Source organism: Shewanella colwelliana ATCC 39565, assembly GCF_000518705.1.
Lineage (GTDB): Bacteria > Pseudomonadota > Gammaproteobacteria > Enterobacterales > Shewanellaceae > Shewanella > Shewanella colwelliana.
Map to the genome: position 1 here is coordinate 1 of NZ_JAEC01000021.1, position 57,671 is coordinate 57,671.

The 57,671-nt window shown below is 46.6% G+C and carries 41 protein-coding genes and 3 pseudogenes (1 of these 44 running past the window's edge); 21 read left to right on the top strand and 23 right to left on the bottom strand.

All coding sequences use genetic code 11. The features are described 5' to 3' along the window. Positions 1 to 1,104: 1,104 nt before the first annotated feature. The 10 genes from L876_RS0110115 to ygfZ form a co-directional block, all read right to left on the bottom strand. Positions 1,105 to 2,082 carry a transposase gene (locus L876_RS0110115; protein ID WP_028763704.1) on the bottom strand — a complete coding sequence of 326 codons (978 nt, stop codon included), beginning with the start codon at positions 2,080 to 2,082 and terminating at the stop codon, positions 1,105 to 1,107. Positions 2,083 to 2,995: 913 nt separating this feature from the next. Beyond that, on the bottom strand, positions 2,996 to 3,418 hold the full coding sequence (locus L876_RS0110120) for a nitrate reductase cytochrome c-type subunit (protein ID WP_028763705.1): 423 nt from the start codon (positions 3,416 to 3,418) through the stop codon (positions 2,996 to 2,998). Beyond that, a complete protein-coding gene (napH, locus tag L876_RS0110125) occupies positions 3,415 to 4,293 on the bottom strand; it encodes a quinol dehydrogenase ferredoxin subunit NapH (RefSeq protein WP_156029406.1) in 879 nt (292 codons plus the stop codon). Before napH ends, L876_RS0110120 begins: the two co-directional genes overlap by 4 nt. Then, the gene (gene napG, locus L876_RS0110130) at positions 4,290 to 5,021 is read right to left on the bottom strand and encodes a ferredoxin-type protein NapG (protein ID WP_028763707.1); all 732 of its coding nucleotides are present in this window, start codon (positions 5,019 to 5,021) and stop codon (positions 4,290 to 4,292) included. The genes napH and napG overlap by 4 nt, the downstream gene beginning before the upstream one ends. Positions 5,022 to 5,086: 65 nt before the next feature. After that, a complete protein-coding gene (gene napA / locus L876_RS0110135; RefSeq protein ID WP_028763708.1) occupies positions 5,087 to 7,570 on the bottom strand; it encodes a nitrate reductase catalytic subunit NapA in 2,484 nt (827 codons plus the stop codon). Beyond that, positions 7,567 to 7,836, bottom strand: coding sequence for a chaperone NapD (locus tag L876_RS0110140; protein ID WP_028763709.1), 270 nt, complete (start codon positions 7,834 to 7,836; stop codon positions 7,567 to 7,569). The genes napA and L876_RS0110140 overlap by 4 nt, the downstream gene beginning before the upstream one ends. 305 nt (positions 7,837 to 8,141) lie before the next feature. Then, a complete protein-coding gene (locus tag L876_RS0110145; protein WP_028763710.1) occupies positions 8,142 to 9,260 on the bottom strand; it encodes a lipocalin-like domain-containing protein in 1,119 nt (372 codons plus the stop codon). 35 nt (positions 9,261 to 9,295) lie between these two features. Next, on the bottom strand, positions 9,296 to 11,809 hold the full coding sequence (locus tag L876_RS0110150) for an ABC transporter permease (protein ID WP_028763711.1): 2,514 nt from the start codon (positions 11,807 to 11,809) through the stop codon (positions 9,296 to 9,298). Beyond that, a complete protein-coding gene (locus L876_RS0110155) occupies positions 11,802 to 12,470 on the bottom strand; it encodes an ABC transporter ATP-binding protein (protein WP_028763712.1) in 669 nt (222 codons plus the stop codon). Before L876_RS0110155 ends, L876_RS0110150 begins: the two co-directional genes overlap by 8 nt. 206 nt (positions 12,471 to 12,676) lie before the next feature. Next, on the bottom strand, positions 12,677 to 13,642 hold the full coding sequence (ygfZ, locus tag L876_RS0110160; RefSeq protein WP_028763713.1) for a tRNA-modifying protein YgfZ: 966 nt from the start codon (positions 13,640 to 13,642) through the stop codon (positions 12,677 to 12,679). 615 nt (positions 13,643 to 14,257) lie between these two features. On the opposite strand from ygfZ, the gene L876_RS21520 reads away from it, so the two are divergent. After that, a complete protein-coding gene (locus L876_RS21520) occupies positions 14,258 to 15,049 on the top strand; it encodes a substrate-binding periplasmic protein (RefSeq protein WP_051413070.1) in 792 nt (263 codons plus the stop codon). A gap of 276 nt (positions 15,050 to 15,325) precedes the next feature. On the opposite strand, the gene serA is transcribed toward L876_RS21520, so the two are convergent. Beyond that, entirely contained in the window at positions 15,326 to 16,555 is a 1,230-nt protein-coding gene (gene serA / locus L876_RS0110170) for a phosphoglycerate dehydrogenase (RefSeq protein WP_028763714.1), read from the bottom strand. Between the two features lie 166 nt (positions 16,556 to 16,721). On the opposite strand from serA, the gene L876_RS0110175 reads away from it, so the two are divergent. The 12 genes from L876_RS0110175 (at position 16,722) to katB (ending at position 33,305) form a co-directional block, all read left to right on the top strand. Beyond that, on the top strand, positions 16,722 to 17,324 hold the full coding sequence (locus L876_RS0110175) for a DUF2238 domain-containing protein (protein WP_028763715.1): 603 nt from the start codon (positions 16,722 to 16,724) through the stop codon (positions 17,322 to 17,324). A 248-nt stretch (positions 17,325 to 17,572) separates the two neighbouring features. Next, entirely contained in the window at positions 17,573 to 18,238 is a 666-nt protein-coding gene (locus L876_RS0110180; RefSeq protein WP_028763716.1) for a response regulator transcription factor, read from the top strand. Positions 18,239 to 18,957: 719 nt separating this feature from the next. Then, positions 18,958 to 20,010 (top strand): hypothetical protein, encoded by a 1,053-nt coding sequence (locus tag L876_RS0110185; protein ID WP_028763717.1) that lies wholly within the window; start codon positions 18,958 to 18,960, stop codon positions 20,008 to 20,010. Positions 20,011 to 20,042: 32 nt separating this feature from the next. Next, the gene (locus L876_RS0110190) at positions 20,043 to 23,297 is read left to right on the top strand and encodes an ExeM/NucH family extracellular endonuclease (protein ID WP_037428399.1); all 3,255 of its coding nucleotides are present in this window, start codon (positions 20,043 to 20,045) and stop codon (positions 23,295 to 23,297) included. A gap of 74 nt (positions 23,298 to 23,371) precedes the next feature. Then, entirely contained in the window at positions 23,372 to 23,782 is a 411-nt protein-coding gene (locus L876_RS0110195; RefSeq protein WP_028763719.1) for a lamin tail domain-containing protein, read from the top strand. Further along, entirely contained in the window at positions 23,725 to 25,998 is a 2,274-nt protein-coding gene (locus L876_RS22310) for an endonuclease (protein ID WP_162148997.1), read from the top strand. The genes L876_RS0110195 and L876_RS22310 overlap by 58 nt, the downstream gene beginning before the upstream one ends. 154 nt (positions 25,999 to 26,152) lie before the next feature. After that, positions 26,153 to 27,886 (top strand): bifunctional UDP-sugar hydrolase/5'-nucleotidase UshA, encoded by a 1,734-nt coding sequence (ushA, locus tag L876_RS0110205; RefSeq protein ID WP_037428401.1) that lies wholly within the window; start codon positions 26,153 to 26,155, stop codon positions 27,884 to 27,886. A gap of 643 nt (positions 27,887 to 28,529) precedes the next feature. After that, entirely contained in the window at positions 28,530 to 29,756 is a 1,227-nt protein-coding gene (locus tag L876_RS0110210) for a NupC/NupG family nucleoside CNT transporter (RefSeq protein ID WP_028763722.1), read from the top strand. Positions 29,757 to 29,814: 58 nt separating this feature from the next. Beyond that, positions 29,815 to 30,525 carry a purine-nucleoside phosphorylase gene (gene deoD, locus L876_RS0110215; protein WP_028763723.1) on the top strand — a complete coding sequence of 237 codons (711 nt, stop codon included), beginning with the start codon at positions 29,815 to 29,817 and terminating at the stop codon, positions 30,523 to 30,525. Positions 30,526 to 30,743: 218 nt separating this feature from the next. Next, complete coding sequence (locus L876_RS0110220) at positions 30,744 to 31,181, top strand: PaaI family thioesterase (protein WP_028763724.1); 438 nt, start codon at positions 30,744 to 30,746, stop codon at positions 31,179 to 31,181. An 89-nt stretch (positions 31,182 to 31,270) separates the two neighbouring features. Continuing rightward, on the top strand, positions 31,271 to 31,519 hold the full coding sequence (locus L876_RS0110225) for a YgjV family protein (protein ID WP_028763725.1): 249 nt from the start codon (positions 31,271 to 31,273) through the stop codon (positions 31,517 to 31,519). A 322-nt stretch (positions 31,520 to 31,841) separates the two neighbouring features. Beyond that, positions 31,842 to 33,305 (top strand): catalase KatB, encoded by a 1,464-nt coding sequence (katB, locus tag L876_RS0110230; protein WP_028763726.1) that lies wholly within the window; start codon positions 31,842 to 31,844, stop codon positions 33,303 to 33,305. A 73-nt stretch (positions 33,306 to 33,378) separates the two neighbouring features. Here the strand turns inward: katB and L876_RS0110235 are convergent, their stop codons facing one another. Beyond that, positions 33,379 to 33,933, bottom strand: a complete 555-nt coding sequence (locus L876_RS0110235; RefSeq protein WP_028763727.1) for a TMEM165/GDT1 family protein — start codon at positions 33,931 to 33,933, stop codon at positions 33,379 to 33,381. A gap of 646 nt (positions 33,934 to 34,579) precedes the next feature. On the opposite strand from L876_RS0110235, the gene L876_RS0110240 reads away from it, so the two are divergent. From L876_RS0110240 to L876_RS23025, 3 genes and pseudogenes are all read left to right on the top strand, one after another. Then, positions 34,580 to 35,779, top strand: coding sequence for an aromatic amino acid transport family protein (locus tag L876_RS0110240; RefSeq protein ID WP_028763728.1), 1,200 nt, complete (start codon positions 34,580 to 34,582; stop codon positions 35,777 to 35,779). 252 nt (positions 35,780 to 36,031) lie between these two features. Next, positions 36,032 to 38,188: a S46 family peptidase gene (locus L876_RS0110245; RefSeq protein WP_028763729.1), complete on the top strand. Its 2,157-nt coding sequence runs from the start codon at positions 36,032 to 36,034 to the stop codon at positions 38,186 to 38,188. A 603-nt stretch (positions 38,189 to 38,791) separates the two neighbouring features. Next, positions 38,792 to 39,022, top strand: a pseudogene (locus L876_RS23025) (group II intron reverse transcriptase/maturase); the annotation flags it as partial. Between the two features lie 140 nt (positions 39,023 to 39,162). Here L876_RS23025 and L876_RS0110250 read toward each other — a convergent pair. From L876_RS0110250 to L876_RS0110270, 5 genes are all read right to left on the bottom strand, one after another. Beyond that, positions 39,163 to 39,540 carry a hypothetical protein gene (locus L876_RS0110250; RefSeq protein ID WP_028763730.1) on the bottom strand — a complete coding sequence of 126 codons (378 nt, stop codon included), beginning with the start codon at positions 39,538 to 39,540 and terminating at the stop codon, positions 39,163 to 39,165. A gap of 25 nt (positions 39,541 to 39,565) precedes the next feature. Beyond that, a complete protein-coding gene (locus L876_RS0110255) occupies positions 39,566 to 40,144 on the bottom strand; it encodes a hypothetical protein (protein ID WP_028763731.1) in 579 nt (192 codons plus the stop codon). A 1,625-nt stretch (positions 40,145 to 41,769) separates the two neighbouring features. Further along, positions 41,770 to 42,501, bottom strand: coding sequence for an RNA pseudouridine synthase (locus L876_RS0110260; protein WP_028763732.1), 732 nt, complete (start codon positions 42,499 to 42,501; stop codon positions 41,770 to 41,772). An 11-nt stretch (positions 42,502 to 42,512) separates the two neighbouring features. After that, entirely contained in the window at positions 42,513 to 43,214 is a 702-nt protein-coding gene (locus L876_RS0110265) for a DUF998 domain-containing protein (RefSeq protein WP_028763733.1), read from the bottom strand. Positions 43,215 to 43,442: 228 nt separating this feature from the next. Continuing rightward, a complete protein-coding gene (locus L876_RS0110270; protein WP_051413072.1) occupies positions 43,443 to 44,828 on the bottom strand; it encodes a Na+/H+ antiporter NhaC family protein in 1,386 nt (461 codons plus the stop codon). 333 nt (positions 44,829 to 45,161) lie between these two features. Here L876_RS0110270 and L876_RS21530 point away from each other — a divergent pair. Next, positions 45,162 to 45,686 (top strand): annotated as a pseudogene (locus L876_RS21530) (DUF3087 family protein). Between the two features lie 105 nt (positions 45,687 to 45,791). On the opposite strand, the gene L876_RS0110280 reads toward L876_RS21530, so the two are convergent. Beyond that, positions 45,792 to 46,724, bottom strand: a complete 933-nt coding sequence (locus tag L876_RS0110280) for a LysR family transcriptional regulator (protein ID WP_028763735.1) — start codon at positions 46,722 to 46,724, stop codon at positions 45,792 to 45,794. A 114-nt stretch (positions 46,725 to 46,838) separates the two neighbouring features. Between L876_RS0110280 and L876_RS0110285 the strand changes: the two genes are divergently transcribed. The 4 genes and pseudogenes from L876_RS0110285 (at position 46,839) to L876_RS21535 (ending at position 51,938) form a co-directional block, all read left to right on the top strand. Next, positions 46,839 to 48,296 (top strand): NAD-dependent succinate-semialdehyde dehydrogenase, encoded by a 1,458-nt coding sequence (locus tag L876_RS0110285; protein ID WP_028763736.1) that lies wholly within the window; start codon positions 46,839 to 46,841, stop codon positions 48,294 to 48,296. A gap of 31 nt (positions 48,297 to 48,327) precedes the next feature. Continuing rightward, complete coding sequence (gene gabT / locus L876_RS0110290; RefSeq protein ID WP_028763737.1) at positions 48,328 to 49,608, top strand: 4-aminobutyrate--2-oxoglutarate transaminase; 1,281 nt, start codon at positions 48,328 to 48,330, stop codon at positions 49,606 to 49,608. A gap of 178 nt (positions 49,609 to 49,786) precedes the next feature. Further along, the gene (gene lgt, locus L876_RS0110295; protein ID WP_028763738.1) at positions 49,787 to 50,566 is read left to right on the top strand and encodes a prolipoprotein diacylglyceryl transferase; all 780 of its coding nucleotides are present in this window, start codon (positions 49,787 to 49,789) and stop codon (positions 50,564 to 50,566) included. A gap of 181 nt (positions 50,567 to 50,747) precedes the next feature. After that, positions 50,748 to 51,938: pseudogene (locus tag L876_RS21535) on the top strand (potassium/proton antiporter). A 56-nt stretch (positions 51,939 to 51,994) separates the two neighbouring features. On the opposite strand, the gene L876_RS0110305 reads toward L876_RS21535, so the two are convergent. From L876_RS0110305 to L876_RS0110330, 5 genes are all read right to left on the bottom strand, one after another. Continuing rightward, entirely contained in the window at positions 51,995 to 52,993 is a 999-nt protein-coding gene (locus L876_RS0110305) for a WD40 repeat domain-containing protein (RefSeq protein WP_051413073.1), read from the bottom strand. 56 nt (positions 52,994 to 53,049) lie between these two features. Continuing rightward, positions 53,050 to 53,769, bottom strand: a complete 720-nt coding sequence (locus L876_RS0110310) for an oxidative stress defense protein (RefSeq protein WP_028763740.1) — start codon at positions 53,767 to 53,769, stop codon at positions 53,050 to 53,052. 405 nt (positions 53,770 to 54,174) lie between these two features. Beyond that, positions 54,175 to 54,420 carry a transposase gene (locus L876_RS0110315; protein ID WP_037428406.1) on the bottom strand — a complete coding sequence of 82 codons (246 nt, stop codon included), beginning with the start codon at positions 54,418 to 54,420 and terminating at the stop codon, positions 54,175 to 54,177. Between the two features lie 504 nt (positions 54,421 to 54,924). Further along, positions 54,925 to 55,914: a sensor domain-containing diguanylate cyclase gene (locus tag L876_RS0110325; protein WP_028763742.1), complete on the bottom strand. Its 990-nt coding sequence runs from the start codon at positions 55,912 to 55,914 to the stop codon at positions 54,925 to 54,927. A 346-nt stretch (positions 55,915 to 56,260) separates the two neighbouring features. Continuing rightward, a protein-coding gene (locus L876_RS0110330; RefSeq protein ID WP_028763743.1) for a zinc-dependent metalloprotease crosses the window boundary here: on the bottom strand, positions 56,261 to 57,671 show its end. 2,159 nt of this gene lie beyond the right edge of the window; only the last 1,411 of its 3,570 coding nucleotides appear in the window; its start codon lies beyond the right edge, outside the window — the gene reads right to left on this strand; the stop codon is at positions 56,261 to 56,263.

A 57,671-nucleotide genomic window follows, 5' to 3' on the forward strand; every position in this document is an offset into this window, starting at 1 on the left:
TACACGGAGAGCTTGGCAACAGCCATATGCTTGCGAACGAGAGACAGGGATTGTCGAACTGGCTTTTAGATAGGGATATCGTTGTGAATCCATCCGTGGAGGCTCGACGATGGCATCCCTGCCATCAACGTCCGCAGCCGCATCTACACCTAGTTTTCTACCTCTTCGATTTGACATTGTGAGAAGCTTTTGGACAAAAGTGTTGGCCTTGGAATGAAGGTGTTGGCATTTTTGGCTTATAACATTTGGCTGTATTGGTTTTTATTTCGCTGACGGTAGCGTTGACTTTCATTGTTTTGAATTGCTTGCCGCAGGTGAAGCGCATGGATGCGCAAATGTCGTGATCACAGGATGTGAAAGAGCGACCTATTCGTGCAGGTACTGCTGTGACACGGTGAGTGATACCAATTAGTATAAAGATGTGATCGCTCAGCGAGAATTTAGCGCTGATGAGGCAAGGCAACGAGTGAAGAGCATAGTTGTTCTACGCTCAAACTCGTTAACACAGCATCAAAAGCGCTAAAACTCGCCTGTTAGGCGTGTTTTTGGCTTCCTACTTCTACGTTGAATGGCCTCACAAGGGAACGACCATTCCATCATCCATTCGCCTTGAATTAGTTGTCAAAAAACACGCTGAGTAGATCACTTTCTTATACTGATTGGTATGAAGCATAGCTTCGTGCTTACGAACGAGAGGCATGGACGCCGAACTGGCTTTTAGACATGGAGGTTGTTCGAGCACTTCCCTGTAGGCTCTGCCGTGACATCTGACGTGAATGGATTCACTAATGCCGCGATGACATGGATGTCAGAGAGCGGCCATGTCACGGAAGGTCACAGCCGTACCTACACTGAGTTATCCATCTCTTCGATTTGACCTCAAAATCAAAGCCAGCCATTATTAATCAATAACATAACTAGGTTCCTCGCCAATATCAATACACATTGTCTTGCACTACAGCAGCAAAGGCACTTTCAACGGCTATTGCTATGTATGAATAAGGAAAGTGATTGATTTTAATCGAAGTAGTGAATTTTAAGACGTAGAGTGCTAACTCAATTGGCTAACAGAGTTGAAATGGTGGTGACATGACTATTTGAGTATTAGTTAACTTCCATGAACTGGCAGCTATTGGAAAAATGCCGTCGTCGCTTACTTAAGTTTTCGCAGTAGTCGGTTAGCTCTTGTAGCGTACCAACTGGGCCATGAAATAGTTGGCCAAATTCCGTGACGATTTTTATCCAATTTGCTGCCGAAATATTTAGTCGACTCAGAACTTGTTCTGCGTTCGAAGAAATCGCCCCACGTTTATCATCTCGGATAACTCTACCCGTCTCATCAACCAATTGCAGATAATCTTTTAGCGAGAAGGCAATGCCTTTAGGTTGGTGTGCACGCTCGTTACCAATAAAGGGCAAGAGCGACTTGGGTTGCTCCCCTTTTAGCGCAGCCTTGACTCTTAGCTTAATGCTCGTAAAGTCTGACTGCTCAGGTGTGGTAACCATCTTGGCTCGAATTGGGTTGAGCTCGACATAAGTCATACAAGCAATTACAGCGGCTTCATCCAGCAGTGCCTGAGACTTGAAACGCCCTTCCCAGAAATGCCCAGTACAGTTGTCTTCAAGATTGGCTTGTCTCGCGATAGGTTCGTTCAAGCATCTCATAAACCAGCTGATGTCGCTAAGGCGAGAACGGTAGATAGCAATCAGGTGTTTAAGTTGTGCAACCATGCACTCTTCAATGACTTCACCTTTGGTAAACTTTTGCGTCAGCGCCGTACCGTTAAATAACTTATGCCACTGCTCAACCACTTCTCTATCCGACCAGTGATTAACCGTTTCTAAGTCAATATAAAGCACGACATGCAAATGGTTACTCATCACCGCGTATGCTGCAACATCGATAGCAAACACCTCTGTTAACTTGAGTATTTGCTTCTCAACCCAACCACGGCGATGGTCATAGTTTTTACCTGTGTACTTATCATCACCACACAAAAAGGCGCGCCGAACCACTCTGCTACAACAGTGATAATAAGGCGTGTCTTCAATACTGATTAGGGTTCGTCTTGGTCTCGGCATACAACCTCCTTGTTAAATGCTCTTTCAAAGCATAGTTGGAGGTCGCGAGTGATGCCATTAACTATGGCTGTCTATATATTTCCGTTTTTGGTTGGGGAGTAGTGAATTACATCTCGCTGGTGTCGCGATGAAAATTGCCAAGCCAGAATGTCCGTTAGGTACTGATCCACCGACAACGTGTTAACTCATTTTGGGGCAAAACCTTCTTAGCTTTTAATTCTCAAGTCACACCAAACACGGTCAAATCGAAGAGATAAAATCACCTAGTGTAAGCGCGGTTTTGGCCCTTGGTGGCAGGGATGCCACCGCGGAGCGTATAGGGATATATTCACAGCGAGCCAAAAGAGTGCTTGCACATTCCTCGCCGGACAGGCGATTAATAACAGTGAAGGTTCGACCTTCAAACATTCTCAGTAAATGAAAATACAGCCAAACGCTACTAAGCCAAAAAATGTTCCCGACATTTTTCGGCATTCCCTACTTCCATGTAGGTCAGATGGCTCACAACGATATCCCTATCTAAAAGCCAGTTCGACAATCCCTGTCTCTTGTTCGCAAGCATATGGCTGTTGCCAAGCTCTCCGTGGAGCAGAAGTATCTGCACATCAGCGTGCCGCAGGCTATTGGTTACGTCGAGAGTTAACGTTAGATACCCCCTCACTGGAGGTGATATCTCACCATAAAGGTGAAATCGTCAAACACTTTGCCATTATTGCAAACGTAATAAAAAGACCACCTATTGATAGGTGGTCTTTGCATGTAACAATAGGCTAGTTTTCAAGCCTGCTCGAATCTCGAATCTCGAATCTCGAATCTCGAATCTCGAATCTCGAATCTCGAATCTCGAATCTCGAATCTCGAATCTCGAATCTCGAAGCTCGAAGCTCGAAGCTCGAATCTCGAATCTCGAATCTTATTGGTTCGAAAAGTTATTCTCGACTAACTTCTGCTTGTTCTCAGCTTGTGGTACGTGACACTGAGTACAGTTGAAGTATTCGTTGTTAAGCTTGTTGTCGGCAAGAATGTGCGATGAGTGGATCATCGTTGCCTTCATACGCTTGGCTTTTGCTGGGCTGTGACACGTCATGCAGCCGTTTTTCTTAATGGTGATGCTGTAGTCGGCTTTATGCGGGATCAGTGGTGGCTGGTGGACAAAGCCACGCTCGATAGACGCGCCTCGCTTTGGATAAGTGGGCATCGCGTCGGCCGCACGGACGTCGGTGATCTCAGATTTCCCGAGTGAGCTGACATTCACAGGCTCTGCTGTGTTGTTGGCTTGCTGACCAGAGCAGGCACCTAGCGCCATGAGCGCGACTAAAGTGAGTACTTTTTTCATTGGTTGTTCTCCGCCTTTAGGGCAATTCGATTTTGATACTGGAAAACGCGTTGAGCACAGACATCGATACAACGACCACATTGGGTGCAATCACTGTCAGTTATCATGGGGCTTGTGCCTTTAAGGGCGGGCTTTAACACCTGCCTTTCGGGGCATACCTCAAAACAATCCATACAGTTATCGCAATCTTTGGCATTCACAGCCGATACTTTTACTGGGCTAGCTTTACCGAGTAGCGCAAACATCGCACCGGTTGGGCAAAGGTGGCCACACCATGCTCGCTCGCTGATAAACAGGTCGAGCAGGAAGATCGCCGCTAAGATCCACAAACCGCTGCCTGCACCAAACAATATGGCGCGGTAGACGACAGGGACAGGGTTCACCCACTCCCAGGCGGCGATACCAGAAAACAGTGGTATAAGCAGCACCACTGCCAGTAGGTAGTAGCGTAAGTTCTTTGGCATCTCGCTGGTGCGAGGCAAATGAAACTTACGTCTAAGCCAGCTTGCGGCATCAGTCACTAAGTTAACTGGGCAGACCCAGCTGCAAAACACCCGTCCACCAGCCACTAGGTAAAATAGGGCGATGATGGCGGCGCCGAGCAGCAGGCTGAGTTCTGGCCAATGCCCTGTCATCAACACTTGCAAGGTCGCCAGTGGATCAGACAGTGGTATGGTCGCCAGTAACTCACTACTTGAGAGGTTGCCTTTAAGTAGCCACAAGCCAAACCACGGGCCAATAGCGAAGGCAAGTAGCACACACAGCTGGCAAATGCGACGTAAAAACAGAAACTTGTGGGCGCGCCACCAGCCTAGTTCATCTATCGCAGCCTGAGCGAAACGAGGTGTGGTCGTATTACTCATGTTGCTGTTCATAATGTGAGCCCCTTGTTTAACATCTCAAGTGTGGTCTCTTCAGTGTTGATGTAAGTATCGTGTGAAGCTGTTTTACCCAATGCAATGTGTGCAGGCAGCACGCGGATCGCTGACTCTTCCAACACGCAAACATGTTCGCACTTTCCGCATCCGGTACAGCTGTCGCTGTTAACGGTGGGGAGGAACATAGCATGGTGGTCGCTGCGTTGATTGTGCTGCCGCTCTAAGGTGATGGCCTCATCAATTAACGGGCAGACGCGGTAACAGACATCACAGCGTAGCCCTTTAAAATTGAGGCAATTCTTCTCATCAATTAATACGGCAATTCCCATCTTTGACTCATCTATCTCGGTCAAACTGTGGTCCAGCGAGCCCGATGGGCAGGCTTTAACACAGGGAATGTCGTCACACATTTCGCACGGTACTGTGCGCGCGGTAAAGTAGGGCGTTCCCGTTGGGGCTCCCTCAAACCAGCGTGCCAGTTTTAGCGTATCGTAGGGGCAAGCCTCGACACACAAGCCGCAGCGAACACATGCAGATAAGAAGTCATCTTCCGTTAATGCACCGGGTGGTCTAATCGCCAATGGGTCAAGGTGAGATGATTGTTTAGCAACCCCCGTCACACCCAATCCCAATAACCCCATCGCACAACCCGCCTTAGCCGATGCGGCTAAGAACTGGCGGCGATTGACGCCTTTGGCTTTGGTGTTGCGATTGACCTGGTTCATATTGTGCTCGTTAACTCTCTGTTTTAGTTCAAGCGTTTAAAGTTGTTTGGGTTGAATGAATCGCCTTAGGCTTTCATCACTTTTACTGGACACTTTTTAAAATCCGTCTCTTTAGAGAGTGGATCGGTCGCATCGAGTAACAACTTGTTGACCAGTTGGCGCGCATCGAAGAATGGCATAAATACCACGCCTCTAGGCGGTTTGTTCCGGCCTTTAGTTTCGACACGGGTTTTAACTTCACCACGGGGTGAGGCCACAACCACTTCGTCGCCACGCTGCAGTCCACGGGCTTTGGCGTCTTCTGGGTGCATAAAGATCTGTGCATCGGGATAGGCGCGATAAAGCTCAGGAACGCGGGCTGTCATAGAACCTGTGTGCCAATGCTCAAGCACGCGGCCCGTTGACATCCACAGATCGTATTCGGCATCAGGTTCTTCAGCGGCGGGCTCATAAGGTAGGGCGAAAATCACCGCTTTACCATCTGGCTTGCCATAGAAATTAAAGCCTTCACCCGCCTTCACATAAGGATCGCTGCCCTCTACAAAGCGGCGCAATGTCTCTTTACCTTCAATTACAGGCCAACGTAGACCACGAGTCTCGTGGTAAGTGTCAAAGTCGGCTAAGTCATGGGCATGACCGCGACCAAACTGGGCATACTCTTCGAATAAGCCTTTTTGCAGGTAGTAACCAAAGGCCTCTGACTCATCGTTTAGGTCGGCTTTGCAATCTGATGTTGGGAACTTGTTCACCACACCGTTAGCAAACAACACGTCGTAAAGTGTCTTATCGGCGTACTCAGGTTTTTTCGCGACTAGCTCGGCTGGCCAAACTTCAGCAACTTTGAAACGTTTAGAGAACTCAACTAATTGCCACAAGTCAGATTTTGCCCCTTCTGGCGGCTTAACCTGTTGATGCCACATATGGGTGCGGCGCTCAGCGTTACCATAGGCGCCCTCTTTCTCAACCCACATAGCGGTTGGCAGAATCAAATCTGCTGCCATGGCTGTGACGGTTGGGTAAGGGTCAGACACCACGATGAAGTTTTCTGGGTTACGGAAACCTGGGTAAATTTCATCGTTAATATTGGGGCCTGCCTGCATGTTGTTGGTACACATGGTCCAGTAACAGTTGAGCTTGCCATCTTTGAGCATACGGCTTTGCAATACGGCATGGTAACCCGGTTTTGGCGGGATAGTGCCTTCAGGCAGTTGCCATAGTTTTTCTGTGGCGGCGCGATGCTTAGGATTTTTCACCACCATGTCGGCAGGTAGACGGTGAGCAAAGGTTCCCACTTCGCGAGCGGTACCACAGGCTGATGGTTGACCCGTTAGCGAGAACGGACTGTTGCCCGGTGTGGCAATTTTACCTGTAAGTAAGTGGATGTTGTAGAGCATGTTATTGGCCCATACACCCCGGACGTGCTGGTTGATCCCCATAGTCCATAGGCTCATTACCTTCACTTTGGGGTCGGCATAAGCTTTGGCCATAATTTCGAGCTTTTCTGGCTCTACACCACTCATCTTAGCGGCGTATTCTAAGGTATAGGTGCTGACAAACTTGGCGTATTCATCGAAGCTGATTGGCGTCGATTTACCGTTACCTGGGTTCTTAGCTTTTTGCTCTAGCGGGTGATCGGGGCGCAGTCCGTAACCAATGTCAGTTGTCCCGAGCACAAACTTAGTATGCTTAGTGACAAAGTCTTTGTTTACCGCATCGTTTTGGATGATGTAATTGGCGATATAGTTCAGGATCACCAAGTCTGATTGCGGACGGAACACCATAGGGTTATCCGCTAAGTCGAAGCTGCGGTTCTCAAAGGTCGATAATACGTGCACGCGACTATCAGGGCTACTTAGGCGACGGTCCGATAAGCGCGCCCATAGAATGGGGTGCATTTCGGCCATGTTTGCGCCCCAAAGCACAAAGTGATCGGCGGCTTCTAAGTCATCATAACAACCCATTGGCTCATCAATACCAAAGGTACGCATAAAGCCACCGACGGCAGAGGCCATACAGTGACGGGCATTAGGATCTATGTTATTGGTGAGGAAACCCGCTTTATGCAGTTTTGAGGCGGCATAGCCTTCCCATACGGTCCATTGACCAGACCCAAACATCCCGACGGCAGTCGGTCCTTTGGTCTTGAGGGTGTTTTTCCATTTGTCAGCCATGGTGTCGAGGGCGACATCCCAGCTTACTGGGGTAAATTCACCCTCTTTATCATATTGGCCATCTTTCATGCGCAGCAGCGGCGTGGTTAGCCTGTCTTTACCGTACATGATTTTTGATAAGAAATAGCCCTTAATACAGTTAAGGCCTTTGTTCACTGGGCTTTCTGGATCGCCCTTAGTAGCAACGACTTTACCCTTATCTGTGCCTACTAAGACGCTACAGCCCACGCCACAAAAACGGCAGGGGGCTTTGTCCCACTTGATGTTGTCTTTCTGCTCAGCGGCTTCAACGATCTTCACTGGCAGAGTGACTCCAACAGCGGTCGCAGCGGCAACTGCGGCGTTGGCTTTTAGAAACTCGCGGCGGCTTATGCTCATGGTGTTTCCTCACTCTTTTCTTCTATTGGTTCAACTTGGTGATAGACAAGACTGCTTGATAACACCCCGTTAAGGGCGTTGATGGCTTCGACGTTATTGAGTATAGATGCTTGAGTTTCACCTTCTAGGGTGACCACAAATTTACCTTCGTCGGTGACAGCATGAATATCGGTGCCGGCGAGGGCCTCGATATCTTTTTGTACTTGTGTCACAGCGGTAGGCGCGGCGTGCACGACTAAACTTGTGACGTGATATTCCTGACTCATTGGGGTTTACCTTTTTACTGCAAAGTAGCGGCTAAAAATATGGCGATGATTAGTGGTGCTATTTCGCTATAGGATAAAATTCAGTCTAAACCTTGCGATTAATAGGGGTATACCTCTTGAGAGGTAACTGAAGCGTTTGTCGATCCAGATCAAACTTTTTGGCGTGATACTGTTCACACTTTGTTGTTAAACAGTTTTTAACAATATGTTGCTTAATTAGTATGCAATTAACAAGGCGGGGTGTTTGCTAAGTATTTGAATAGCAACACCTGTTATGAAAATAAGAACTATTACCATTTTGGTGGTTAATATCCGGTGAGCTCCATATAACCAGCGCCAGTGTGGCTGCCCGTTATCGAAATAGGACCCTCCCAATAAGTGATAGAAAGCGGCATTTTAGCATTGGGGTTGAGTGGTGAAATATGCAAGTCGATGGCCTGATTGTCGATACGAACCTGCCACTCAACCGGGTGTGGCTTACCATCTATATCGTGCCAAGTGGTTGGCGACATCTGTATTTCATCGGAGGTAATGGTCTCACCGCTGCCGTCGGCATACATGCGCCTGCCGCTGTAGAAGTGGTTACTGGATGCCTCTTTATCATCCCCCCTGAGCTGAAACAGCATTAAGGTTGAGCCGTCATCGAGGCGCAGGGCAAACCAGTCCCAACCCTGTTGTTGCTTAGTCAGAAACTGTGAACTCCACTCTCTGTCGAGCCAAGCCTGACCTGCGACATTAACCAACTCGCCGTCCAGCATCACTTGGCCTGTGACATCGATAAAGGGTTGGCTGTAGTAGTACGAAGCAACCTCTGCATTGGCACTTTTCACACTGTAGCCGCCATCGCCTTGCAACTGATAAGGCGCTTGTGTTGACAGCTGCAGTCTGTAATTAACCTTGTCGCTAGCTATATTCAAGGAGGCGGGAAACAGATCTTCGCCTTGGCTCAGCCATTGCCAATTGTCTAGCTGAATTTTCAATGGGCTGGGGGTGACGGCTGCAAGTTGTGTATGGCCACGAGACCAGCGTTCTTCGGCGAAATGCTGCGTTTGGGTTGTGATGGCGCTATGAGCCATATAGAGCTGGTTACTCGCCCAGTTTGACGTTGAGCTTGGGGGTTGTGCAGATAATGCCACTCTAAACTGGGTCCATTGCAGTCCAACCTCTATACCGGTTTCAGTGGTGAGGTTTGCCGTTAAGTACCACCACTCTTGACGATAATCATTGTGGGCTAAATGATCGTTTGGAAAGCGAAATACGCGCTTAGGTACCACCTCGGTAAAGCCCGTTTGAGTTTCTCCCATTAAGCCACCCATACCACTCGATGTACTGTGTTGTGGTTCGCTGCAGCCCAGAAGTAAGACTGAGGTGAGGCCGGTGAGACTCGTCGCGGTTAATACTGAGCACGCCAGTGTCCTTGCCATGGCGCAGTGCTTGATTGTCCATCGTCTTAATCTGTTCATAACACATCACTCTGGAGACTACTTATTAGTGGACGACGGGTTTGTCGGTACAAAGGCAGTGCTACGGCCAATGCGCTGGCGACAAGTGCCAATACCACAACATCAAAATAGGCTTGCCAATCCCAGACCATGGCGATACTCCACCCAAAGGCTTGTAAGGTTACTTTATGGATCAGTAAATAACCCAAAATTGCCCCCGTTGGCAGGGCAACTAGGCAGGTGAGTAAAACCATGAGTAGCATTTGCGTCGTTACCATGACTGTTAACTGCTGCCGATTAACGCCTAAAGTGTATAAACGCGCAATGGGAGCCATACGTGCTTGGGTCAGCATATAGCAAGCACTGAATAAGCCGATAGCGGCGACCAAGAGGGTTAAGGTGTTAAGTACCTGCGTAATCGAAAAGGTACGCTTAAACATCTCTATCGCTTGGGCTTTTATCCGCGCCTGACTATAGATGAGCGATTCAGGCAGGGCGAACTTTTGTTGCAGAACCAAGCCATAGGCATCGAAATCGCCACTATAAGTAATAGCGATACTTAAGGGCTCTGTATTGAGTTTGGCCTGGTGCCATAAGGCGGGTGGAATGATCACCTCACCATAAGGGTTACCATAATCATAATAGATGGCCGCAATGATGAGCTGGATATTGCCTAATGCGTCGACCGTAATGCTATCTCCTACGTTGAGCTTTTGTTTTATGGCGAAGGGCTCACTCACTATCACTTGTGGGGTTGAGGTGTTTGCCGCATCAAAATAGCGTTGCCATAGCTGGTCGTTAGATGCTCCATTCGCAGCTTTTATCACTGTGGTGTTTTCAATAGAGTAGCGGTCGCGAGTCAGTAAAAATATCGGCGAGTGCTGGGAGGTTGTTTTGGTCAGCCATTGTTTGTAGATGCCGGTGACCTGCTTGTCTTGGCTTAATAGGTGCTGAAGTTCTGCCATCTGATTTTTGGGTGGCCGAAGGTAAAGATCCGCATGTAGGCGTGCATTAAGCCACTGCTTTAAGGTGACTTCGAAGCTGCCGACTAGGCTATTCATGGAGATATTGGCCGTTAGCGCCAGCAGCATCGCCATCATGGCCAATGAGAGCGGTGGTATAAGCTCTTTGGTTTCGGCAATTTGGTAACCCATCAGCCCTTTGGGGCTGATGGCGGCGATGGCATTGATCAGCCGTACCAGCAGCCAAGGTAGCGACAGTGGAATGGCTAACACCACCAAGCCGAGCAGTCCCATGGTAATGCGGTAGTCTTGGCTAATTGGCATAAAAATTAATGCTATCAGGGCTAATGTCAGTGCCGATATCATTTGCCATTTTTGCGCGCGATGGGCATTTTTCTGTTGACTAAATTGCCCCGAACTCTGGGCTAAAGGTTGGCGTAATAACTCTACAAATAATGAACTGCACGCCAATAATGCGGCGGCTAAGGTCAATAGTGTTGCTTGAGCTAGCCATTGCCAGCGCCAGATCCCGGGTAAAATGTTGGCGCCATACAGCTGCTCTAAGGTGACTGAAACCATAGGCTGCAACCAGTAGCTGAGTTGTAAGCCTAAAATAAATCCCACCAGTGAGCCCACAAGCACGAGCAACAATAGCTCACTGCCCAAGGCCGTCATAATCGCCAGCTTCATAATGCCTTGCTGCTGCAATTGAATAATGAGGCGTTTACGTTTGAGCAGGCTATAACGCACACCGTTGTAAGCAATAAAAAGACCGACAATAAATGCCAATAAGCTCATGGCGGTGAGGTTGAGATGAAAGCTGTTGGTCAGGGCTTTCATGCTGTCCCCATTATCGCTTTCACTGAGGTTTCCCTCGGTGGTTAACCATTGCTCTATAGCTGATTGTTGGTGGCTAATATCGCTGAAGATGGCGATGTAGCTCAACTGGCCAGGCTTATCTAGTAACTGCTGCGCCAGTGAGATATCGACCAATAGCCGGTTCCCAAGATTAAAACTATCGTCAACGGGCACAACCTCAAGTGTTGAGCCGCTCAATACTAAGTGTTTTTTCGCTAGGCTTTGCGCGGCGCTTTGGCTCATTAATACCAATGGCTCGCCCGCTATGATACGCGCCAGGGGGAGTGAAAATGCTGCAAAAGGGGAGCCTTGGGAGGCGGCATCGTCTGCGGTGCGCAGTGCGCTAATGGCAGCGATGATATCGCTACCTTGCAATTGCCAGCGTTGTTGGTTGTCATCGGTTACCCAGCCTTGCACGACTGCAAGGCTCTGATTAATCCCCAGCCCTCTTAACTCAATATAGCGCTGCTCATCGAGACTCTTTTGCTGCGCCGCTGGCGTGATTAACCACTTGGCTTGCTGACTGAGGAGTTCGGTGGCACTGCTGTAACTATTGATGGCATTTTCATTGGTGGCTCGCACACCTGTGAGCAGCGTAACGGCTAAAATGATGCCGACAATGATGGCGCCAGCTTGCAGCGGCGATTGGCGATAATGGGCCAAAAACACCTGCAGGCAGATGTTGCTTCCTCTAAAGAGTGGATTACTCATGTACAGTGCCTAAGTCTAAATGCCATCGGCGCTGCATAAAGTCGGCGCACTCCAAACTGTGGGTCACCATGAGTATGCTGGTTTGATGCTCTGCGGCGAGCTGACACAATAAGGCCATCACTTCTAAGGTGGCCGATTGATCTAAATTTCCTGTCGGTTCATCGGCTAATAATAGTGATGGTTGATGGGCCAAGGCTCTGGCAATAGCGACCCGTTGTTGTTGACCCCCTGACAGGGTTTCTACGTGCCGCTTACGCAGAGAAAGCAGGCCTAAGGTCTCAACGAGATGATCGCACCAGCTATTCCAGCGTTTGCCATTTAGGTGCAGCGGGAAAGCGATATTGTCTTCAACGCTAAGGGGGGTGAGTAAGTTGAATTGCTGAAACACCACGCCCAATTGCTGGTGGCGAAATTGACTCCAGCGTTTGTCGTCCCAATGGGAGGTGGGTTCGCCGAGCAATGAAAGTGTGCCTGAAGTGGGCAGTTCAAAACCCGCGATAATGTTGAGTAGGGTACTTTTACCACTGCCGCTGGCACCGGTGAGGGCGACGGATTCACCTTGATGCAGGCTAAGTGCGACATCGTTAAGAACACAATGGTGTTGTTCACCATCGATAAACGTTTTATTGATGCTATTGAGCTCAACAATCAGCTTGGTCATCGTGACTCCATCGGCATTGTATCTGAATGAATGCCATACCGTTTCCATGCGTTATAGCTTATACCTTAACCCATAAGCGGGGTAACGTGATACGTATTTTGAGGATAAAACGATCAGATTTTTTATCCAGACTGAGTGTAGTATCTCTTTAAAATGGCGCAATAAAAAAGGCGCTAGAAGCGCCTTTAAGATATTGTTGTGTCGTGTTATTCCACTTCATCTAATGAATAGGGCAGCGGCCGAATGGTTAAGCTCGATGCCTCGTCGCCTTCAACGCGCAGCGCTGCATCATTTTGGGTATCATTAGGCAGTACTGCGGTTAGCACCACATGCTCACCAGTCTGAGCTACTTCGATAATGGTACCAGTTTTCTTGTAGCCATCTTCAAGGGCGAGTTCTAACTTAGTCTCAAGGGTGATAGGGTCACTCGCGGTGCCTGTTAAGATATATAGCGCGCGTTTGTTGCCGCCGCGATACTTCATTCTGGCGACCGTTTCCTGGCCCATGTAACAACCCTTGTTAAAACTAATACCATTCACGGCTTGCAGGTTACACATTTGCGGTACAAATTGACCTTGATGACTCGCGGCGATATTTGGATAGCCAGCTTTAATCTCTAGACTCTGCCATAAAGTGTGGCTGTAGATAGGTTGGGTTATCTCGCTCAGCAAGGTTTCACTGGCTTGTGTAGCCACGATGATAATGTAGCGTTCACCATCTTTAAGTACGACACCATTAGGGATCTCGGTCAATTGAGCTGAGATCTCGCCAAACTGGGTTTCAACCCAAGTTTTTGCTTCTGCTCCGGCTACGCCTAGCATGGTCCACTCATCGCTCGCATCAGTTAGATCTGCTTTGCTAAATACGGCATATTTGGCTAACTGTGGCAGATCGACGGCCAAGGTATCTTTAGGTTGCATCAGCATTAAGGCATCGCCCATGCTAAAGGCTTTAAAACTGGCCAGCATTTTCCCTTTAGGATCGCAGTGAGCGCCCCACATCCATTGCTCAGCGCTAAGTGAAGTGATATCTGTGGTCACTTGGCCGTGGATAAAGCTACGCCCCTGTTCGCCGGTGACACTTAGCAGGCCTAAGTGGGATAGATGGCTGAAAACGAGTGCGGGCATCTCCTCAGTAACACTCCACTGAGGTTGAGAAACGGTAAGTGTCATATCTTGTTCCTAGGCATTGGCTAATCGATTGAGGCAATTGTAACGCTATTACCTTATTACGCATAAATATATGGGCGATATGCTGAAATTAAAGGGGGCGCATACCAATTAGTATAAATATGTGAGTGCTAAGTAAGTATTTAACGCTTCTGAAGTAAGGCTCTGGGCACTCGCATACTCGGTAACTGCTCCATGCGTTGCCCTATCTCCTAAATCCCTTTAGTCGTGCTTCGTCCTAGCGCCTCAATCCCCATAGTTATTCTAGGGTTATGCACGTTAATACTGGATAAGGTGTGCTAAAATTTGCTTTGCCGGCGTATTGTTGGCCGCCTACTTATGCCCTGAATACCCCTTCTATAAAACAAGCGTTACCCAATACATTCGCCTTAAATGAGTTGCCAAAAAGAGACGTTAAATCGAACATTTTTTGATACTGATTGGTATGCCTGTCATTTGATAATGATCAGTTTGAACTGCTGGGCTGAATATGGGGGGGACAAAGATGTCGATGGCAAGGCTATGTGGTGAAAATTATGATGGTGAACATTAGCGGTTGTTGAGATACATTGAGCGCCTATACTATTTATTAATCATTAAAGTTTGGGCTCCCCTGCGATGGTCTTGAAGCAAGTGCCGCTATTGAAATTTTTATTGCCTCTATTGTGGTTGATTCCAGTATCGCTCCATTCTGCACCACTGGTTATCGCCTCCAGCGAAGGCCCACCGCATACCATTAACGATATTCATCATGGTATTGATCTCGATATTGTTGAGGCTGTACTGAACCGCCTTGGTTATGAGGTGGAGTATCAATTTATGGGGTTAAAGAGAGCGGAGCGTGAAGTCGTCACTGGACGAGTGGATGTCATGGCGCCCATTTTTATGAAATCGGATATGCCTGGTAGTTACATCTCACTGCCCATTGTTCAATATCAGCCCATGGTATTTTCGCTTAAGAGCTCAAATGTTATGCCTAAGACGATTTTGGATATGCAAGGGCATAGCGTGGTAACTTTTCAAGGCGCGCCAGGATATTTTGGTGCAGATTTTGTCAAGCTTTCTAAGGAGAGCCGCTATATGGAGCTTACCGATATGGCGACGATACCAGAGCTGTTAGTTAAGGGGCGGTATGATTATGCCGTGCTGGATAAATATATCTTTTATTATTTTTATCGTTTGAATGACAAAACAAGAGACGTCTCTCTTTTTACTGAGCATCCGTTAATCAATTCGGTTCCTGCCAGCGCAGCGTTTCATGATGTCGAGTTGAGGAATCAATTTAATCGTGAATTACCCCGCTTTATGGAAGGTGAGCAGTATAAGCAGATTTTTGAACGCTATTTAGGTGCTTCACTTTTGTCATCAGAGCCAGTCAATCACTTTAAAGTTGAAGAGTTACCCTTGTAAGCTTTTTTGTTATAAGTTAATGGTCCACAGTGTGCCCGCTCGGTAATACCAATCAGTATAAAGATGTGATCGCTCAGCGCTAATTTAGCGCTTATGAGGCAAGACCCTTAATTGCTCCTGCTTCAAGGGCATTCACAACATCCTTGTTGATTGCAACGAGTGAAGAGCATAGTTGAACTAGGGTCAAACTCGTTAACTATGGTGAGGCAGCCAAAATAAGGTATACATAAAAAACGCATCATAATGATGCGTTTTTTGTTAGCGGTCAGCGGCGGTTTAGTGCAGCAGACGCGCTCTAATTGTACCTTCGATGGCTTTCATCTCTTCGAGCGCTTCATCGGCTTTGTCTGAATCGACTTCCATTACAACGTAACCAATCTCTGCTGTGGTTTGCAGATACTGAGCTGCAATGTTGATCCCTTTTTCTGCAAACGCTTGGTTAATCTTAATTAAGATACCTGGGCGGTTGTGGTGGATATGCAGTAAGCGTGACGCATCTTTATGTTGTGCCAGTGAAACTTCAGGGAAATTAACCGCAGTCATGGTTGAGCCATTATCCGAGTACTTAGCTAGTTTTCCAGCGACTTCAATGCCGATGTTCTCTTGGGCTTCTTGGGTGCTGCCACCCACATGAGGCGTTAAGATCACATTGTCTAAACCACGCAGTGGCGTGACAAATTCGTCATCATTCGATTTAGGTTCAACAGGGAAAACATCGATAGCGGCGCCTACAATGCGGCCACTACGAATTGCCTGTGCTAAGGCGTCAATGTCGACCACTGTGCCACGGGATGCATTAATCAGTACGCTACCTTCACGCATACTGGCTAGCTCCGCTTCAGCGATCATATCTTTGGTTTGCGGTGTTTCTGGTACATGCAAGCTCACGACATCGGCGAGAGACAGTAGTTGCTCAAGCGAGTGGATCTGCTGTGCGTTACCTAAGGGTAGCTTATCTTCAATATCAAAAAATATGACGCGCATTCCTAAGGTTTCAGCCAAAATACCAAGCTGAGTACCGATATGACCATAACCGATCACCCCTAAAGTTTTACCTCGGGCTTCATAGCTACCAGCGGCGCTTTTTAACCAACCACCACGGTGAGCTAAGGCGTTACGCTGCGGAATACCACGTAACAACATGATTATTTCGCCTAATACGAGTTCTGCTACACTGCGAGTGTTTGAGAACGGCGCGTTAAAGACGGGAATCCCCAATTTCTCAGCGGCGCTGAGATCGACCTGATTAGTACCAATACAGAAGCAACCTATGCTAACCAGTTTTTCAGCATGATTAAGCACGGCTTCCGTGAGTTGCGTACGCGATCGAATGCCCACGAAATGTGCATCTTTAATCGAAGCCATCAATTGCTCTTCGCCTAGGGACGCTTTGTGGTACTCAATATTGCTGTAACCTGCTCGTTTGAATACATCTACCGCAGATTGGTGGACGCCCTCCAACAGCAGGATCTTGATCTTATCCTTGTCCAGCGAGTGTTTCGCCATGATTTGGGTACCCTCTTCGTCGGTTGTTGCTATTATGTGGTTGTTATTTTGTTTGTTGACTGCCATCGCCTCCACAAAATAGCACCTTTTTTAGCCAGTGTGGAGGGCTAGATGGCTAAAGTTATTATTCTGATATTAAAACAATATCGTCTAAGGAGTTCCTATTTTGAATAAAAGCACTATTTGGCTCACAATTTTTTTTGCCGTGCTTATTTGGTCAGGCATAGAACCTAAGGATTCCTTTACTTGGTTTCTTGAAGTCGTTCCTGCTTTGATTGCGCTGCCGATATTATTTTTTACGCGAGAGCGCTTTCCGTTAACATCGTTGGCTTACACGCTTATTTTGATCCATGCCGTGATATTAATGGTCGGGGGGCACTATACGTATGCAGAGGTGCCGCTGTTCGATTGGATTGCTGACTGGATGGGCAGCGAGCGTAATAATTACGACAAGGTGGGGCATTTTGCACAAGGGTTTATTCCTGCGCTGTTAGCTCGTGAGGTGTTTCTACGCTTAGCAGTGGTAAAGCCTGGCGCATGGTGCCACTTCTTGGTGTGTTGTTTCGCTTTAGCACTGTCCGCATTTTATGAATTGATCGAGTGGTGGGTTGCATTGATGACAGGTGAAGATGCCGAAGCATTTTTAGGGACACAAGGTTACGTATGGGATACCCAATCGGATATGGGAATGGCTTTAGTTGGCGCAATAGCAAGTATATTGTTGCTCAGTCGCTGGCATAATCGTTTACTGGTGAATTTAAAACGCTAATCGACATGATATTTACAAACCTAATTGGCGTTGTGCATAGCTGAATTATGTTCCAAACGCTATACTCCTTATAACTATTAGTGATAACAGATATGGAGTGGCTTCGCTAATATAGGGTAGGATTTTTTGCCAGTTTTGTCGTCTTTTTGACTGAGTGACTGTCAAAAGGAGCGTAGGTTCAAATTGATAGGGATAGATATTCAATTATGTTGTTTATTAGATTCGATACTTTTCAGGGAGAGAAGTAAATGAGCAGAATCGATGAGTTAGTTTTTTTACATCAAGATAGTACCTCTTGTCACCTAGCAGTACTTGCAGAATCAATTGGGCTCAAGACGCGTGTAGTAAAACAAGTGGCAGATTTGGAGCCTGAACGGGATCATAATTGCTTCTATTTAATTGCTCAGAAAGGTGCGGCGCTCGATAGTAAAGGCGTCCCCCTCATCGTCGCGAGGTTACTGCCACATGTACCAATCGCGTTATACCAAATAGAGCGTGGTAGCTTAGATCCTGAGTCGGCGCTATTGCTTGGCGTTCGTGGGTTACTGTTTGCCGATCAGCGTATGGATCTGTTGCTGACCGGTCTGCGTAAAATGGTCAATGACGAGCTATGGTTTGATAGACCGCTAATTTCTAAAGTATTTAGGCGTTTGGTTAATCGCCAAGATAGTGGTGTCGAATTGACTCAAGATACGGTGACTATGCTACAGATGCTGACAGGGCGTGAGCGCACTGTCATCCAACTGGTGTCCAGCGGTGCAAGAAATAAAGAGATTGCCGATAAACTATGCATTAGTGAGCATACTGTTAAAGCGCATATTTCCTCTATTTTTAGAAAGACTCAATCTCGAAATCGTGTTGAATTATTACGCTGGTCTCAAGCCAATGCGTGTCATTTTGAGCTTTGCTCATAGAAATGAAGTGTTGAAAAGGTACTCACAATACAGCCCAGTTGGATAGACTCAATCATCAAGGTACGTGTCGAGGAGATTGAGAAAAGCGCTGGGCACATCCTATCAGAATGACTTCTCAGTTTGTTGTTTTTAGCATGGTGCGCTTAGAAAGGGGCACCATCAAGACTTGCATCGCCTCTTTGGCATTCTAGGCCGTTTATTATCTTTAAAAAAGCAGTTGTAAAGCTTTAAAATTGGTTTTGCTGACTCCTGTTAGTTTGTCGTAGCAGGTTAGTGATCAAAATTTAGTTTTTCATAAAAAAAAACCTCCAAATTCCCACACCACTGTATGCAAAAAATGCCACACCTTGTTCTTGCTTAAGTGTCTGATTTTTTGGCCCCTAAAACCCCCTTCTTTTTACCCTGTTCTCTAGAGTGATTAATCTAGCTCTAATTTTCTATGTTTAACAAATGCTTATACACTCCAAATGTGATTAACCCTTCTTTTTTTTGTTATGAAACTCTGCAACAATCGCAGCGCACGTTAATAGAAATTAGCGACATTATTATAAAAATGGGGTTGATATATGAAATATGTAATAAAGGTATCGGCGATTTCCTCATCGAACTCACCGCCAATCTGACTAGCCAGCAATTTTAGATATTACGAATAAACATTTTTAATTTTGAGTTTGGCCTTCAAATATAGGCTGACAAATTACTAATCGGAAGTAACAGCAATGTTAAACAAATCAACAATTGCGATCGCTATCGTCACTATGCTTAGTGCGGGTTCAGTGAACGCTGTAATACTAGATGGTGACAGTCAAGGCGACCACGTTCGCTTATATGGCGAAGTGGGCGTAGGTGGGCATTTTGATACTCATCCAGATTACAACCACGATGAGTTCTATGATACCAAAGGCTATGTCGATGATAGCTTCGCCACCATGGGCGTAACGGGTCAACGTCAACAGTTTACCTATCGTCTTGAATTAGATTACCAGCGCCGTAACTGGCTGGGTGGTGATGGTGAGTTCGAATTGGCCATCGACAAATTATACGTAGGCTATGTCTTAACTGATCAGCAGTGGGTTGAGCTCGGCTTGACTGACACTGCATTCGATGATTACGACCACTTCGGTGATTTCACCTTCAACAAATCTGTTGAGACTGGTGAAGCGGGTGACCAAGAGAATACGGTTAAATACCAAGCTGAGTTTGAAAACCTAATTTTTGGTGCTTCTTACTCATACGACGGTGAACACAAGAGTGGTGCGCTACAAGGTGACATCATTAACGGATACATGGGGTGGATGTCTGATCTGCTGTCTGTAGTCGTAGGACTAGAAACTCGTGGCGGCTCTAACGGCATCAGTAAATATGGTGAGCAGAAGCAGATAGGTTTTGGCGCACGTCTGAAACTGATGCCTGAATTATCTATCGGTGTGAATGGCTTTGTAGAAGATGAAGACTTGTCTACACGTAAGAGCGGTGATGTACACCTAGATTACCAGACTTTCCGTAACCAAGGGCTAACAGTCAGTGCCAAGTACGACCTAAATGAACACTGGGAAATCATCAGCTCTGTAAACCATGAAGAGTACGAAGGTTGGGATTTGATCGGTCCGAACTATGACTACTCTAAGCTACCTGCTGAGTATGGAAAAGAGCGTCAGTGGGCCAGTTTAGGTTTCAACTACCGTCCTGCTCGCGACATCGTGCTGTCTGTAGAAGGCCGAGTTGGCGAAGCTCCTGAAGCTGGCTATGCATACGCGCGTATCTACTTCTAGTCCGAATTGAATTCAATTTTATAGAGTTTACTATGAAAAAAAGTTTCCTATCGCTGGCTATTGCCAGCACCATCAGCATGGGCGCCTTCGCTGGCGTTGAAGACCTGCTGATCACCGAAATGACCCAGAGTACCGATGCCAATGTTGGCGCGGTTGAGATCACAAACACAGGCTCTGATGCCTTCACCTTCACCGATGAAATTACTGCTTTCCAACGGTCTAGCGGCAAGTATGATAATGAGTTGCTAAACGCTGATGCTAAGCCGTTATTGACTGGCCATACGCTTGCTCCTGGTGCAACGATGGTGGTTGTTAATAGTCGATCTAGCGAAGAGTTTCGTAACGCTATTGTGACTCAAGGTGGCACAGTTGTTGTCTCTACCTATGACAGCAGTAATAAATACAACAACCTATTTATGACCAGTGATGACGGTTTCTTCCTGAAAAATGGTGATACTGTTATCGATCGTGTTGGCGCCGTGAATGAGACTAGCAAGTGGGCACCAAATACCACTTTACGTCGTAAAAAAGCGGCAGATGGCAACAATCCTGCTCAATCTGGTACGTTCGATGCGACTAAGTGGCAGAACATCTTACCAATGAGATTTGATGATTTAGGTAAATCAGAGCTACCTGCTGCTGATGCTGAAGACATCATGGACATCTTCACCTGCCCAACAGATAAGAGTGAGATCTTGTCTCCTAGCGAAGTGCAGGGTACAGGCTTTACTTCGCCTTTGATTGCCGCTGGTGAAAGCGAATCAGCTGAAAAAGTGGCCGTAGAAGGGGTTATCTCTGTTAAGGTCTCTATCCCTAACGAAGGCTTCTATCTTCGCAATCTTGTTTCTGATAACAACCCAGAAACTTCCGATGGTATCTTTGTTAGCTCTAGCGCCGCGGGCGATCTAAAAGTGGGCCAAACAGTTTGTATCGGTAGTAAAGTTGCTGAGTTTGAAGGTCAGACTCAACTGTCTGCCGATACGGCATTTAGCTGGAACGTTACTGATACTGATATCCTAACCCAGCCTACAGATATTGAAGTGATTAGCGCTGATAACGGCTCGTTCGATAAGACCCTTGAGCGTTATGAGGGTATGTTGGTTAATCTGCCTACCGATCTGGATCCTCAGACTGATGGCGACCAAGATATGCGTATTACTCGCAGCTTTAGCTATAACTACCTTTTAAGTAGCAAAGGCCATAACCGTAACAACATGGTAGCGGCTTATAAGCGTCCTAACTTACAGCCTAACCATTTGCATGTTGCAGGAAGCCCAGAAGCTAAAGCAGCTTATGAGCAAAACAATGACTATCGTTTAGTCATTGAAAGCTCGCCTAAATCAAACGGTACAGAGTTACCTTACTACGCTGGCTTTAACAGTGACCCACACACTAACTATATCCGTATCGACGATAGTCTCGTTAATGCGCAAGGTGTGATCAGTCAATACGAAACTGAGTTGATCCCAGGGACTGATAAGTTTGATCAAGACTACAGCCTGACGATAACCAACCAGTTGACGAGTGATAACTTCATTCACAACTTACCGCGTACTGATGAACCTGATCTGAAGGACACTGTGGCCGAAGATGATTTTGCCATCCGTGTTGCCAGTCAGAACTTGTTTAACTTCTTTAACTCTCCTTTCGGTGGCGACAATAATAACTATGGTCAGAGCCGAGGTGCAGATACTTACGATGAATACATCAACCAGAGAACTAAGCTGGTAGAAATTATTCGTGCTCAGGATGCCGATGTGATGGCCCTGATGGAGATTGAAAACAACGGTTTTGGTGATGACAGTGCTATTGCTGAGATTGTTAACCAGGTCAATATTCAATATGTAGATGAGCGTGCCCAAGATTACAATGGCCCTAACTCTACAGAAAACCGTTATGTGTTTGTTGGTTTCGACAACAACGGCAACCAAATGCTGGATAACCTAGACGCTATTGGTTCTGATGCTATTGCTACTGGTATTATCTATCGCCCAAGTAAGATGAGCATTGAGCGAACTCGCGTTATCCCAATGCCTCAACAGAAAGCACCTACTATCGTCAACGACTTAGGTGAGGTGATCAAAGATCAAAACCAAGAGATCTTAGAGAACGGTCAGAACTACCATCGTGATGCCTTGGTGGTTACCTTTATCGTGAACCAAACAGGTAAGCGTTTGACGCTATCTGTTAACCACCTTAAGTCAAAAGGCTCTACTTGTTGGGAAGAATGGCAAGGTGTTGAGTTTGGTAATACCACGACTTGGAACAACCGTACCGCTCCCGATCTAGACTACCAAGGTTCTTGTGCCGAGTTCCGCGTAGCGGGTGCCGTGCACTTAGGCGAAGAGATGGAAGACATTCCTGGGGATAAGATCATCCTCGGTGATTTGAACGCCTATGGTAAAGAAGATCCTGTACTGGTTCTTACTGAGAACCCACGTAACAAGACGATCGTTACCGCTAGCCACACTTTCCTTGGACCTAAGCCTCAGTTTAATGAAGATGGCTCTGCAGCCACCATCACCAAGACTTATGGCTACATCGACATCGTTGGTGAAAAGTTCAAAGAGAAAGGTAAGACGCCTTGGAGTTACTCTTTCAGTGACGAAATCGGTTCACTCGATCACATTTTGATCTCACCTTCTCTAAAAGATCGCGTGATTGATGCCACTGACTGGCATGTTAATGCAGCCGAGACTGGCCTGTATGACTACCAAAACCGCTTTAAAGGGTCAATCGACGGTACTGGCACACATAAGTTCTACAAGCCAGACATCTATCGCGCGTCGGACCACGATCCAGCACTGATTACCCTTAGCTATAAGCCAGGTGATGCGGATGCTAACGTGCCTCTAAATCTGCCAAAACTGAGAAAGCTGATCAAGGTTCCTTACCAGATCCCTGCTGATATTTCACCTCAAGTTGGCGATGTTGCGACTGTTAGTATGAGCCCAGAGGATGATGAACTGCGCTTAGATCTGACCCAAATGGTACTGCCTAATGTGGTTATTTCTAATGACGAGACAGCTTTGGTGAATTTCGAGGTATTCGGTGCGCCATCAGCTATCTACAACGTTAGCGTAAGCCTAATGCGTGATGGAAAACTTGTGGAAGGGTCTAAGCAAACTTTCCGTGCCAAGGTATCTAATCGCGACACCTTGATTGCTGACATTGTAGAAGAAGAAATCGATCACACTGGCGGTGATGGTGGTGCGGGTAGCACTGGCTTCATCAGCTTGCTATCCCTGTTCGGATTGGCAGCTATGCGCCGTCGCCTTCGCAAATAAGGCTGATCTCGATAATGAAGCGCGCAGCTTTCGGGCGGCGCGCTTCCCATCAAAGAATCAAAAGAGATACGATTATGAGAATTAAAATGAGTGCAGTTGCTACCGCGACTGCCATGGTTTTGGGCGCTTTTTCTACTGCGGCGAGCGCTGATTTACTGATCACTGAGTACATTGAAGGCAGCAGCAATAACAAAGCTATTGAAGTGTCCAATGTTGGTGATAGTGCCATTGATCTAGGTGCTAATGTTTACAAGTTAGCGAAGCATTCTAACGGTGCTGTAGACGCTGGCGATGCTGAAATTTTATCTGGAACGCTAGAGCCAGGTAAGAGCATTGTTTTCCATAACTCTGGGGCAACCGATGATTTTAAAGTCGGAACAGAGTCTAAAGTCACTTGGTTTAATGGCGATGATGCTATGATGCTATGGTGCTCACCAAAGATGGTGCAGTTATTGATAGCATTGGTAAGGTTGGAGAAAGGGTAAACTGGAAAGATGGTGACTTTTCCACGGTAGATGCAACTCTGCGCCGTAAAGCCTCTGTGACTGTGGGCGATACTGATGTCTCGGATACTTACCCTGGAACTTCTAAGGACCAGTGGATTGTTTTGCCTAAGGACACCTTTGACGGCCTTAATTGTGCTGGTGAAGATGCTTGCGGAGCAGCAAGTCCTGGCGTACTGCTTATCACCGAGTACATTGAAGGTAGCAGCAATAATAAAGCTATCGAGATCTCTAATGTTGGTGGCAGTGCCATCGATCTTGGTGCTAATGTTTACAAGCTAGCTAAGCATTCTAACGGTGCAGTAGACGCTGGTGATGCCGAAATTTTGTCTGGAACACTAGAACCAGGTAAGAGTATAGTTTTCCATAATTCAGGTGCAGCCGATGAGTTTAAAGTCGGAACAGAGTCCAAAGTCACTTGGTTTAACGGCGATGATGCTATGGTGCTCACCAAAGATGGTGCAGTTATTGACAGCATTGGTAAGGTTGGAGAAAGGGTAAACTGGAAAGATGGTGACTTTTCCACGGTAGATGCAACCCTACGTCGTAAAGATTCTGTCAAAGTTGGTGATACTGATACTTCGGATACTTACCCTGGAACGTCTAAAGACCAATGGCTTGTTCTGCCTAAAGACACTTCTGATGGTCTTAATTGTTCAGGTGAAAGTGCTTGCGATGGTTCAGTAACCCCACCAGAGCCACCAAAGCCAGAAACTGGCCCTTGTACGGGTTGTGAGACGCTGACTCCGGTTGCCGATCCTGCTACGTTCAATGGTGAAATCTATTACTCAGATGTATTGAGTGGCGAGTTTGCCAATGCTGAAGAGCTTAAAAATGCACTGTCAGTTATCATTGCTAAAGATCATAAGCAACTAACTTACAAGCAAGTTTGGAGTACTCTGACATACGCTGACCAAGATCCTAGTGACGATAAGAAGGTTATTGAGATCTACACTGGTGAATCTATTTCAAAGTACGACAACCAGACTAGCGGTAGCGGTGTTGGTAAGTGGAACCGTGAGCACGTTTGGGCCAAGAGCCATGGCTTCCCAAGCGAGTCTCAGTGGGGCTATACCGATGCGCATCACTTACGTCCTTCAGATCCAGGTATCAACACAGCACGAAGCAATAATGACTTTGGTGCGTGTAAAGATACCGGTGAAGAGGTAATGTTTAACGGTGTTGGCACGGGTAACTACCTGAATAAAACTACGGACTGCTGGGAGCCTCGTGATGAGGTGAAAGGCGACGTTGCACGTATGATCATGTACATGGATACTCGCTATCAGGGTACTGATACAGCTACAACGAATATGCCTGATCTGGTTGCCGTTGATCGTCTAACGACGACTGACGAGGATAGCGCTCCGCTTATTGGTACGCTTTGTACGCTATATGCATGGAACCAGTTAGATGCTGTTGATGCCTACGAGCAGAACCGTAATAACCAGGTATACAAATACCAAGGTAACCATAACCCTTTCATTGACCGTCCTGAGTTAGTGAAAGAAGTTTATGGTGCGGTCTGTGGAGATGACCCAAACCCTGCTCTGGTAGTTGATGGTGATATTGTTACTCCTGAGAGTGTCACTGAAGGGACTGCATACACCATCGATGCTTCTGCAATCACGGCTGGTGAAGGTGTTACTCTTACTTACAAGTGGGAGCAGATTGTTGGTGAAGAGAAAACGCTTGTTGGCGACACGGCAACTTTGTCTCTGACTGCACCAATGGTTAAAGCTGACGAGACGTTGAACTTCACCTTGACCATCAGCGACGGTACGTTGGAAACAACTAAAACGGTTAGCGTAAGTGTGATCAATGTGCCTTTGGCGCTGAACGTAGAGTTTGCGGGGACAACTAAAGTAACTGAAGGTGAAAAGGCTTCAATTACTGCAGCGGTTGCTGATGCACCAGAAGGGACGACTTACAGCTGGAAACAGGTATCTGGTACCACGGCTGTGTATACCGCTGCAGGTCTGACACTTGATGTGACTGCACCTAGCGTCAATATTGACCAAGTGCTTGTGTTCGAGCTTATGGCAACGGTTGGCGAAGAAAGCTTCGCTAAGTCTGTTAGCATTGAGGTGACAAACACCGAAGAACCTGGTTGGACTAAGCCAGATGGCGCCGGTAGTTTGGGTGGTTTTATCACACTGTTGCTACCGCTAATGTGGTTGCGTCGCCGCCAAGGCTAATCATCAGTTAAGCCTAAAAAAGCAGCACCGGGATCGCTCTGGGTGCTGCTTTTTTTAACTGTACAGACGTTGTCTACATCTCTACTTGTGCACTGCGACGCAAACCCCTTAGGGCGAGTGACAACGTTTATCTGAATATTATTGAAGGATTATTATGAATACTTCACTCCGTCCTTCTTGCCTACTTCTTACCGGCTCAGCTATCGCGCTAACGTTAGCATTGAGTGGCTGTGGTAAGGAAAAGGTGGAAAAGGCGCCTAAAACGACTGCATCAATTGCCTGTCAAGCCGCTGGTGATGACTGTAAGCGCTTTACCTTGCTACATACCAATGACCACCACGGCCGTTTTTGGCATGGTTCTAGAGGTGAATATGGTATGGCTGCACGTAAAACCATACTTGACCAAATCCGCAAAGAGGTCACTGAGCAAGGTGGGGAGACGTTACTGCTCTCTGGTGGCGATATTAATACTGGTGTGCCAGAGTCTGATCTTCAAGACGCCGAGCCAGATTTTATCGGCATGAACCATCTTGGTTATGATGCCATGGCCGTAGGTAACCATGAGTTTGATAATCCATCGACTGTGATGGATAAACAACGAGGCTGGTCTAAATTTCCTTGGTTATCGGCCAATATCTATCGCCAAGTCGATGGTGAGTGGCAGCGCTACTTTGAGCCTTATAAGCTATTTGAGGTTCAAGGGTTGAAGTTGGCCGTCGTTGGGCTGACTACCGAACATACCGCTGAAATTGGTAATCCAGAGTTTGTTGAAGCGTTTAAATTCACCTCTCCTCAAGCTGAGGCGCAAGGTATTTTGGCAGAGCTTGAAGAGAAGCATCAACCGGATCTTGTTTTTGGCCTCACCCATATGGGGCACTATGAAAACGGGGTACATGGCAGCAATGCACCTGGTGATGTTGCACTGGCTAAAAGTCTAAAGCCTGGCCAGATTCAAGCCATCATTGGCGGACATTCACAGTTGCCAGTGTGTATGGAAGGAGACACTGGTAAGTACGTCAAAGATTATGGTCGAGATGAGCCGTGTAAACCCGATCGTCAAAATGGCACTTGGATCATGCAAGCCTACGAGTGGGGTAAGTTCGTTGGTCGCGCTGATTTTGAGTACTATGGTGGTAAGTTACACCTGGCTAATTACGAGTTGGTACCTGTGAATACCGAAACCAAATTCGGCTCCTACTATCCACCTCACATGCTGACCCCTAAGGATAAAGAAACCCTTGAACTGCTTCGCCCTTATCAAGCAAAAGGGCAATTGAAGTTGAGAGAGGAGATTGGTGTGGCCAAGGCGGATTTCATTGGTAAACGTAAAGTTGTTCGTTACCAAGCTGCGCCGCTAGGGATAATGATAGCTCACGCCCAGACTCAGCTCCCTGTACCTGCCGATTTCGGTATCATGAACTCTGGCGGGATTCGTGCCACCATAAAGAAAGGACCTATTCGTTACCGTGATGTCCTTAAGGTGCAGCCTTTCTCTAATAGTGTGACTGTGACTGAGATGGATGGGGCTGAATTGAAGAAGTATCTGTCTAAGGTTGCGCTTAAGACTCGAGGCTCTGGTGGTTTTGCCCACTTTAGCGGCATCAAGATGACAGTCGACTGTAAAGCTAAAGAGGTCGATATCAGAACGGTTGGCGACAAACCTTTCAAGTTAACGGATAAATATCGATTTACCCTCCCAAGCTATAACGCCGCGGGCGGTAACAAATATCCTAAGTTGAAGGAGAAGGCGAGAGACACCGGCTTTATTGATGCTGATATGCTTTATCAATTTATCAAACAGCATGACACGCTTGACCCTGTTGACTATGACAGAGCGAAAGATGTTCGTTATATCAACTCTCGAAGTTCTGATGGCTGCGGCAGTTAGTCTTATGCATTACCTGCAGCTCCCTTAGTGTTTTAACAAGAGCTCAACCCTTAGGTTGGGCTCTTTCTTTTATGAGATACGTGCCGAAAGACACCTGGCCTAGTTGTACAACCCAAAGTCATAAGAGGTTGAGGTTCTTTAACTTGAGTGATAGTGGCTATTGGGCAAGCAAATGGCACAAGCGCATTGGGTTTGGCACTTTCGACTAAACATAACGCTTATCGCTGTGTTATCTCGAGCCAGTCGTTGCACCTTAGCCTGTGGTTTAGGCATAAAAGTAATAGGATGTACTTGCCGCTTCGCGTTCCTTGTTTTATCAAAATTTTTGTAATTAAATTACCATACTGAATGTTATCGATCTGGGTTTACTCAGTTTTGCTCGATAATCCGTCGCTTGCCAAATGTAACCCAATCGATCGAATATTACGGGTTGTTGAAACCCCAGTGTTATTTGTATGTCGACTGTGGTGTTTTAGTGGTGGTAACTTTATGGCTTTATTGCATTTTTTTGTGTGAAACCGCTGTTTTGCTCAAAAAAATCCCATCTAAATAATAATCTTTTTTTAAGTGATACAGATCGCTTGTGTCGCCGATATAGCGAGATAGACTGCCCGCATCTCATGATTTTTGTGGTCATAAATGTATGGAAGTTTTCATCAGTTTGCTGGGTATGTTTACCTTAGTGATTATCGCGATATTGCTATCTGAACACCGCAGAGCGATCAATCCGCGTACTGTGCTAGGCGCTCTGGCTTTTCAAGTGGCCTTTGGAGCGTTTGTTATGTACCTGCCGATGGGGCAAAGCATGTTAGACAGCGCCTCTAACGGTGTGATGCATGTGATTAGCTACGGCAATGAGGGCTTAGGATTTCTGTTTGGTGATTTAGCCAAATTTGGCGTGGGCTTTATCTTCGTTATCAATGTGCTCTGTGTGGTCGTGTTCATCAGTTCATTGATTGCAGTGCTCTATTACTTGGGCATTATGCAGCTGGTGATTGGCTTAATTGGTGGGGCGCTCTCTAGGTTACTTGGCACCAGTCGTGCCGAATCACTCTCCGCCACCGCTAACATCTTTGTCGGGCCTATTGAAGCGCCCTCTATGGTACGTCCATTTGTGAAGCACATGACCCGATCTGAACTGTTTGCAGTGATGACGGGGGGCTTAGCATCAGTGGCTGGTGGCACCATGATTGGCTATATCCAGATGGGGGTCGACGTTAAGTATGTGCTGACCGCCGCCTTTATGACGGCACCAGCAGGTTTGCTCTTTGCCAAGCTGATGTGGCCAGAAACGGATACGCCGCGTAATGACATCAAGCGGGTGATGGATGAGCAAGAAGACAAGCCGACCAATGTACTCGACGCCGCCGCAGGTGGCGCTGCGATGGGGATGCAACAAGTGCTGAATGTTGCTGCACTCTTGTTAGCTTTCGTGGGGTTGATTGCGCTCGTTAACGGTTTGATTGGTGGTATCGGCGGATGGTTTGGCTACAGCGAACTGACCATGCAAGCAATATTGGGCTATCTGCTTGCGCCTCTAGCATGGTTAATGGGTGTGCCTTGGAGTGAAGCGACACAAGCGGCATCGTTCATAGGTCAGAAGATGGTGATTAACGAATTTGTCGCCTATATAGATTTCCTCAAGGTCGCAGATAACTTATCAGAGAAAACCCAGATTATTATTAGTTTCGCGCTCTGTGGTTTTGCCAATATTGGCTCACTGGCTATGGTGATTGGCGGCTTGGCGGCACTTTGCCCTGAGAGACGTCACGACCTTAGTGCGATTGGCATGAAGGCGCTTATTGCTGCTGCGTTAGCTAACTTAATGAGTGGCACGATTGCCGGATTACTGTTTAGCTTAGCGGGATAGTCGCCTGATATGATAACGGCCTGCGCATTCTGTGCAGGCATTTTTACTGGAGTAAAACATGACCCCACATATTAATGCTGCCGCTGGCGATTTTGCTGAAACCTTGCTTATGCCAGGTGATCCTCTGCGGGCCAAGTACATCGCCGATAACTTTTTAGACAATGCGCGTTTGGTGACTGACGTGCGTAATATGCTCGGCTATACCGGCGAATATCAAGGCAGAGCGATTTCGGTGATGGGCTCTGGCATGGGGATACCTTCTATCTCTATTTATGCTAAAGAGTTAGCGACTGAATATGGCGTTAAGAACATTATTCGTATCGGTTCTTGCGGTGCTGTCAGCAACAAAATCAAGTTGATGGATGTGGTGATGGCTATGGGGGCGAGCACCGACTCAGCCGTTAATCGTAGCCGGTTTGCTAATACGGACTTTGCCATGATCGCCGATTTTAATTTGCTACGTTTGGCCGCCGATGCTGCGGATAAGCAGGGGGCAAATTATCACGTCGGTAATCTTTACTCTTCAGATCTTTTCTATTGCAGTGATGAGACGCGTTACGACGATATGGAAAAATACGGCATTCTTGGTGTCGAAATGGAAGCGGCTGGACTTTATGGGGTCGCGGCCGAATATGGCATTAATGCATTAGCCATGATGACGGTGACAGATCACTTACGTCAAGGATTACACCTTAGCGCCGAAGAGCGCCAACACACGCTGAATGAGATGATTAAATTAACTCTCGAAGCGGTCAGTCATCTTAAATAAACCTGTTACCCTAGGTCTTCGAGTAGCCATCAAAGTGTGGCCGAGTGATTCGCGCAAGTGACACTTAGGTCATAAACAAAAAATTAAGGCTGCTCGAAGGCCACTCCCTTCGTTATACCATTTGGCCTGCTGCCGATACTGACACCTTAACCTATTTGTGTTTTACGCTTGAAGCAGTAGACTAACCTCCTCTAAAATTTGTGGAAATGGAATATCAAATGAGCATTTGGTTTCGACCCGTCACGTTGGAAATTTGCGAAAAAATGGATAGTGGCATGCATGGTAAAGGTACATTGATGCAGACCATGGGCATAAAGATATCTGAAATTGGCGATGACTATATGAAGGCGACCATGCCTGCGTCGCCCGCTATCCATAATCCATTGGGGATTGTGCATGGTGGGGCTAATGTTGCCTTGGCTGAAACCGTGGCGAGTTATGCTGCTAACTTTGTGGTTGATTTTGACAACTACTATTGTGTTGGCCAAGAGATCAATGCCAACCACCTTAAAGCATCACGTAATGGAGTATTAACGGCAACCGCCAAGCCTGTGCATTTAGGTAAGCGCAGTTCGGTTTGGGAAATCTTGGTGCATAACAGTGCAGGCGAACTTTGTTGTATCTCCAGAATGACCGCAGCCGTGGTAAAGCGTTAGTATAACGATAAAAACTGGCTAAATGCTGTCGCTTATTCCCGTTTTTGTCCATAATAAGGGCACACAAACTTTTACTCAGTGGAGCGCGAATGGATAACGCAACGATTTGGGAATGGGTGGGATATTTAGCGTCAGTGGTCGTCGCCATTTCGCTGATGATGTCGAATATTAAGAAGCTGCGTTGGTGGAACTTAATCGGTGCAGCACTGTTTGTCGCTTACGGCATGGCTATCGACGCAATCCCTGTAGCACTAGTGAACTTTTTCATTGTGCTAATTGATATCTATTATCTCGTTAAGCTATATCGAGAGCCCAGCGACTCAAGCACTAGCGAGTGACGCTAGCTCAATACTAATGATTGATAAAACCAGCGTAAGCTGGTTTTTTTGTCTCAGCTGTTAGCCTTTGCCCTTCAGCACGCTGCGCTCGTTTGCACGCTCTTTGCCGTTTCGCCCTCCAATATCTACAAAATCATTTAAGGTTATCGGTTTTAATCGTTTTATTTGTTTCTCTCGTCGCTTTATTCTTGACCCATACCGATTGCAAAGGAAGAGAGAGAGGAGTTTTCCTATGGCAACCATTTATGACGTGATTGAACAATGGCTTACCGACGCGCAATAAGCGCTCACACATTTTTTGGAGAGCAACAGAATGACGAATATGACCCAACAGCAAACACTAACAAGCCAAAGTGGCGCACCTATCGCCGACGACCAAAACTCATTGTCTGCTGGAGAGCGCGGCCCGCTGCTACTTCAAGATTGGCACTTAATTGAGAAGCTAGCGCATTTTAACCGTGAGCGTATTCCTGAGCGTATTGTTCACGCTAAAGGTACCGGGGTTTACGGCACTTTTACCCTAACCAAAGATTTAAGCGATTACACCATCGCCGATCATTTTAATGGCGTAGGTAAACAGACAGAAACTTTCATTCGCTTTTCAACCGTAGGTGGTGAAATGGGCTCTGCCGATGCCGAGCGCGACCCGCGTGGTTTTGGATTACGCTTTTACACGGCGCGCGGTAATCACGATATTGTGGGTAATAACACGCCAACTTTCTTTTTGCGTGATGGTATTAAGTTTCCCGACTTCATCCATACGCAAAAGCGCAACCCGCAAACTAACTTAAAAGATCCACAGGCAATGTGGGACTTTTGGTCGTTAAACCCGGAAGCCATGCATCAGGTAACCATATTAATGTCAGATCGTGGTATTCCTGCCAACTACCGCCAAATGCATGGTTATGGCTCGCATACTTTCTCTTTCTGGAATGCAAAGGGTGAGCGTTTCTGGGTTAAGTTCCACTTTAAATCACAGCAAGGCGTGGTGAACTTAACGGGTGAGCAAGCTGATATTTTGAAAGGGATTGATCCGGACTCGTCACAACGCGACATGGTCGCTGCGATTAATGACGGTAATTTCCCACGCTGGACGGTCAACGTGCAGATTATGCCAGAAGCCGACGCTAACCATTATCATATCAACCCGTTTGACTTGACTAAGGTATGGCCGCACAGCGATTACCCCTTAATTGAAGTGGGTGAGTTAGAGCTTAATCGTCTGCCGCAAAACTATTTTGCCGAAGTGGAGCAAGTGGCGCTAGCGCCGAGTAACTTAGTCCCTGGTGTGGGCGCATCACCCGATAAGATGCTGCAAGCGCGATTATTTGCCTATGCCGATGCTCAACGCTATCGTATTGGCGCTAACTATAACCAGTTACCTGTTAACTGCCCGCATGCTACGCAAGCTAACCACCATCAACGTGGCGGTGCAATGGCTGGTACTCAGTGTCCATTCAGTGGCAGTCAGACCGGCGCCGACGCTAGCGCAAACTACGGTCCAAATAGTACGGCAGCAGCGCTAGTGGAACCGACTCAGTTTGTTGAGCCACCACTACGAATTGAGGGCGAGGCAGCACGTTACAGCCGTTATGATCAGGATGATTTTACCCAGGCGGGAAATCTGTATCGCATCTTCTCTGAAGCGGAGAAAGCCCGCTTAATTGCGACCATTTCGGGCTCATTGAGTCAGGCAAGTCTGGATGTTCAGCAACGTATGGTGGCACACTTTACCAATGCCGACAGTGACTATGGTCAGCGAGTTAAACAAGCTCTCGGGTTATAAGCGGTAAGTTAATGAAAAACCAATGGCTAAGCCATTGGTTTTTTTTGCTTGGTATTTTTCTCGCTCGTCGCCCTTAGAACAATAGCGTCACCACCCCTAACAGCGCAAACAAGACGGCACAACCGCGATGGATCCATTTCATCGGTAATTTATCGGCACTAAAGTGACCCGCTATCACCACAGGGACATTGGCGATCATCATGCCTAATGTGGTACCTATCACGACCAATCCTAGTGCATCATATTTAGCCGACAGCACCACAGTTGCCACTTGGGTTTTGTCGCCCATCTCTGCTAAAAAGAACAGAATGAAGGTCGCGATAAAAGGGCCCATTTTATAGAAACGGCTCTCTTCGCTGTCGACCTTATCTGGTACTAATACCCATAATGCAATGGCAAAAAAGGAGAGGGCAACCAGATAGGTTGCGACGCTTGGATTAATGAAGTTTATGGCCCACTGCCCAAACCAGGCCGCGGCAAAGTGATTGGCTAATGTGGATAGCAAGATACCCAAAATAATGGCGGTTTTATTTTTAAAACGTGCAGCAAGAATAAGCGCTAAGAGTTGCGTCTTGTCGCCGATTTCGGCAATAGCGACGGTGAAGGTTGATGCGAGTAAAGCTTCCATGATGTTTCCTTAGGGGGCAAAAAATCCAAGCACAGTCCGCCGCCCCCTAATTTGAGCGGTAACCGTGCTTAGGTCTTGCCTGGCAATGTGTGGGCATTAAATCCCGCTGATTGCTGTGAGCACCATGGCGTATGGCCAAGTATGTTGATACTCACCCGAGTCCCAAATAGAGACGCGTTAGCTACTCCCCTAAAGCAGTGCGCAAATTATACTGATAAGCCATGGCAAGGCAATATCCTAGATCACTAATTGAGTAATAAAAATGGCACAGTAATCAAGCTGTAGTCGGGTTATTTCCACATTGTTACTTGAATGTACAATCTTGACTTTGATTACGATAGACGCCTTGTGCACTGCGTTTGCCTCTGATATGGTCGCTAGCAGTCAAATTTATAGAGTAAGGTTGTGATGAAACAAACCTATCGATATTACTACCGATTTAGGCAGCCTCAGGGGCTTAGCTAAAGATCATTGGTAGATAAGGTTAGCTAAGCTGTTGAGGCCCACCAACGCGCACTAAGGCAGAGATGCATAGTTCGGTTAGGAGGCTAAAGCTTAGTGTATGTTTTATTGCTAAATCCCTCCTTTGCAGTCGTTCTAAATCTGACCTTCCAAAATAGATAACAATTAAAGACAGGACAATTTTGTGAACTTAAAAATGCTCGGCTCTATTGCCATTGTTGCGGGCACCGCAATTGGTGGCGGCATGTTGGCGCTTCCACTTGCTACAGCCTCGTTAGGCACCATTCCGGCGTTACTGCTTTTGATCGCCATTTGGGGTATCTCTATTTATACCTCTCTACTCATGCTAGAGATTAATTTACGCACCGGCGTTGGTCTCAATGTGCATGCCATCACGGGAAAAACCTTAGGTAAAGTTGGCCAGTTAATTCAAGGCGGCTCGTTTTTAAGCTTACTGTTTGCCTTAACCATGGTGTACTTGATGGGCGGCTCTTCGTTATTAGAGTCACGTTTTGAGCCGCTGGGTATTACCATGAACCATGAGTTCGCGGTGTTACTGTTTACCCTTGTATTTGGTGGGTTTATCGCCATTGGTGTGGCCTGGATTGATAAGGTTTCACGGGTATTGTTTACTGCTATGGTGGCTCTGTTCATTATTGTGGTGTTGTTTTTATTACCCGAAGTTAGCCCAAGCTACATGCTCAGAGAGTCGGCGACCGAGTTAGTGTCTAAAGGTGAATTGGGTAACCTATGGTTAGCCGCTATCCCAGTTGTATTTACCTCGTTTGGTTTTCATGTGTGTATTGCGACGATTGTGCGCTATTTAGATGGCGATGCCATGTCGCTGCGTAAAGTGTTAATCATAGGTTCTACCATTCCATTAGTGTGTTACATCCTTTGGTTAATGGTGACCCTAGGGATAGTCGGCGGCGCGACGGTATATGGGTTTGACGGCTCACTACCTAAGCTTGTGTCAGCGTTACAAGGCATCGCACAATCGGCTGTTTTGCAACAGTGCATTGACCTGTTTGCCAACTTAGCATTAATCACTTCATTCCTTGGTGTGACCATGAGTTTGTTTGACTATATTGCCGAATTGACCCGCGCACGTGATGATATTGCTGGGCGAATCAAAACCTGGTTGATCACCTTTATACCGCCACTGTTATGTGCGCTTTATTATCCTGATGGTTTTATTCAGGTGTTAGGTTTTGCGGCGATTCCTTTAGTCGTGATGATTATTTTCTTACCGATTGCGATGGCGCTTAGTCAACGTAAACAAAACCTTGGCGGTTACCAAGTCATGGGCGGCACGCCTGCACTATTAGCGTCGGCAGCGGTAGGTGCGGTGATTATTGCTGCGCAGCTGTGGGTCGCGCTGTGATCCTGTCACTAACAGTGCAATCGAACTGTGATGATTAAAGGTACACAGTTCGTTACAACTCAAGCGGTTAACTAGCAATGTTTGCCTGTGTGTGAGTTGGTAGGTTTTATGATAAAGTCGGGCTCTAGCCCGACTTTTTTATGCCTTAAATTTAAGGGCGCTAGCACCATCATATTAATCTCCATCACATCAAATAGATAAGGATCGGGTGGGGATTCGATGAGATAACGATAACAAAATGGACTTAACAAAATGAAGAAACTGATATTAACAGCAGCACTAGCGGCCTCGTTCACGGCGCAGGCTGACGAGGGGATGTGGCAGCCATATCAGCTACCTGCAATGGCAGATGAGCTGAAAGCCAAAGGGTTGGAGATTGATGCAAAATCTATCTCAAAATTAACCGAATTCCCAATGAATGCCGTTATCAGCCTAGGTGGCTGTACTGCATCATTTGTGTCACCCAAAGGGCTTGCTGTGACTAACCATCACTGCGCTTACGGCTCAATTCAGTACAACTCAACACCAGAGAAAAATTTACTGCAAGATGGCTTTTTAGCTAAAACTTATGCAGAAGAGTTGCCAGCTACGCCGGGTTCACGCATCTATGTTACCGAAGCTGTCACCAACGTAACTGACAAGGTTAAGCAAGGGTTGGCCGATAAGGTTGGCAACGCGTTTTATCAAGGCATAGAAGCCAAAGAGAAAGCCTTGGTGGCAGAGTGTGAAGCGGAAGATGGCTATCGCTGTCAGGTATATAGCTTCCATGGTGGCTTAGAATACTACTTAGTTAAACAACTTGAGATCCGCGATGTACGCTTGGTGTATAACCCGGCAGCAAGCGTGGGTAAGTATGGCGGCGATATCGATAACTGGATGTGGCCACGCCACACTGGTGATTTCTCCTTCTACCGTGGCTATGTATCGAAAGCGGGCAAGCCTGCTGACTTCAGCCAAGACAATGTGCCTTACGAGCCAAAGAGCTTTCTTAAAGTCTCGGCTAAAGGCGTGAGTGATGGTGATTTTGTTATGGTGGCGGGTTATCCAGGTCGCACTAACCGTTACCGCACCGCCAATGAAGTCGAAAACCAGTTTGAGTGGGCGTACCCAGAAGGAAAAATGCTGCGCGAACGCTTTATTGAGATCATTAAAGAAACCGCCCCTGAGGGCAGTGATGAGCGTATTAAGTACGAGAGCCTCATTGCTGGCTTGGCTAACTACGCCAAAAACTTCACCTCGATGATTGAGTTTTATGGCAAGTCGACCATGCTTGACGACCGTAAAGGACGTGAAGCAGAGCTAACGGCTTGGATCAACAAAGATAGCAAGCGTCAGGCTAAATATGGTGAGACCATGGCTGAGCTTGATAAGCTGATCAAAGAGAGCCAAGACAACCAAGAGCGTGACATCATCTTAGGTTACTTAGGCTACACCACCATGCTGCCAACAGCGCGTAAATTGTATCGCTTAGCCAATGAAAAGCAGCTTGATGATATGGCACGTGAGCCTGGCTACCAAACACGTGACATGACACGCTTTAAGTCAGGCATGGAGCGTATCGACAGACGTTATGCGCCAAGCGTAGACAAAGCGGTTGTGCTTGATTTGTTGACGCGTTATGCGGCGTTACCGGCCAGTGAGCGTATTCCAGCACTCGATAAAGCATTTGGTCTGGGTAAAAAGTTTGATGCAGCTAAGCTGAGTAAAACGCTAGACAAAATGTACGCTAAAACAGAACTTGGTAATAAAGAGTTCCGTCTCGCTTGGATGGACAAATCAGTGAGCGATTTTAAAGCCTCTAACGATCCGTTTATTAAGTTTGCGGTAGCCATGTATGACACCGATATGGCCCAAGAGAAGAAAGAGAAAGAGCTAGCGGGTAAGTTAATGAAGGTCCGTCCTCAATATATGGATGCCATTATTGCTTACAACAAAGAGCTAGGTAAGCCTGTCTATGCCGACGCTAACTCAAGCTTACGTGTGACCGTGGGTCATGTGAAAGGTTACTCACCACAAGATGGCTTACACGCTGTGCCATTCACTCGTCTTGAGGGGATTTTGGCTAAAGATACTGGCGCCGATCCATTCGATGCCCCAGCTAAGCAGCTAGAACTGATTAAGCAGAAGCAGTATGGCGACTTCTATATGAAGTCTATCGACTCAGTGCCAGTTAACTTCCTATCAACTTTAGACACTACCGGTGGTAACTCAGGCTCCCCAACACTAAACGGCCGTGCCGAATTAGTGGGTCTACTGTTTGACGGTGTGTATGAGAGTATTATTGGTGATTGGGGTTACGATACCGACACCAACCGCTCTATCCAAGTTGATAGCCGTTATATGCTTTGGGTGATGAAGTACCTAGATAATGCAGATAACTTGCTAGAAGAGATGGAAATTGTTCACTAATTTTAGCGATTAGTGAGGGCGCTTTAGTTACTTTCACCAAGTAACAGGTACCAGTGATTGAAAGGGCTTAGATGAAAATCTAAGCCCTTTTTTCATGCCTTTAAATTGGTTGTAGTTAGCTGATGCTAGCGTTAACCTTTATCTGTCTGGATTACTTGCAGCAGACCTTTCATGCAGGTATCTCGCTAGGCTACAGCAAGTATAATCCCTGCACGCTCGACGGTGTAAGCTGACCTTCGAATGAAGGTGTTGGCATTTTTGTGGTTTAACATTTGGCTGAATTAGTGTTGGTAGAGTGTCTTTGAAATTTGTATCTTCACTTTAACTAATCGCCTGTCCGGCGAGGAATGTGCAGATACTTCTGCTACACGCCGTGAATCCATCCGTGGAGGCTCGACGATGGCATCCCTGCCATCAACGTCCGCAGCCGCATCTACACAGGGTTATTTTATCTCTCCGATTTAGCCTTTCGGGTATCAATCTAACAATCAAAAGTTAAATCGGTTTTGGACAGACATCAGTTAGTGCAAAAGGTCTAAAGGTAGGTCATGGAATTAGTAAATATATGGTGTTCAAATAAAGTTTACACTGACCCAAAATATCCACTGGCGTCAGTGGCGAAATCCACGGACTAAGGTGCAAAATTTACCTAAATGTGGAGTCAGGATCCAAGCAGCCGTTGCTTGTGGTATCACAAGTAAAGGCCCTTGGCGTAGATCTACAACACCAGGAATACAGCAAGCGTTGAGCAATGAGTATCTGAAGAAAGCAGGATTATATTCACTAAGAGATGGATGGATCGCAGTTCACTATCCGAACCAGAAAACAGGTTAGGCGTTCTAAATGAACCGCCCTCGGCTCTGGCATCCTGCTTCGCCCTACCTCCTAAATCCATTTAGTCGTGTGCGGAGCCGCATGCAGGGTGGTGTGGGGGCTGGAGGCTAGATACCTCCGGCTACCCGATTAGCATTTTTTTAGATTGATGTGTAAGTCTTACCTTCGATTAAGCCATCGTTGGAAAGTGTAATTTCCAGACGTTTGAACAGTGCAAAGAAATCCGTAAGATTCATATCAATCCTAATTTCTCTAACTTGCATTGGTTCGCCTGAAGCTTGAAGCATCTCTGGAATGTTATCGTAGCCATTTAATCCTGAGACTAAGAACTTAACACTCACGGGATCTCGGTGTGCGCCGTGGTTTTCGCCTGCCCACATAGAAATCCCCACAACAAACTCATTAGTGATATGGCCTTTGTCTTTTAACCACTTAGCTGCATCAGTCATATCTGCGCGATCAGCTGCCGCACTACCTTTTAAATCATTGTATTGAACTGACGCTTTGAAAATTTCCATTAAATTATCCTTTAGTGATGGTTTGTTATGCATTTCCTGTATATGGCTTGAAGATTTCAAGCGCCTCTTTTTCAATTAGCAGCCTTATACAATGGCTCGTAAAGCCATATATTTCAATAAGCTCCACAATCGTTGAGTGAGCTTCTTCTGGCGTGCTAGGTTTTTCTATTTCTTCGGCACGAGCCATATATTTATGGAGTTGCTCATGCTCTCTCGGATATGCACCAGAGTATTGCTTCATCTCATCGTTTATATGGTTCAGCTGGAATGGAATACCTTCTATGTAGACCACTAAATACTTGTTGATAAATGTTGAAAAATTTAACTCATCATCCATGTTTGCAAGAGTCATTCCTGCAAATTGACCAAGCCCCTCATTGAGACTTGCGATTGACTCATCAACTTTTGCTAGTTTCTCTTTGTGGAAATCAAAGATTTTCTCTCGGGCTTTGAACTCGTTATTCTTGTTCAATTCTTCTATTTTCAGGAGTAATTGAGATTTTCCAGCTTTATAGCCAACCACAGCTGTAATAAGAGCAGGACCAAGAATCTTGATTGCATCTGACATGACATCCATTGTCATTTTGTATAGCTCTGGGTCCATTTATTTATCCTTGCTCAATGTGCATAAAAGCTTATTGAATAGCTGTTCAATAAACTGCTGCTTTAAATTTAACTTACAGCAACTATGCCACGCTAATCCATTGAAATTCTGCGACAAAGTTAACATTGCTTTCAAAAAAATTGAATAAGTTGCCCGCAAAACTAAACCAGTTGATGTAGAGGTCTCTACAACAAATCATTAAATCAAAACAATTCAATTAATTACAAAAGCAAAAGAGGTTTATCGAGCGTAAAAAACAAGTTTTTCGCTCTGTTCTCTTACGAACATCAAAGGTCGCAAAAGCGTGTTAACTTTTGAACTACCGACTCACACCAGATGAAGTAAAATCGAAGAGATAAAATAACCCAGTGTAAGCGCGGTTTTGGCCTTCGAAATCATGGATGATTTCGCAGAGCCCACAAGGATGTGCTCGTGGCGAGCCAAAAGAGCGCTTGCACATTCCTCGCCGGACAGGCGTTAAGTAACGGCAAGGTGTGACCTTCTAAAACACCCAACAAATAAGATGCAGCCAAACGCTACTTAAGCTAAATGAAAAAATGCCAGACCTTCATTCCAAGTTGGGGTAAAAGCACGTTAGCTTTTTACTCGCCACTCACACCAAATGAAGCTAAATCGAAGAGAGTGAATAACCCAGTGTAGATGCAGCTGAGGGTATCGAAAACATGGCCGAAAATGTTCCTGACATTTTTCGGCATTCCCTACTTCCATGTAGGTCAGATGTTTTCGTTAAGCGACCAAGGACCGCACACAAGGATCCCTATCTAAAAGCCAGTTCGGCATCCCTGCCTCTCGTTCGTTAGCATGAAGCGATGCTTCACTCACCGTGCCAAAAGAGCGCTTGCACATTCCTCGCCGGACAGGCGTTCAGCAACAGCGAAGGTATGACCTTCAAACACACTTAACAAATAAGATGCAGCCAAACGCTACTTAAGCTAAATGAAAAAATGCCAGACCTTCATTCCAAGGCCAACCCTCTTTGGGCAAAAGCACGTTAACTTTTTACTCGCCACTCACACCAAATGCAGCTTAATCGAAGAAACGTTAGAAACCAAGTGTAAACGCGGCTGCGGCCTTTGCCAGCAGGGATGCTGGCGTAGAGCCCACAAGGATGTGCTTGCGGCGTGTCGCAGAAGTGTTTGCACATAAGCTCACCGCAGGTGATTGATTGCTATGAAGGTACGACCTTCAAATACCCTTAACAAATAAGATGCGGCCAAACGCCACTAAAGCTAATCCAAAAAATGCCAAACCTTCATGCCAAGGCCAACAAACTTTGGAGCAGAACCTAGTTGTCTTGTTACTCATTACTCGTATCAAGTGACGCTAAGTCGAAGAGACAAAATAACCCGGTGCATATACGGCTGAGGGTATCGAAAACATGGCCAAAAATGTTCCCGACATTTTGTAGCATTCCCTATATCCATGTAGATCATCCATGTAGGTCAGCTGTTTTCGTTAAGCGGCCAAGGATGGCAAAGCGTCCCGAAGCAGTCTCTGCACATTCGCTCATCACGGGTGATAGATTGCCATGACGGTATACCTTCAAAAATACGGCTAAAATATAATGAAGCCTGCCGCTACTCAAGAGAATACAGATGTTTACCCTATGTTTGATGCTTGATCAAACCTTTGAGCGATGACTCTTCCGCATACGTTAGGGGGCGTAACTCTCCCTCTGTAAGGTTGCCCAGTTGCAAGGATTCGATAGCAATGCGTTTGAGATCGATAACTTTAAACCCAAGTGCTTGACTCATGCGCCGTATCTGCCGATTAAGCCCTTGGGTTAACACAATTTCAAACCGGTCAGTGCTTAGGCGCGTAATCTTACAGGGCAGTGTGGTGACATCCTTATAGCTAACGCCCGCAGCCATTTGCTGTAAAAAGGTATCGTCAAAGGCCCGTGCCACCTGTACCTGATAGTATTTGCGGTGGTGAAAGTCAGGGTGCATTAGGCTTTGGGTTAGCGCCCCGTCATTGGTGAGCAGCAGTAATCCTCGCGAGTCTTTATCTAAGCGGCCAACAGGGTAGAGTCGAGGTTGTTTAGGCAATAGGTGGATAAGACTCGTCGGATCATGTGCCAACAGGCGGCAATCGGTACCCACTTTTTTGTGTAGCATCCAATACTGCTTAGTTTCAATTGGTCCAAGCGGCAAGCCATCCACCATGATGTTCAGCGCGGCGCACGGCTGAAGTTCTGGTGTTGTCAAAGAAAGGTTTATCTGGTCAATATGGTTAGCGATACGCCCAGCAATTGTCACGCGGCCGTCACGAATTAACCGTGTGGCGGCGCGTCGAGAGCAGTGCCCTGTGAGAGCGATATATTGGGCTAGGCGCATACTATGATCAATCAATAGGTCACAGACAGGCTTTTTGACAGCGAATCTTTATAACTTTGCCTTGCAAGCTTGTTTACCGTGAGCGCCAGCATGATACACCAGACCATCACTAAGTTGGTTTGGCACCACATTACAATCGCAACCATGCAGGGCATATCGGCTGGATGTTGGCATGGGTCAAAATCTAAGGTGCTCCAATTGAGTAAGGTGGCCAATGTGCAAGCGCAAATGAATCCCAGCGCGCTGACAATAAACAAGGGGGTGGGAAAGGCCACTTTATGGTTGACGCGTGCACACATGGTTAAAAAGTAGAGCGCGATAGTGCCCACTAAAAAACTGGTCGAATAGAGTCTGTGCTCAAACAGATAATTGATAGGGTAGATACCGATAAGGATGATTGACACCCCAACCCAAATACCCGCTATTGAGATGTAGTTACCAAAATGGCCCAACTTAAGCTGCATCAGTCCATACATGGCGAGCAGAATACAGCTTCCAGCCATAATTAGGCCCATATTAAAGATGTAGGCGAGTGGCGAGTTAACATAGTTGCCCAGGAAGTCGGGGCGCTGACTAAAGGTCGCTAATCCTATCTCTTGAAACTTGGCGAAGAGTGAAATTGAGATGCCTAACGCAGAGGCCAATGCGCCGGCCAAAATAGTGAAAACCACCATGCGGTGTAGATCATAATTGATATGTTGTTGTGGGGTCATAGGTTGCCATTTTCTTATTTTTATCAACATAAAAAAGGAGCACAGTTAGCTGCACTCCTTTGATGGTTGGCACGATCTCTTATGAGGTGTAATTCACAACATAGGTTGTGAGCGCCTCATTTAGCGCCTTTTGGTCATTTCCCTATGGCTACAGTTTAAGTGAAAATGGCGGCTTTGTGGTAGCTAGTTTTTATCCAAATGTAACATATTATTTCTGCCGGGCTGCCATTAATGGCGCTTACGCAGTACGACAATTGCAATGGCTACCACAGCCAATACCATGCAATACCATGCGTGTGTGACCGCTTCTAATGGGCTAATGCTAAAGGTTGAAGCAATCAACAGTGCTTGGGCACCATAGGGAATTAACCCCTGCACAATGCAAGAGAAAATGTCTAAAATACTCGCGGCACGCTTAGGTGTTACATTGTGTTTCTGTGCCAGCTCTTTTGCGATATCGCCCGTTACGACAATCGATACCGTATTGTTAGCGACGCAGGTGTTAGTGGCGGCAACAATACCTGCCATCCCCAATTCTGATGCGCGGGTTGATGCCTCGCCTTTGGCTTTTGAAAAACGAACAATCAATTTTTCAATCTGTTTGCTGACAAAGGCTAAGCCGCCTTGTTGTTGCATTAATGCCGCTAATCCACCGACTAACATGGAGAGAATGAAGATCTCTTGCATGTTACTAAAGCCAGCATAGATATCTTGACCAAATTGAATTACACCATAATCCATAGTGAGCAAGCCAGTGATCCCAGCCAGTAAAATACCTATGGTTAACACCACGAATACGTTAAGGCCTGACACCGCTAAGATTAAGATGGTGAGATAAGGTATAACTTTAACAAAGTCAATATCTTGTGCGGCTACATCAGCTTGACCTTGGCCTACCAAGGTGAAAATAACTAAGGTGATGATGGAGGCGGGAATCGCGAAGATAAGGTTTTCTTTGAACTTATCTTTCATCTCACAACCTTGGGTGCGGGTTGAAGCTATCGTGGTGTCGGAGATGATAGAGAGGTTATCACCAAACAGTGCACCAGAGATCACCGCACCAGCCATAATAGCAAGGTCGATTTGTGCTTCATTTGCAACACCAAGTGCAATCGGTGCAACGGCAGCGATGGTGCCCATTGAGGTTCCCATGGCGGTTGCTATGAATGCCGCTATGACAAAGAAGCCCGGTAACAGTAGGCTTGATGGAACAAGTGATAGGCCAAGGGCAACTGTTGCATCTACGCCGCCAGTGGCTTTGGCGACTGCAGCGAAGGCGCCTGCCAGTAAATAAATGAGGCACATAGCAATAATATTGGCGTGGCCAATACCAGCAATAAAGGTTTCAATGCTTTGATTAAGCTTCTGCTTAGAGATGATCAGCGCGAAAATAATGGCTGGCAGAATCGCAATCACACTCGGCAGCTGGTAAAACGCAAAGTCTACCCCTTGGCTTTGAAAATAAACCCCCGCACCAATAAACAAGGCTAGGAATAAAAACAGTGGTAAGAGTGCAATAAACGATGCGCTGGGCTTTGCGGTTGAGGTTTGGGCATGTGTAGAAGTAGTCAATTTGGTCTCTCTTTTCTCATAAACGGCTCTATAGCGGAGCATCTCAATATAACGAGATACGAACCTTAGGTTCCCATGCCCTCCTAGCTGGAACCTCCGCCATCAATGGGCAGCATAGGTTATCTCAATAGGTGAGAGGATATGAGATTGGAAGACGTCTGTCAATTTAGACGTCTAGATGTTTTTACTTCTATATGTATCCGTGACGTTAAATTGCGTGTTAGGTCACCTAAACTGCTACTGATTGGCATCACTTAACTTGCCAAGATCGATTGAGGAGATCAAATCTTTTGTGGCGAACACCTGGTGAGTCTGCCAATAGAGAGCGCCCCATGTTAACCTTGTGGCAGAAATTGCAATCAACCAAGAACCCTAATGCAACTGATTGATATTGATAAAACCGTCTACCGTAAACACCTCAACCGTGTGATCACGGTTTTTGTTGCCAGCCTTGCCATACTATCTGTGTTACTGGGGCAATTACTGATTCAGTTTTTTGGCCAGACATAGGTGGCCAGTGGTGAGTCGACCGGTAATCTGCACCTTAATGTTTTAGGTGTCCTTGTTGCGGTCATTATTTGTGCTGGCACCTTATACTCGCAACGAGAGCATATTTATTTTAAAGAGGTGTTTTATGTTTCTCGGCTTAAAGCATTGCAAAACCGGATTTACCGCAAACTAAAATCGATTAAACAGCAGGCCGAAAAAGATGATGTCGATGCCCTGATCACCCTAAGCTTTTACTATGCAAGTCTGAAATTCGTCTATCTCTTGGATGACAACACTCTAACGTTGAATCAGGTCGACAGCGACTTTTTAGCCATTAAGCAGCAAATTCAAGTTCGTGGTCTTAACGTCGATGAGCGTGATTTTAAAGTGGAAATGCTAGAGGGCTTGTAACTTTTCATCAATAGCATTAATTAACCCGTAGGTTTGATTAATGCTATTGGGCTCCATCGGCGCTCCGTGTTTTTCGTGTTGTTATTTTCTCATCTTGCGCCAAGGCTATTCCTGCGACAGCGAGAATACCTCATTAAATGCCGCCATGAGTAGCTCCACTTTCGCACTTTCGCGAGCGGACTGCTTTACCACCATAGAGAGATTAAATTGGTAGCTGGCTTCCTCGCCATGAATAATTTTCATCTCTTTAGCTTCAAGCTCTTGCTGGATATAGCTGAGCGGCAGATAACCTAAGTAGCACCCCGATAAAATTAAGGTTTTACGTGTATCAAACTGATATGCCTTTGCGGATAGATTTAGGCGCTTAAGTTGTTCTCGGCCGTCGGGGTCGATATCCACGCCCGGATGAATAGAGGGGGTCTTAGCCAGCATCTCAGCACTGATCTCCTTATCTTCTAGTAAAAAATAGGGATGCAGGTGGCTGCAACAGAGATAAATCGGCTCACTGAAGATGGTTTGATAGCTCAGACCTTCGACTTGTTGGTAGCTAGGCAATAGGCCAACGTGGGCTTTATCTTGTAGTAGTGACTTCTCAATATGGTGCAGTGCTTCGCCATCTAAAATTAGGTGCAATTGCGGTTGGCGTTGATGAATGTAAGTGATCACTTGCGCGAGCTTTTGCTGCATGGTGTGGTCAAGTTGATCGGCACAAAGTATCACCAGTTCTCCAATTAACTCTTCACCTAGGTTGTTAACAAACATAGAGAAATCATTGAGTGAGTCGAACAGTTCGATACAGGCATGATACACGGCTTGTCCTGCTTCGGTGAGGGCAAAACCGCCACGTCCTCGACTGCATAACTTCAGTTTCATGCGGCTCTCAAGGTTGGACATATGCACACTGATGGTAGAGCGTGTCACACCTAGCTCATTTTCAGCTGCCGCGAAGCCACCGTTTTCAACAACGGTGCGAAATATGCGTAATAATCGCAGGTCATATTCGGTTACGGCTTTAGGAATAATGGACTGTTTACTCATTAGTTTTACCGCTATAAAACTTATTGTTGATTATTTTGTATTTAACCTGAGATAGTTTTGCTATTCAATAGAGAAATATGCCCGTTAACGTCAACCCTTTCGATTGGAGTATTTATGCAGGGAATAAAAGACAGCCAGTTAATTAAACTCGCCTCATACATTGATGGTAACTGGTTTCAAAGCGATAACCGATTTGCCGTAATCAACCCGGCCAATCAACAAGTGGTGGCAGAAGTTGCCGATGCGGGAATAGAGGAGACTCAAGCTGCGGTAGTCGCGGCCAAAAAAGCGCTCCCTGCTTGGTCAAAAAAATCGGCCAATGAGCGCGCTGTCTTGATGCGTAAATGGTTCAACTTGATGATGGAACACCAAGACGACTTAGGCCGACTACTCACTTTAGAGCAAGGTAAGCCGCTTGCTGAGGCTAAGGGCGAAATTGCCTATGGTGCAGCGTTTATCGATTGGTTTGCCGAAGAGGGCAAGCGTGTTTACGGTGACACCATCCCAGCCCCAGCCAATGACAAGCGTATTTTGGTGATTAAACAACCTGTGGGCGTAGTGGCGTCAATTACGCCTTGGAACTTCCCTAACGCGATGATTGCCCGTAAAGCGGCGGCGGCCCTTGCCGCTGGTTGTACCTTTGTTGCGAGGCCATCCCCTCTCACGCCACTTTCAGCCTTGGCGATGGCAGAACTTGCCGAGCGCGCGGGCATTCCGGCTGGGGTATTTAACATTGTGGTGGGTGAAGATGCGGTTGGTATGGGTAAGGTGCTGACTCAACATCCAGATGTAGCCAAGTTTACTTTTACGGGCTCAACAGCGGTGGGCAAGATTTTATTGGCTCAGTGTGCGACGAGCGTGAAAAAGGTCTCCATGGAGCTCGGTGGTAATGCGCCGTTTATTGTGTTTGACGATGCAGATATCGATGCGGCGGTTCAGGGCGCGCTTATCTCTAAGTATCGCAATGCGGGCCAAACTTGTGTGTGCACCAACCGTATCTTTGTACAGCGTAATGTGGCAGAGGCATTTACTCAAAAGTTTGCTGCTGCGGTAGCAAGCCTGAATGTGGGTGATGGTCTAGGCGATGGGGTGACCGTTGGTCCAATGATCTCTAAAACTGCTGTCGACAATGTACTTAAGTTGGTTGATGACACAGTCTCTAGCGGTGGAACAATCATCAGTGGCGGCCAGCGCAGTGCGTTGGGTGAAAGTTTCCTTGCTCCGGTGATTGTGACTGGCGTGACGAATGAGATGCCTCTGGCGCGCAATGAGATTTTTGGACCAGTCACACCTATCATCACGTTTGACAGTGAAGATGAGGTGATTGCCATGGCCAATGATACTGAATATGGGCTGGCAGCCTATTTCTATGCCCGTGATATTGGTCGTATCTTCCGCGTCGGAGAGGGGCTTGAGTTTGGCATGGTCGGGGTCAATGAGGGGATCACCTCTAATGCGGCGGCACCTTTTGGCGGGGTGAAGCAGTCGGGTAATGGCCGCGAAGGTTCTAAGTATGGGCTAGATGACTACTTAGAGATTAAGTATTTGTGTCTTGGTGGGTTAGATAAATAACACCGACTTTAGTTGAGTAAAGGATAAGTAGATGAACAACGCGAATTTACAGGCTCGTAAAGTGAACGCCATAGCAAGGGGCCAAGGCAACGCCTATCCCGTTTATGTTGAGCGGGCGAAAAATGCTGAGCTATGGGACGTTGAAGGAAACCGTTTTATCGATTTTGGTACCGGGATTGCCGTGTGTAACACAGGTCATAGCCATCCCAAAATTGTCGCCGCGGTCAAGGCGCAACTGGATAACTTTAGCCATACCTGTGTCATGGTTAACCCTTATGAATCGGCCGTTGAGCTGGCAGAAAAGCTGACTCAAGTGGCTCCGGGTGATAGTGACAAAAAGGCAATTTTTGTCACCACAGGTGCTGAAGCGGTAGAGAACTGTGTCAAGATTGCTCGCGCGCATACTGGACGTCGTGGGGTGATCGCGTTTAACGGTGGCTTCCATGGTCGCACAAATCTAACGATGGCACTGACGGGAAAAATAAGCCCGTATAAGCATCAGTTTGGCCCGTTTGCGGGAGATATTTTCCACGCACCTTATCCAATGGCCCTGCATGATGTAAGTGTAAAAGATGCCTTAAAAGCGGTTGAAAATCTGTTTAAAGTCGATATCGCCCCGTGTGATGTCGCAGCGATTATTGTAGAGCCAGTGCAAGGCGAAGGAGGTTTTTACGCTGCTCCTGCTGAGTTTTTACAGGCGCTACGTCGTATCTGTGATGAGCATGGTATCGTGCTGATTGCCGATGAGATCCAAACTGGGTTTGGCCGTACAGGTAAAATGTTTAGTTTTGAACATGCAGGAGTTGAACCCGATTTGATCACTATGGCCAAAGGCATTGCTGGTGGCTTCCCAATTGCAGCTGTGGTGGGTAAGAGTGAAATCATGGATGCGCCGCTCCCAGGTGGATTAGGTGGGACTTATGGTGGATCTCCTGTGGGCTGTGTTGCCGCATTAGTGGTACTCGAGGTGATGGAAGAGGAAAACTTAGTTGAGCGTGCAGCACAGATTGGTGCGATCTTTAATGAACATTTAAGTGCATTGCAGCAGCGCTACCCACAGCTCATTGGTGAGGTGCGTAATCAGGGCGCAATGATTGCCATAGAGTTAGTGATTGATGGCGATTGCGAGCAGCCCAATACCGCGCTAACCCAAGCGATTATCGCTAATGCGGCTAAGCATGGATTAGTTTTGTTAGCCTGCGGTTTCTATGGCAACGTGATCCGCTTCCTACCTGCGCTGACCATTAGCGACGACATCATTCAGGAAGGACTAGGGAAGTTCAATCAGTTATTTGCTGCAGTAGCAAAGTGACATGCTAACTAAAACAAGGGTCTAACAGTTTTAGCTGTTAGGCCCTTTTTTATTCTCTTCTGTGCCATAAATGCATCGTCTGGCCTTGAATAACATCGACGAAGCGCGTAAAACTGCCTGTCAGCAGTCGTTGTTTTATTAGTTGGTCACTTGGCCAGTGCAGTTTGGAGCAAAGCGTTTGAACCATATAGTTTGGAATATTGATCCTGTGATGATCTCATTCATGGGGTTAACCGTGCATTGGTACGGGGTACTGTTTGCGGTGGCGATTGCCAGCGGTTTTCAGGTGATGAAGCGTATCTATGTCAAAGAGGGCTTAGATGTTGAGTCGTTAGATAATCTACTTATCTATTGTGTCGTCGGGATTATTGTAGGCGCGCGTCTGGCGCACGTGCTGTTTTACGACCCCAGTTATTACTTCTCTCACCCAATGAAAATATTGGCCATATGGGAAGGGGGGCTCGCTAGTCATGGTGGCGGACTCGGCGCGATTTTAGCGCTCTATTACTATCAGCGTAAGGTGAAATTACCTTTCCTATTTTTGCTCGATAGACTCGCTATTGCGACAGCCATATTTGGCTTTTTTGTGCGTATGGCAAATTTTGCCAATTCAGAGATCCTCGGTCTACCGAGCGACAAGCCTTGGGCGATTATTTTTGAGCGCGTCGACATGTTGCCACGCCATCCTGCGCAGTTGTACGAGGCCATTGCGTATCTGCTGATCTTTATCCTGTTGTGGTTGGTGTATAAAACGACTCAGATGAAGCAGAAATACGGTGCGATATTTGGGTTGTTCCTCGTATTGGTATTTAGCTCACGGTTTGCCATTGAGATGGTGAAAGTTAAGCAAGCTGCCTATGCCCAAGATTGGACCATGAGCGCAGGACAAATGTTAAGTGTTCCGTTTTTGCTGGTGGGCATCGTGTTACTGCTGTTGCCATACCTGAGAAAACGTTAGTGTTTGATTGATATTTTTTTTGGTAAAGCTCAACATCTGTTGAGCTTTTTTATTGGAAAGATATAATAATTTAATCATAAGGTTATCTTAATAAAGCGCTAGTTTGTTTGTGCTATAATCATCACAGCAAATGCTGTGCCGTTATTTAACGTCAGTTCATCAACGTTCACTAGGAAGCTCTATGCCATACGAAATTATTTTACTCGGTGTTGCAGCCCTCATAGCTGTGGGGATCTTGCTTCACCATCCCTCTAAGACATTAGGGATCCCATCATTACTTATTTTTATGGGGGTAGGCTTAAGCTTAGGTAATGGCGAGTTTGATTTTGTGTATGACAATCTCACTATCACCTCGACTGTTGGGGCCATTGCGCTGAACATGATTGTCTTTGTGGGGGGCATTAATACATCAACTGAGAGTATTAAGTTAGCGTATAAAGAGGGCGGGATACTTGCCACTTTTGGGGTGTTTTTTACCACTGTGATTTTAGGTTTACTCTTGTACCCACTGACAGACTGGAGCCTAATCATCTGCTTACTATTTGCGGCCGTGGTTTCATCGACTGATGCGGCGGCGGTGTTTTCGATTTTAGAGTCAAAAAAGCTCAAGCTAAAAGAGAAAACCGATACGGTGCTGGAGTTTGAATCAGCCACCAATGATCCCGTAGCGCTGGTGATGGTGATGATTCTAACAGGCATCGCCCTTGCCCCAGAGCAAGCAATATCGGCGTGGGATATTGGCCAAACCTTGGTCTTGCAGATTGTATTAGGGATTGCCGTAGCTTTTGTTGTGGCCAAAATTGCCGTATGGGCGCTCAATTCTATCCATTTAAAAGAGTATGGTCTGATCCCTGTGTTTGTGTTGGCCTGTGCCATCATCGCGGCGTACGGCAGTGAGTTGGCCGGCGGCAATATCCTTATCGCATCCTATGTTGCTGGTGTCGTGATAGGTAATGGCATGAAGCGCGGTGGCGAAGTCACCAAGCACTTTTTTAATAGCATGTCATGGTTGGCCCAGTCGTTGATGTTTATTATTTTAGGTCTGCAGATCTTTCCTTAGACGCTATTTTCCGTTTTTGCTCTGTCGATTGTGCCAGCGGCATTATTGATGTTGGTGGCTAGGCCGCTGGCGGTGCAGCTATGTTATCTACCGTTTACGCAGGCAAGCTGGAAAAAGCGTCTATTTATCTCATCCATTGGCTTAAAGGGCGCAACGCCGATTGTGTTCTCACTGATCCCCGCTGCTGCAGGCGTTGATGGAGCCATTGAACTGGTGCATATGGTGTTCTTTATTGTGCTGTTTTCGGTGGTATTGCAAGGTGCTGCGATTGAGCCACTAGCGAAAAAGCTTAAGCTTAATATCGACAGTTAAACTGAAAGACTAGCGGGCTATGAGCCCGCTTTTTACTCGCTATTGTATTTGTGCCCTCAAAGCGCCCAATGTTCTACTGTCCCATCTGAGCTGAGTGTGACTAGTTCATCTGAAGAGACCTGAGTCATCGCCATCACTGTTGAGCCTAAGTTATACGCAGTGATATTCCAGTGCTTCAAGGCCTCACCAGTGTTGACATCCCAACGCGTAACCGCTTGCTTTGAGGTGGCGGTTATTAACCCTTGGCCTTGGTCAACAAACAGTGCTTGGCGAAAATAGCGATAACGTTCTAGGTAATTAAGGCGGGATACCTGCTGTTGCGTTTGGGGGTCGACAACTTGATTATTATCCAGTGCATCGGCAATAAATAGACGGTGGTTTGCCGCATCGAAACTGATACTGGTGATCCGCTGTGGCAAGGAAAAGTCTCGAATGACTTGCCCATCTAAGGTCTGCCAAAGCACTGCGTGACCATCGTTACCTGCCGACAATGCCTTATCCGACTGAGTGGTAAATTCAATGTGGTTCACTTCGGCGTTGTGCAGTTTAAACATGGAGAGTTTCTGGCTGCTGCGATTGACGACGATAACAGAGCCTTCATTCATGCCAATCAAGATGGCGTTGCCTGTGTGATTTAACGCTATGCGTGAGATGGTTGCGCTGGCATCAAAGCCCTGAGCGCGCCACGACAGTATTTGTTCACCGCTGCTAACGTTAATTAGCGTTAACTGCCGTTTGCCTGCGGTCAGCAGCCATCTATGATCACCTGACAGCGCAGTGAGGTAAACGGGGTCTTCAAAGTCTTGTTCATCCCACTGGTGAAGTAATTGATGACTTGGCAAGGCCCACAATGAGAGGGTGCGACTACGGCCAAGTGTTACGGCTAACGTGGCATCGCTTGCGAGTTGGCCATCAATAATGGACTCGGCAACTAAACGCTGTGTGCTCAATGGTTGTTGAGTCGGAGCTTGACTGCAGGCGAGCAAGCTCTGCAGTAGACCAAGGATTAGTAGGAGTTTAACAAGAGTTTGACTTGGCAATGAGCTCTGCTTCATAGTGATACCATAAGTGTTAGTCATGATATCACAGTGATTGCTCTGCAGTGGATTCGCTACTTCAAACGGAATATCACTTCAACGCGGTCGCTTATTGTGGTTTGTGCCTGCTGATAGCTCTCACCTGCATCTCCTTGCGCTGCGGCGTTGCGCTTGTACATCACAGGCTGCACATTGTGCTGGTCAAAATAGCGTATTTCCCATACACCATCGATTTTCTCTCCAAAGCCTTTGGCTAGTGATTTGGCTTTTTGTTGGGCGTCCTTAATGGCCAAGGCTCTTGCTTGTTCAATCAACTCTGCTTCTTTGCTGGATTTGTATGAGATATCTATGATGCGATTAATTCCCTGTTCCAATGCCGTATCAAGCACTTCGTTAAGGATGTTGAGATCGTCAAGTGTTACAACCACCTTGCGGCTGGCGTTGTACCCCACCTCATTATTGGTTCGGGTTTCAGGATCGTATTGATGGCGAGGATGCAGTGACAAGTTGGCACTTTGAATGTTATCTCGGTTTATCCCCGCCTGCTTTAGTCGTGCAATAAAACCTGCGACTGCCTGATCTGATGCGGACTTGGCATTGGCTGGCGTATCCGCTTGGGTGTTAACCTCAACAATCAGTTCAGCCATATCTGCGCTGATCACCACTTGGCTAGTGCCGATGGTTTCGATATGGGCAAAGCTGAGTTCGGTGGCCTGAACATTTTGGCTAGCGAATGGCAAGGTGGTTGCTAAAAAACTGCTAGCTAAGAGTGCGGCGAGAATGGTTTTTTTCATGAAGAGCTCCAAAATTTTGTCGGTAAAGTGTTGCTATGGTTACAGGTATAAACGGGCCATATTTTAAAAGGGGTTAATTGTGGCAATATTTTTTATGTGAGTGCTGCGGTAGCGCTTGCAGCCCGTATGGGCATTGGAATCGATGCTTGATTTAGAGCACTAGTGGGAAAAGAAAGGCCGAGTGTTCTGCATCCTGCACAACACTCGGCAAAGCACCTTTGGGGGAGTGCTGTGGGGACCACCTGACAGATCCCCACTTTTAAATGGTTGATGTGAATGATGACTGCCATTCGGCTTAGGCTATTATTGATGTTGCCCTCTCGCCACCAATCACTGCTTCCTGCGACCACTTATTTTTTGACGAGTGAGATCCTTCTGCTCGCCTGTTATTGATTGGTAGCGGCGCTAGTCTTGGATCAGCTTTAGTTCACGCATGAGGTAGTTGAGCTGCATAGTTAACTTGTCAATTTCGGTACGAAGTGTACTGGCTCGACCGCCTTGCTGCTCGCTCTGTCTAACCAGTTGGTAGACGGTTTTGGTCGATACGCCAAACTTCTTCGCGACTTCCGAGAGCAGCGCGTCGTTGCGCTTAACCTCTTCAACAATGCGCTGCGCTAATTTTGGGGTCATGCTTTTAGTCACTCTACTCATCTTCTACTCCTTAATGATGGACTCATCCCGATTGCGATTCATACTGGCTGGCAAAAATAATGCTCAGCTAACCCTGTATTGCAGTGCTATTCGACATCCCACTGGCTGATGCCGAGCTGCATGAAGAATTGCCATTGCTGAGAGAGCCGATAACCGAGTTGGCTTAAGTTTTTCATGGTGAACTCCTTTAATCACAATGCTTAACAGTGTTACTACTTACTTGTAGGTATGTAAGTTTCATGCCACATTTTCTGCGTTTCTATCTTTCTGAAAAATAACAATTTTAATTTTAACGCTTGATGTTTTGGGAACGGAAATAGTGCTAATGTTCACCAAAATGAAGCGGCTTGCATTGAGATAGTGCAGTCTTGTTGCGGTGGATTGTCACGGTGAATCGTCAGTGCAGAGTTAAGATGGCAGAACCGACACAAGGAGAGTACGGGTGAGCCGCGCTGGGTTGTGGATATGATTGTGTTTGGTGGCTTTGGCACTCGCGCGATTGAGTTAGCTGCATTGAGAGAGTTGTTGTGGCCGCCAAAAACAGTAGTCATGTTTACCGCTGCGTTTAACTTGATACATGGCGATATCGGCCCGCTCACAGCAGGTGGTGAAGTTATGGGCAGCATCAAAGCAGTAGATTCCGATACTCAGTCCTATCTTTAACCTATTGCCATCAATGGCAATTGAGTCTTGATAGGTGCTAAGCAGTGATTGTGCAATTGCTTCAATCTGTGCCTGGTCGCGACTAGGATGTAAAATGACAAATTCATCGCCCCCTAAACGGGCGATGTCGGCATCTGTGCCAGCACAGTGTTTTAGGGTGTTGGCCACGTGAATGAGTAACAGATCGCCAACCTTATGACCGTAGCGGTCGTTAAGTTGTTTAAACCCATCGAGATCAATAAAAAACAGCGCGCCGTTGTGCTTACTGGCTTGGTGCGTTTCAAAGGCTTGGCTGATTGCTTGACGGTTCATTAAGTTCGTCAGCGGGTCAGTCATTGCCAGTTGTGACAACTCAAGCTCGTAGCGTTTTTCTTGGGTGATATCGATATGAGTTCCCATCATGCGTAATGGTTGGCCATTGGCGTCGCGCTCGACGATTCGGCCTCGGTCTGATACCCAAGTGACTGAGCCGTCTTTATGGATCATTCGGTGCACAGCTTGATAGTAGTCACTGTGGCCAGCGACATGGTCTTCAAACGCCTTAATCACCCAAGCTTTGTCTTCTGGGTGCAGGTTCTGTTTCCAGCTGTCCACATGGGCGGCTAGCTCCTCACGACTAAAGCCTAACAGTTCACCCCATTTCATGTTAAAAATCGTTAAGTTACCGCTGGGGATATGCTGCTCCCATAGGCATAAGCCATTGCCATCTAGTGCGGCAAACAGCTTCTCTTCGGCGCGGGCATTGAGTAATTCCAGCTTAGCATTTTCGCGTTTAAGCGCTGCAAGTTCTGCTTGTAATTGCGCGATGGTAACGCTTGGGTCTGTTGGCATGATTTATTACCTGCCAAGTCCAGCTATGGGAGGGGGAACTTGTATGGGGTCATTCATCGACAGCACTATCCCTGTTGTTTGCGCTTTTTAGGTAAGGTTTAGTTAACCACTAATGAAAAAGCGTATCAAGCCGTTAGAGGGTGATATGCGTGGCGTACTGGCAACAATGGTGTTTTACAGATAATAAATAGCGATAATATCATCAACAAAAAGCGTGTATATATTTTTAGTCACTGCAGGGGGAGTCGGTTTTGCCGCTTAATTTGTATATTGATACTGTCAGTGATTGGGTATAAAAAAAGAAGCCGATTAACGGCTTCTTTCTAGGTGAGAGAGAGGGGAGAAACTAGAGTACGGGCAGGTAAGTTAATACTCGCTCATCGCGCTCAATAATCGGATCAACAACCAATTGCTGGAACGTTTCACCGTCGCGGTTCATGACATGTGCCATCAACGCTGGCGAGCTCGCTTTCAAGGCGTTTAGTGCCTTGATCTGATCAATAAGCATGTTGGCCAAGACGTTCTCAGTTGTTGCTGCGTAGTTTTTACCGCGTAGCGCGATGGTTTGCTGCGTATCAATGGCATCGCTTGAGAGGTGGATCCCGACATATTCACGCCATACTCTGGCTTTTTCCTCGCCGCGATAATCGCTATCCACTGAAGCCAGTACCACCTGTTTTAGCATCATCTGTAGCAGGTTACTCTTGCCTTTCATGTCGTAGCTGGCTTGAGGGAAGCCAAAGTAACGTCCTAGAGATGTCGCGTAGCTTGGCAACGCTTCGATCTGTTGGTCAGCGTAGTCTACATCGTTAACATAGTACTTAGGATCGACCGCCTGACATTCATCCTTCAATACAGGGTTTGTGAGGTAGCCATTGATTTTACTGACTGTATTCCCCATGGTCATTTGACATAACATTCCTTGCAGCTGCTTTTTGACCTCAGGCGCATCAGCCAAAGCATAGTAAGTGCGACCCGTTGTGCTGCGTGGTGATTTACGCGTGAGTAGCTGACGCATCGCTAAAAGCTTATCTGGCCACATACCTAATACATCACGCTCATTGACGTATGGATGATTAGGGCTAGACGCAGGTGCTTTAATACCGTTTAGCAGATGGCCATTGTTAACGCTGACGTCGGCGTAGACCAGATCTTGATAGGCTTCGACAATATCGGCTTTCAGTAATAGCTCTTTAAGTTTATCGCTGTCTTGATGGTAATCGGTGATGATTTTACCCAACTCGAAACCTTCATCTAGCTTGCCCGCATTGAGACGATAAATCCGTGTGAGGATATCTTCTAACGAGTGAACTTTAGTTAAAGCACGGCTGTCATCGCTGTTCATTCTGTAGGTGACATGTAAGTAGACATCGTTGAGACCTGCTGCGGTGAGGAAGGTGTCTGATGCCTTGTCGACTGCGCGCTGTGAAGCGCAGAACCAATAGTTTTCATGGCCTGGGCAGAACTCGGCTAACTCATTTTGGTTGAATGAGAATAGCTCTTCAACGGTGGCGGTGTCTTCGACAAATTGACGGATATCGTGGAAACCACGGAGACGATTGATAGTATACGGCAAGATATTATCTTCGAATAACGTCTGACGGTTATGACGCACGTTCATGGTGTCATAGCTGTCATGGTGGCTGTCGATATAATACTGCACGATATCATCGTTGTTGGTACCCGCATCGAAGCGGTTACAGTTGCTGTTAAGCGTGACATGACCGTCGGTACAGAATGCAAAGTAACGAAGATCG

Bases quoted from the DNA above. Each gene is read 5' to 3' on its own strand.
- L876_RS0110115 (WP_028763704.1), bottom strand. From the start codon at position 2,082: ATGCCGAGACCAAGACGAACCCTAATCAGTATTGAAGACACGCCTTAT.
- L876_RS0110120 (WP_028763705.1), bottom strand. From the start codon at position 3,418: ATGAAAAAAGTACTCACTTTAGTCGCGCTCATGGCGCTAGGTGCCTGC.
- napH (WP_156029406.1), bottom strand. From the start codon at position 4,293: ATGAACAGCAACATGAGTAATACGACCACACCTCGTTTCGCTCAGGCT.
- napG (WP_028763707.1), bottom strand. From the start codon at position 5,021: ATGAACCAGGTCAATCGCAACACCAAAGCCAAAGGCGTCAATCGCCGC.
- napA (WP_028763708.1), bottom strand. From the start codon at position 7,570: ATGAGCATAAGCCGCCGCGAGTTTCTAAAAGCCAACGCCGCAGTTGCC.
- L876_RS0110140 (WP_028763709.1), bottom strand. From the start codon at position 7,836: ATGAGTCAGGAATATCACGTCACAAGTTTAGTCGTGCACGCCGCGCCT.
- L876_RS0110145 (WP_028763710.1), bottom strand. From the start codon at position 9,260: ATGGCAAGGACACTGGCGTGCTCAGTATTAACCGCGACGAGTCTCACC.
- L876_RS0110150 (WP_028763711.1), bottom strand. From the start codon at position 11,809: ATGAGTAATCCACTCTTTAGAGGAAGCAACATCTGCCTGCAGGTGTTT.
- L876_RS0110155 (WP_028763712.1), bottom strand. From the start codon at position 12,470: ATGACCAAGCTGATTGTTGAGCTCAATAGCATCAATAAAACGTTTATC.
- ygfZ (WP_028763713.1), bottom strand. From the start codon at position 13,642: ATGACACTTACCGTTTCTCAACCTCAGTGGAGTGTTACTGAGGAGATG.
- L876_RS21520 (WP_051413070.1), top strand. From the start codon at position 14,258: ATGGTCTTGAAGCAAGTGCCGCTATTGAAATTTTTATTGCCTCTATTG.
- serA (WP_028763714.1), bottom strand. From the start codon at position 16,555: ATGGCGAAACACTCGCTGGACAAGGATAAGATCAAGATCCTGCTGTTG.
- L876_RS0110180 (WP_028763716.1), top strand. From the start codon at position 17,573: ATGAGCAGAATCGATGAGTTAGTTTTTTTACATCAAGATAGTACCTCT.
- L876_RS0110185 (WP_028763717.1), top strand. From the start codon at position 18,958: ATGTTAAACAAATCAACAATTGCGATCGCTATCGTCACTATGCTTAGT.
- L876_RS0110190 (WP_037428399.1), top strand. From the start codon at position 20,043: ATGAAAAAAAGTTTCCTATCGCTGGCTATTGCCAGCACCATCAGCATG.
- L876_RS0110195 (WP_028763719.1), top strand. From the start codon at position 23,372: ATGAGAATTAAAATGAGTGCAGTTGCTACCGCGACTGCCATGGTTTTG.
- ushA (WP_037428401.1), top strand. From the start codon at position 26,153: ATGAATACTTCACTCCGTCCTTCTTGCCTACTTCTTACCGGCTCAGCT.
- L876_RS0110210 (WP_028763722.1), top strand. From the start codon at position 28,530: ATGGAAGTTTTCATCAGTTTGCTGGGTATGTTTACCTTAGTGATTATC.
- deoD (WP_028763723.1), top strand. From the start codon at position 29,815: ATGACCCCACATATTAATGCTGCCGCTGGCGATTTTGCTGAAACCTTG.
- L876_RS0110220 (WP_028763724.1), top strand. From the start codon at position 30,744: ATGAGCATTTGGTTTCGACCCGTCACGTTGGAAATTTGCGAAAAAATG.
- L876_RS0110225 (WP_028763725.1), top strand. From the start codon at position 31,271: ATGGATAACGCAACGATTTGGGAATGGGTGGGATATTTAGCGTCAGTG.
- katB (WP_028763726.1), top strand. From the start codon at position 31,842: ATGACCCAACAGCAAACACTAACAAGCCAAAGTGGCGCACCTATCGCC.
- L876_RS0110235 (WP_028763727.1), bottom strand. From the start codon at position 33,933: ATGGAAGCTTTACTCGCATCAACCTTCACCGTCGCTATTGCCGAAATC.
- L876_RS0110245 (WP_028763729.1), top strand. From the start codon at position 36,032: ATGAAGAAACTGATATTAACAGCAGCACTAGCGGCCTCGTTCACGGCG.
- L876_RS0110250 (WP_028763730.1), bottom strand. From the start codon at position 39,540: ATGGAAATTTTCAAAGCGTCAGTTCAATACAATGATTTAAAAGGTAGT.
- L876_RS0110255 (WP_028763731.1), bottom strand. From the start codon at position 40,144: ATGGACCCAGAGCTATACAAAATGACAATGGATGTCATGTCAGATGCA.
- L876_RS0110260 (WP_028763732.1), bottom strand. From the start codon at position 42,501: ATGCGCCTAGCCCAATATATCGCTCTCACAGGGCACTGCTCTCGACGC.
- L876_RS0110265 (WP_028763733.1), bottom strand. From the start codon at position 43,214: ATGACCCCACAACAACATATCAATTATGATCTACACCGCATGGTGGTT.
- L876_RS0110270 (WP_051413072.1), bottom strand. From the start codon at position 44,828: ATGCTCCGCTATAGAGCCGTTTATGAGAAAAGAGAGACCAAATTGACT.
- L876_RS0110280 (WP_028763735.1), bottom strand. From the start codon at position 46,724: ATGAGTAAACAGTCCATTATTCCTAAAGCCGTAACCGAATATGACCTG.
- L876_RS0110285 (WP_028763736.1), top strand. From the start codon at position 46,839: ATGCAGGGAATAAAAGACAGCCAGTTAATTAAACTCGCCTCATACATT.
- gabT (WP_028763737.1), top strand. From the start codon at position 48,328: ATGAACAACGCGAATTTACAGGCTCGTAAAGTGAACGCCATAGCAAGG.
- L876_RS0110305 (WP_051413073.1), bottom strand. From the start codon at position 52,993: ATGAAGCAGAGCTCATTGCCAAGTCAAACTCTTGTTAAACTCCTACTA.
- L876_RS0110310 (WP_028763740.1), bottom strand. From the start codon at position 53,769: ATGAAAAAAACCATTCTCGCCGCACTCTTAGCTAGCAGTTTTTTAGCA.
- L876_RS0110315 (WP_037428406.1), bottom strand. From the start codon at position 54,420: ATGAGTAGAGTGACTAAAAGCATGACCCCAAAATTAGCGCAGCGCATT.
- L876_RS0110325 (WP_028763742.1), bottom strand. From the start codon at position 55,914: ATGCCAACAGACCCAAGCGTTACCATCGCGCAATTACAAGCAGAACTT.